Annotated in this window: 52 protein-coding genes and 5 pseudogenes (1 of these 57 running past the window's edge); 22 read left to right on the forward strand and 35 right to left on the reverse strand. The window is 63.1% G+C overall.

The genetic code is table 11. The annotated features are described in order from the left end of the window. Window positions 1-1434 precede the first annotated feature (1434 nt). The 3 genes and pseudogenes from AC5RWD_RS14705 to AC5RWD_RS14715 all read right to left on the reverse strand — a co-directional run. Window positions 1435-1872, reverse strand: a complete 438-nt coding sequence (locus AC5RWD_RS14705; protein WP_494020712.1) for a DUF4913 domain-containing protein — start codon at window positions 1870-1872, stop codon at window positions 1435-1437. Between the two features lie 15 nt (window positions 1873-1887). Beyond that, window positions 1888-3653 (reverse strand): annotated as a pseudogene (locus tag AC5RWD_RS14710) (type IV secretory system conjugative DNA transfer family protein). Beyond that, window positions 3650-3838: pseudogene (locus AC5RWD_RS14715) on the reverse strand (ATP/GTP-binding protein); the annotation flags it as partial. The pseudogenes AC5RWD_RS14715 and AC5RWD_RS14710, both read right to left, overlap by 4 nt. Window positions 3839-4720: 882 nt before the next feature. On the opposite strand from AC5RWD_RS14715, the gene AC5RWD_RS14720 reads away from it, so the two are divergent. After that, window positions 4721-5656 carry a PDDEXK nuclease domain-containing protein gene (locus AC5RWD_RS14720; protein ID WP_494020713.1) on the forward strand — a complete coding sequence of 312 codons (936 nt, stop codon included), beginning with the start codon at window positions 4721-4723 and terminating at the stop codon, window positions 5654-5656. 71 nt (window positions 5657-5727) lie between these two features. Here the strand turns inward: AC5RWD_RS14720 and AC5RWD_RS14725 are convergent, their stop codons facing one another. Beyond that, complete coding sequence (locus tag AC5RWD_RS14725) at window positions 5728-6264, reverse strand: recombinase family protein (RefSeq protein ID WP_494020714.1); 537 nt, start codon at window positions 6262-6264, stop codon at window positions 5728-5730. Window positions 6265-6455: 191 nt separating this feature from the next. On the opposite strand from AC5RWD_RS14725, the gene AC5RWD_RS14730 reads away from it, so the two are divergent. Beyond that, on the forward strand, window positions 6456-7619 hold the full coding sequence (locus AC5RWD_RS14730; protein WP_494020715.1) for a hypothetical protein: 1164 nt from the start codon (window positions 6456-6458) through the stop codon (window positions 7617-7619). A gap of 664 nt (window positions 7620-8283) precedes the next feature. Next, window positions 8284-8517: a hypothetical protein gene (locus AC5RWD_RS14735; RefSeq protein WP_494020805.1), complete on the forward strand. Its 234-nt coding sequence runs from the start codon at window positions 8284-8286 to the stop codon at window positions 8515-8517. 109 nt (window positions 8518-8626) lie between these two features. Here the strand turns inward: AC5RWD_RS14735 and AC5RWD_RS14740 are convergent. Continuing rightward, window positions 8627-8725: pseudogene (locus tag AC5RWD_RS14740) on the reverse strand (hypothetical protein); the annotation flags it as partial. Window positions 8726-8746: 21 nt separating this feature from the next. Continuing rightward, the gene (locus tag AC5RWD_RS14745; RefSeq protein WP_494020716.1) at window positions 8747-9070 is read right to left on the reverse strand and encodes an AMP-binding protein; all 324 of its coding nucleotides are present in this window, start codon (window positions 9068-9070) and stop codon (window positions 8747-8749) included. A 1006-nt stretch (window positions 9071-10076) separates the two neighbouring features. On the opposite strand from AC5RWD_RS14745, the gene AC5RWD_RS14750 reads away from it, so the two are divergent. The 3 genes from AC5RWD_RS14750 to AC5RWD_RS14760 all read left to right on the forward strand — a co-directional run bounded on the left by AC5RWD_RS14750 (window position 10077) and on the right by AC5RWD_RS14760 (window position 15322). After that, a complete protein-coding gene (locus AC5RWD_RS14750) occupies window positions 10077-10724 on the forward strand; it encodes a matrixin family metalloprotease (protein ID WP_494020717.1) in 648 nt (215 codons plus the stop codon). Window positions 10725-11527: 803 nt separating this feature from the next. Beyond that, the gene (locus tag AC5RWD_RS14755; RefSeq protein WP_494020718.1) at window positions 11528-12037 is read left to right on the forward strand and encodes a lysyl oxidase family protein; all 510 of its coding nucleotides are present in this window, start codon (window positions 11528-11530) and stop codon (window positions 12035-12037) included. Window positions 12038-14854: 2817 nt separating this feature from the next. Continuing rightward, entirely contained in the window at window positions 14855-15322 is a 468-nt protein-coding gene (locus AC5RWD_RS14760; protein WP_494020719.1) for a DUF4189 domain-containing protein, read from the forward strand. 454 nt (window positions 15323-15776) lie between these two features. On the opposite strand, the gene AC5RWD_RS14765 is transcribed toward AC5RWD_RS14760, so the two are convergent. Further along, window positions 15777-16496 carry a lytic transglycosylase gene (locus AC5RWD_RS14765; RefSeq protein ID WP_494020720.1) on the reverse strand — a complete coding sequence of 240 codons (720 nt, stop codon included), beginning with the start codon at window positions 16494-16496 and terminating at the stop codon, window positions 15777-15779. 816 nt (window positions 16497-17312) lie between these two features. Between AC5RWD_RS14765 and AC5RWD_RS14770 the strand changes: the two genes are divergently transcribed. Further along, window positions 17313-17579, forward strand: a complete 267-nt coding sequence (locus AC5RWD_RS14770) for a hypothetical protein (RefSeq protein WP_494020721.1) — start codon at window positions 17313-17315, stop codon at window positions 17577-17579. A gap of 221 nt (window positions 17580-17800) precedes the next feature. Here the strand turns inward: AC5RWD_RS14770 and AC5RWD_RS14775 are convergent, their stop codons facing one another. The 5 genes from AC5RWD_RS14775 to AC5RWD_RS14795 all read right to left on the reverse strand — a co-directional run bounded on the left by AC5RWD_RS14775 (window position 17801) and on the right by AC5RWD_RS14795 (window position 23215). Further along, the gene (locus AC5RWD_RS14775; RefSeq protein ID WP_494020722.1) at window positions 17801-18133 is read right to left on the reverse strand and encodes a hypothetical protein; all 333 of its coding nucleotides are present in this window, start codon (window positions 18131-18133) and stop codon (window positions 17801-17803) included. 1017 nt (window positions 18134-19150) lie between these two features. Next, window positions 19151-20953 (reverse strand): calcineurin-like phosphoesterase C-terminal domain-containing protein, encoded by a 1803-nt coding sequence (locus AC5RWD_RS14780; RefSeq protein ID WP_494020723.1) that lies wholly within the window; start codon window positions 20951-20953, stop codon window positions 19151-19153. Window positions 20954-21036: 83 nt separating this feature from the next. Then, window positions 21037-21741 (reverse strand): lamin tail domain-containing protein, encoded by a 705-nt coding sequence (locus tag AC5RWD_RS14785; protein WP_494020724.1) that lies wholly within the window; start codon window positions 21739-21741, stop codon window positions 21037-21039. 728 nt (window positions 21742-22469) lie between these two features. Next, the gene (locus AC5RWD_RS14790) at window positions 22470-22874 is read right to left on the reverse strand and encodes a hypothetical protein (protein ID WP_494020725.1); all 405 of its coding nucleotides are present in this window, start codon (window positions 22872-22874) and stop codon (window positions 22470-22472) included. A gap of 8 nt (window positions 22875-22882) precedes the next feature. After that, window positions 22883-23215 (reverse strand): PadR family transcriptional regulator, encoded by a 333-nt coding sequence (locus AC5RWD_RS14795; RefSeq protein WP_494020726.1) that lies wholly within the window; start codon window positions 23213-23215, stop codon window positions 22883-22885. A 127-nt stretch (window positions 23216-23342) separates the two neighbouring features. Between AC5RWD_RS14795 and AC5RWD_RS14800 the strand changes: the two genes are divergently transcribed. From AC5RWD_RS14800 to AC5RWD_RS14810, 3 genes are all read left to right on the forward strand, one after another. Beyond that, window positions 23343-23519 carry a hypothetical protein gene (locus tag AC5RWD_RS14800; RefSeq protein WP_494020727.1) on the forward strand — a complete coding sequence of 59 codons (177 nt, stop codon included), beginning with the start codon at window positions 23343-23345 and terminating at the stop codon, window positions 23517-23519. Window positions 23520-23665: 146 nt separating this feature from the next. Then, window positions 23666-23959 (forward strand): hypothetical protein, encoded by a 294-nt coding sequence (locus tag AC5RWD_RS14805; RefSeq protein WP_494020728.1) that lies wholly within the window; start codon window positions 23666-23668, stop codon window positions 23957-23959. Window positions 23960-24078: 119 nt separating this feature from the next. Next, on the forward strand, window positions 24079-24486 hold the full coding sequence (locus tag AC5RWD_RS14810; protein ID WP_494020729.1) for a hypothetical protein: 408 nt from the start codon (window positions 24079-24081) through the stop codon (window positions 24484-24486). A 119-nt stretch (window positions 24487-24605) separates the two neighbouring features. Here the strand turns inward: AC5RWD_RS14810 and AC5RWD_RS14815 are convergent, their stop codons facing one another. After that, window positions 24606-25007, reverse strand: coding sequence for a hypothetical protein (locus AC5RWD_RS14815; RefSeq protein WP_494020730.1), 402 nt, complete (start codon window positions 25005-25007; stop codon window positions 24606-24608). Here AC5RWD_RS14815 and AC5RWD_RS14820 point away from each other — a divergent pair. Continuing rightward, the gene (locus AC5RWD_RS14820) at window positions 25006-25398 is read left to right on the forward strand and encodes a hypothetical protein (protein WP_494020731.1); all 393 of its coding nucleotides are present in this window, start codon (window positions 25006-25008) and stop codon (window positions 25396-25398) included. The two genes, AC5RWD_RS14815 and AC5RWD_RS14820, sit on opposite strands and share 2 nt — an antisense overlap. A 480-nt stretch (window positions 25399-25878) precedes the next feature. On the opposite strand, the gene AC5RWD_RS14825 is transcribed toward AC5RWD_RS14820, so the two are convergent. The 18 genes and pseudogenes from AC5RWD_RS14825 to AC5RWD_RS14910 form a co-directional block, all read right to left on the reverse strand. Next, window positions 25879-26265 (reverse strand): hypothetical protein, encoded by a 387-nt coding sequence (locus tag AC5RWD_RS14825; RefSeq protein ID WP_494020732.1) that lies wholly within the window; start codon window positions 26263-26265, stop codon window positions 25879-25881. A 54-nt stretch (window positions 26266-26319) separates the two neighbouring features. After that, the gene (locus tag AC5RWD_RS14830) at window positions 26320-26685 is read right to left on the reverse strand and encodes a DUF4259 domain-containing protein (protein ID WP_494020733.1); all 366 of its coding nucleotides are present in this window, start codon (window positions 26683-26685) and stop codon (window positions 26320-26322) included. Between the two features lie 28 nt (window positions 26686-26713). Further along, on the reverse strand, window positions 26714-27598 hold the full coding sequence (locus AC5RWD_RS14835) for a hypothetical protein (protein WP_494020734.1): 885 nt from the start codon (window positions 27596-27598) through the stop codon (window positions 26714-26716). Window positions 27599-27612: 14 nt separating this feature from the next. Beyond that, a complete protein-coding gene (locus AC5RWD_RS14840) occupies window positions 27613-28065 on the reverse strand; it encodes a hypothetical protein (protein ID WP_494020735.1) in 453 nt (150 codons plus the stop codon). 55 nt (window positions 28066-28120) lie between these two features. Continuing rightward, entirely contained in the window at window positions 28121-28546 is a 426-nt protein-coding gene (locus AC5RWD_RS14845; protein WP_494020736.1) for a hypothetical protein, read from the reverse strand. Between the two features lie 998 nt (window positions 28547-29544). Next, window positions 29545-30951, reverse strand: a complete 1407-nt coding sequence (locus AC5RWD_RS14850) for a ferredoxin reductase (protein ID WP_494020737.1) — start codon at window positions 30949-30951, stop codon at window positions 29545-29547. Then, window positions 30948-32252 (reverse strand): aromatic ring-hydroxylating oxygenase subunit alpha, encoded by a 1305-nt coding sequence (locus AC5RWD_RS14855; protein ID WP_494020738.1) that lies wholly within the window; start codon window positions 32250-32252, stop codon window positions 30948-30950. The genes AC5RWD_RS14850 and AC5RWD_RS14855 overlap by 4 nt, the downstream gene beginning before the upstream one ends. Before the next feature lie 626 nt (window positions 32253-32878). After that, a pseudogene (locus AC5RWD_RS14860) lies at window positions 32879-33033 on the reverse strand (recombinase family protein); the annotation flags it as partial. Between the two features lie 101 nt (window positions 33034-33134). Then, window positions 33135-33737, reverse strand: coding sequence for a TetR/AcrR family transcriptional regulator (locus AC5RWD_RS14865; protein ID WP_494020739.1), 603 nt, complete (start codon window positions 33735-33737; stop codon window positions 33135-33137). 230 nt (window positions 33738-33967) lie between these two features. After that, window positions 33968-34834, reverse strand: coding sequence for an alpha/beta fold hydrolase (locus tag AC5RWD_RS14870; RefSeq protein WP_494020740.1), 867 nt, complete (start codon window positions 34832-34834; stop codon window positions 33968-33970). A 48-nt stretch (window positions 34835-34882) separates the two neighbouring features. Further along, entirely contained in the window at window positions 34883-35881 is a 999-nt protein-coding gene (locus AC5RWD_RS14875) for an NADP-dependent oxidoreductase (RefSeq protein ID WP_494020741.1), read from the reverse strand. Window positions 35882-36271: 390 nt separating this feature from the next. Further along, window positions 36272-36479, reverse strand: a pseudogene (locus AC5RWD_RS14880) (IS110 family transposase); the annotation flags it as partial. A 567-nt stretch (window positions 36480-37046) separates the two neighbouring features. Next, window positions 37047-37802 carry a hypothetical protein gene (locus AC5RWD_RS14885; RefSeq protein WP_494020742.1) on the reverse strand — a complete coding sequence of 252 codons (756 nt, stop codon included), beginning with the start codon at window positions 37800-37802 and terminating at the stop codon, window positions 37047-37049. Between the two features lie 517 nt (window positions 37803-38319). After that, complete coding sequence (locus AC5RWD_RS14890) at window positions 38320-39240, reverse strand: AEC family transporter (protein WP_494020743.1); 921 nt, start codon at window positions 39238-39240, stop codon at window positions 38320-38322. 99 nt (window positions 39241-39339) lie between these two features. Then, window positions 39340-40668 (reverse strand): enolase C-terminal domain-like protein, encoded by a 1329-nt coding sequence (locus tag AC5RWD_RS14895; protein WP_494020744.1) that lies wholly within the window; start codon window positions 40666-40668, stop codon window positions 39340-39342. Further along, the gene (locus tag AC5RWD_RS14900) at window positions 40665-42278 is read right to left on the reverse strand and encodes an aldehyde dehydrogenase (NADP(+)) (RefSeq protein ID WP_494020745.1); all 1614 of its coding nucleotides are present in this window, start codon (window positions 42276-42278) and stop codon (window positions 40665-40667) included. The genes AC5RWD_RS14895 and AC5RWD_RS14900 overlap by 4 nt, the downstream gene beginning before the upstream one ends. A gap of 34 nt (window positions 42279-42312) precedes the next feature. After that, on the reverse strand, window positions 42313-43227 hold the full coding sequence (gene kdgD, locus AC5RWD_RS14905; RefSeq protein ID WP_494020746.1) for a 5-dehydro-4-deoxyglucarate dehydratase: 915 nt from the start codon (window positions 43225-43227) through the stop codon (window positions 42313-42315). Window positions 43228-43374: 147 nt separating this feature from the next. Beyond that, on the reverse strand, window positions 43375-44259 hold the full coding sequence (locus AC5RWD_RS14910; RefSeq protein WP_494020747.1) for a LysR family transcriptional regulator: 885 nt from the start codon (window positions 44257-44259) through the stop codon (window positions 43375-43377). Window positions 44260-44406: 147 nt separating this feature from the next. On the opposite strand from AC5RWD_RS14910, the gene AC5RWD_RS14915 reads away from it, so the two are divergent. The 5 genes from AC5RWD_RS14915 (at window position 44407) to AC5RWD_RS14935 (ending at window position 48387) form a co-directional block, all read left to right on the forward strand. Further along, on the forward strand, window positions 44407-45408 hold the full coding sequence (locus AC5RWD_RS14915; RefSeq protein ID WP_494020748.1) for a Bug family tripartite tricarboxylate transporter substrate binding protein: 1002 nt from the start codon (window positions 44407-44409) through the stop codon (window positions 45406-45408). Between the two features lie 5 nt (window positions 45409-45413). Further along, window positions 45414-46001: a tripartite tricarboxylate transporter TctB family protein gene (locus tag AC5RWD_RS14920; protein ID WP_494020749.1), complete on the forward strand. Its 588-nt coding sequence runs from the start codon at window positions 45414-45416 to the stop codon at window positions 45999-46001. A 9-nt stretch (window positions 46002-46010) separates the two neighbouring features. Beyond that, window positions 46011-47543, forward strand: a complete 1533-nt coding sequence (locus AC5RWD_RS14925; protein ID WP_494020750.1) for a tripartite tricarboxylate transporter permease — start codon at window positions 46011-46013, stop codon at window positions 47541-47543. Further along, window positions 47540-47944 (forward strand): universal stress protein, encoded by a 405-nt coding sequence (locus AC5RWD_RS14930; protein ID WP_494020751.1) that lies wholly within the window; start codon window positions 47540-47542, stop codon window positions 47942-47944. Before AC5RWD_RS14925 ends, AC5RWD_RS14930 begins: the two co-directional genes overlap by 4 nt. Window positions 47945-48039: 95 nt before the next feature. Next, the gene (locus AC5RWD_RS14935; RefSeq protein WP_494020752.1) at window positions 48040-48387 is read left to right on the forward strand and encodes a hypothetical protein; all 348 of its coding nucleotides are present in this window, start codon (window positions 48040-48042) and stop codon (window positions 48385-48387) included. On the opposite strand, the gene AC5RWD_RS14940 is transcribed toward AC5RWD_RS14935, so the two are convergent. Genes AC5RWD_RS14940 through AC5RWD_RS14955 form a run of 4 tightly spaced genes read right to left on the reverse strand, consistent with a single transcriptional unit; the run spans window position 48384 to window position 52191 of the window. Then, window positions 48384-49157 carry an iron ABC transporter ATP-binding protein gene (locus AC5RWD_RS14940; RefSeq protein WP_494020753.1) on the reverse strand — a complete coding sequence of 258 codons (774 nt, stop codon included), beginning with the start codon at window positions 49155-49157 and terminating at the stop codon, window positions 48384-48386. The two genes, AC5RWD_RS14935 and AC5RWD_RS14940, sit on opposite strands and share 4 nt — an antisense overlap. Window positions 49158-49170: 13 nt before the next feature. Next, a complete protein-coding gene (locus tag AC5RWD_RS14945) occupies window positions 49171-50193 on the reverse strand; it encodes an iron chelate uptake ABC transporter family permease subunit (RefSeq protein ID WP_494020754.1) in 1023 nt (340 codons plus the stop codon). After that, on the reverse strand, window positions 50186-51223 hold the full coding sequence (locus tag AC5RWD_RS14950) for an ABC transporter permease (protein ID WP_494020755.1): 1038 nt from the start codon (window positions 51221-51223) through the stop codon (window positions 50186-50188). The genes AC5RWD_RS14945 and AC5RWD_RS14950 overlap by 8 nt, the downstream gene beginning before the upstream one ends. 17 nt (window positions 51224-51240) lie before the next feature. Beyond that, on the reverse strand, window positions 51241-52191 hold the full coding sequence (locus AC5RWD_RS14955; RefSeq protein ID WP_494020756.1) for a siderophore ABC transporter substrate-binding protein: 951 nt from the start codon (window positions 52189-52191) through the stop codon (window positions 51241-51243). A gap of 206 nt (window positions 52192-52397) precedes the next feature. Between AC5RWD_RS14955 and AC5RWD_RS14960 the strand changes: the two genes are divergently transcribed. From AC5RWD_RS14960 to treS, 6 genes are all read left to right on the forward strand, one after another. Continuing rightward, the gene (locus AC5RWD_RS14960) at window positions 52398-52673 is read left to right on the forward strand and encodes a hypothetical protein (protein WP_494020757.1); all 276 of its coding nucleotides are present in this window, start codon (window positions 52398-52400) and stop codon (window positions 52671-52673) included. 128 nt (window positions 52674-52801) lie between these two features. Then, entirely contained in the window at window positions 52802-53311 is a 510-nt protein-coding gene (locus AC5RWD_RS14965; protein WP_494020758.1) for a carboxymuconolactone decarboxylase family protein, read from the forward strand. Beyond that, window positions 53308-54321 carry a pirin family protein gene (locus AC5RWD_RS14970; RefSeq protein WP_494020759.1) on the forward strand — a complete coding sequence of 338 codons (1014 nt, stop codon included), beginning with the start codon at window positions 53308-53310 and terminating at the stop codon, window positions 54319-54321. Before AC5RWD_RS14965 ends, AC5RWD_RS14970 begins: the two co-directional genes overlap by 4 nt. A gap of 21 nt (window positions 54322-54342) precedes the next feature. After that, window positions 54343-54693 carry a GNAT family N-acetyltransferase gene (locus tag AC5RWD_RS14975; protein WP_494020760.1) on the forward strand — a complete coding sequence of 117 codons (351 nt, stop codon included), beginning with the start codon at window positions 54343-54345 and terminating at the stop codon, window positions 54691-54693. A gap of 166 nt (window positions 54694-54859) precedes the next feature. Further along, window positions 54860-55183, forward strand: coding sequence for a hypothetical protein (locus AC5RWD_RS14980; RefSeq protein WP_494020761.1), 324 nt, complete (start codon window positions 54860-54862; stop codon window positions 55181-55183). 240 nt (window positions 55184-55423) lie between these two features. Next, window positions 55424-57671: the 5' portion of a maltose alpha-D-glucosyltransferase gene (gene treS / locus AC5RWD_RS14985; RefSeq protein ID WP_494020762.1), read on the forward strand. It continues 110 nt past the right edge of the window; the window shows 2248 of its 2358 coding nt (coding positions 1-2248); the start codon lies at window positions 55424-55426; its stop codon lies beyond the right edge, outside the window.

Raw genomic sequence — 57671 nt, forward strand, 5'->3', positions numbered from 1 at the left:
GGCACCCAAAGCAACAGCTGACTGCCCCGACCGTACAAACAGATTCCCAGTTTCCGCCCTTTCCCTCCAGATCGAAGTGCGGCTCGAGGTCCTGACCGCGTCCGTCAACTGGTAACCGACTCCCTCTCCCAACTCGACTCAACGTTTCGAAACCTCTGTGCCTCGAAACGCTAGGGGTATGAGACGTCTTCGTTCTTCGGGTCGTGATTCCACTGGTGAGGTCGCCGAGGCGCGGAGATGGACGAACTTGATGTTTTCCGGAGTGGTCGGGCGATAGGGGAATCAGTTCGTGGTAGACAGAGCAGACCACGAACACTGGGGGACGTTGTGATGGAACCGGTTATATTCATTGATCCGTTTGACGTTGAGAAACCGGCTTCGACGACGCCTGTCCCAAAGCCAGCCCCTGTCTCTGGTCCTGCCGCCGGACCCCCGGCGGCTGTCCTCTTTTCGTCCCAGGGCCGTGAACGAGAAGTGCAGCGACTCATCCACGACCTCGCCGTCCTGGCGACCACGCAGCAGCATCCGCCCGGCGGGTAGGGACCGGGCAGTTGGGTTCGAAGTGCGATGGATGATCCCCGGACGGTAGGTCTTCTCGTGGCGTTTCTGGGTACGTTCACGGTAGCGGCGCTGATGTTCTTGCTCTATTTCGCTGCTCTTTGCGTGCTGCTCGCTCTGGCGGGGACAGGCCAACTGCTTGCCTGGGTCTTCAATGCCAGCGCATCGGTCTATGAAGCAGGAAGGGCAGAACGCCCATTGGCCGTCCCGCTAGAGGGGCGGCACTACCGCTCGGCGGGAGCTGGAAGCAACAAGGCCAGGTAGACGCTTCGCTTCGACTTCCTTTCCTCACTTGCGGAAAGTATGACCGGAGATGTCCGGTCCGGGGAGCTGCGTAGCCGCCCGAACGGAAAGACAGGTACAAAGCACCGCTGTAGCACCGATTCCAGAGGGGTCAACTATCAGTAGGGCGGTAATGCTGTTGAGGCCCTGCAGCTCAGGCCGCCGGTGACAGCGACTTCCGGGCGGAAAGGTCTGGTACGAAGCGGGCCTGCGACCTGAGTGCCCTGAACGGGCGCTCTCCGGCGCGTCGCCGGCCTTCCGTCGGATTCGGCGGGCCCACAGGTCCAACCGAACACGGAAGCTCCTTCTTCTATCTCGAAGCCTCTCGTCTTGAACCCTTAGCGTTTCGAGGCAACGGGCCGGAGTCAAGAGTTCCGGTTGCGCAACAGCCTGTTGCGTAATTGTCCAACGAGCGTCTGGACAATTAGTTCGCTGCCAACAGCCGGAGACAGTCCTGATGGGTTATCCACCGCTCCTGCTGCTGAGGGAGCTTCCCGATGGCTCCCGATTTCCAGCCGTGGATAACCCGGATTGACCCCAACTATGGACAGCTTCAAGCCGCCGGACGCTCGGCAGGCTCTCCTCCTTATTCGTTTATGCGTGTTGATTCCGGACATCGGGGAACCAACCTTCCGGGGCCTTCTTCGGCTCCAGATGGTCTGGGTCGCGGTGCTTTTGCATGTCGCAGTTGTAGAAGGGGCCTTGTGGGTCGAGGAGGACGCGCATGTGGTGGTCTGCATGGTCCTGCCACCAGACACTCATGCCGGTGGCCGGGTCGAGGCGCAGGTGTTCCCAGGCGCGCCACAAAGCAGCGACGCGTGAGACGGCTTCGGGGTGGAAGTACCACTCGATGCACCACTTTGCTGATTTCCCGGTGACGCTGCGGAGATAGGTGGGCAGGAGCTGCTCGTGCAGGAATTCTTCGGCCGAACCGTACACGAGCTCCGGCGCCTTCTCCTTGCCCCCGCTGTCGCCCTTGCCGGGGTCCGGTGCGGGAGTATCTGTGTCGAACAATCCGAAATCATCTGCCATGGGTGACTCGCTTCCTTAGCCTGTGACCCAGGGATTAGCGGCCGCGGCGGAGACGGGAACTGGTGCTTCTTCCGGTTGCGGGCTGTACTGCCTCATGAATGCCTCCACGGCGTCTTTGTGCGGGCCGGTGTACCAGGGCATTGTCCGGACCAGCGTGGCCGGTGCACCCGAGGCGAGGACGACGGCGCGGCCGCGGTCCAGTTCGGCGAGGTTGGAGACGTCGAAGATGCGTTCCTTGGCCTCCTGTCGGGAGCGGCTGGACCCGGATTTCCCGGAGGAGACAGAGACATTGACGTAGCTGTAGTCCCCGATCAGGTCCGACAGTGCCCGGAGGAAGCCTTCTTCGGCCACGCCGCCGCCGTAGACCTTGACGTTCGCGGCCGACCAGATCTTCCGCATGTTCGCCTCACCCCACAGCTCGACGCCCTGGGACCAGGACTGCAGGATGCCCATGACGATCAGGCCCTTGGAGCCATAGTGGCTGAACTGGTCCGGCAGGCCGGCCCAGCGGACGACGTTGGCCAACTCGTCCAGGGCGAACAGCGCAGGTTTGGGCAGGCAGCCGCCGCTGCGCTCTGCCCGTTCTTCCATGGCCTCAGCGATCGCCACTGTCAGTGCCGTGGTGAGCGGCGCGGCGGAACCGGCCCCTTCCTTGGAGAGGATGTAGATCGTCTCCTGCGAGGCGGCGAACGCGTGCGGGTTGAACTGCCGCCGGGTATCGGTGGCCACCGTTCTGCCGCCGGCGGGGGCGACCCAGCGCAGCGTGTTGCGGCTCTTGAGGCACTGGATCATCTTCTCGGCGGTGCCGAAGATACCGTCACGCTGTTTATCGGCCAGCTCCAGCGTGGATTCCAGGCCCTTGTACTGCAGCTCGTAGTCATGTGTCTTGAGGATGTTGATCGGTTCGCGGTTCACCTGCTCGGTCACCCACAGGTAGACCTGCGTGATGGGCAGGCCGGCCAGCGCTGCGGCGAGGAAGTACGAGGAGAGAATGTCCTCGGCCTTCGGGTCGAAGTCGGCGTCCGGTTTGGACCCGGGGACCCGCGACCCGGCCGAGAAATGCTGGGTGAGCTTGTAGGCCTTCTCTTCGTCGGTGACATAGGAGAGCGGGTTCCACCACCAGTCCGGTTCCTCCTGGGCGATCTTCTGCGGATCGAACACCCACACCGGGGCCGTGGCCTCGCGGGCACCGCGGGTGCCGTCCACCACGTCGCGTTTATTCGACGTCGATACCACAGCCCCTGGTGCGTCCAGGACGGCGGGCATCACCCGGGAGGTCGATTTACCCGTGCGGGGTCCCCAGATATCGAGGCTGAGGTCCTCCCAGGACTGAACGAACTTCTGGCCCGTGGCGACCACGGAGCCAACGACGATCCCGGGAGTGCCCGTCACGCCCAGCCGCTCCGCGGTGGCCGCTGCGCCCTTCTCGGAGAAAGCGGCCAGCGACTTCCCACGGCCCAGATAACGGGCAGCCTTATCCACCCGGGCACGCTTGGACTCGCCTTTCTTCCAGGCCACGAGCACGACGATGGCCAGGACCACAGTGAGGCCTGCCATGAGGGCTGCGGCGACCGTTGCCTCGGCAGCCCAGGGCACCCGTCCCTTGATAAGCCCGGCGATCAGGTCGATCGGATGGGCCGGGGGCGCGTCGAGGCGGCCATCCAGGAGCCCAAGTGGGCGGCCGCGTAGGTCCCGCCGCCAAAGACGACGATGAAGCCGATGGCCAACCAGACCAGAAGGGCATCGCCGAGGCCCATGCCTTTACGGTTCGGAGCGCTCATAGCGTGCCTCCTTCTGTCGGCAGCGCAGATGCTGCCGGGTCCAGGAGAGTTTCGACCGGTGCGTGCCAGCGTGTGTCGGTGTCGTTCAGGCCGTCATTCTTCTCGATGGAGGTCAACCCGATCTGCACGGGGATGCCGGGCCGGCTGCCGACCTTGATCAGGAACTTTCCCCGGCCCGGGGGGTCGGCGCCGCCCAGGATATGCGATCCTGCCGCGCACGATGGCCGCCATCATTTGCAGGGAGATCGGCGGACCGGTGGACCGCGACCGGCACGGCGGCGTGCCGCTGTCACAGGAGGACCGCGACTTCATCCTAGAAAAAAGCCCGCTCCGCCACCTCGGTAGGGTCTGAGCTCCGCTTTTTCGGACCTGCCTCTACACCCCGTACCTAGGACTTGCGGATCATGACCGCTGCGGCGGCTCAACGACGGCCGTCATCGCACACGGTCATGGTAATCCTGTAGCTCCTGCCGGCGCCTCGTTACCAAGAGTCGGTGCCGCGGGGCCCGTGCAGCACGTCAATGATCTCCAAGAATAATGCCGAGTCAACAAACCACCGCTGACGACCAAAGAGTCCCGTATCGCGAGGGTAGCCCGTACAGCACGTCCGAGGTGCGAGTGGCCGATGGCAGAGAAGAACCCCGCGGCACGAGTCAGTTGCACGGGTTCTTCTCGGTGGTCCGACTTCCGCGTATTGGGTGCACCGCGAAAGCGCTAAACCAAACATATAGACAGTAGCCTTACTTTCCCAAATCGGGGCCGTGCACCCCGGGACGGCCTAGGTGTGGCCACGAGGGCGACCGCAGGAATCGGGAACAGATGCACGCTACTTGCGTTAGATGAGAGCTCTCTTGGAATGCTGATAATGAACCTTTCGTCAACCTTGATGGCGCGGTCGATATTGGATGGACACGAATGTGCCACAGCCTGTGGCACATTCGTCGGTAGATAGGGTTGGGCATTGGTGTCTTCAGAAATCGAACTGCCGGCGGACTTCGGAACTGCTGGAAACACTGAAGACCCGGATCGCCGGCGCGCGAGTCCAGGCGCAGCGGACCGTCAACACCTTGGTTATCGAGTTGTACTGGTCCTTGGGCAAGGACATTATCGCCCGTCAGGCGAGCCAGGGCTGTGGAACAGGAGTCATCAGGAGGCTTGCCGCCGATCTTGCCGTGTCCTTCCCCGATATGAAGGGTGTGTCGTACCGGAATCTGCAGTACATGACCGCAATGGTTCGGGCCTGGGGGGCGACCGAAAATGTGCCACAGCTTGTGGCACATTTGCCGTGGGGCCACATTCGCACGATTCTGGACAAGGCCGCCACCGGCGAGGAACGGGACTGGCATGCGGCCGCGGCCGTCCAGCACGGCTGGTCCCGGAACGTGCTGCTGAACATGATGATGAATCATTCGATGGAACGCACCGGAACGGCGCCATCCATTTTCACCCGCCAGCTCGCAGCACCGGAGTCTGAACTTGCCCAGCAAATGGCGAAGGACCCCTACAACTTCGAGTTCCTCGGCCTGTCCGGTGAGGTCGCCGAACGCGACCTGGAGAACGCGCTGACGAGCCGCATCGCCGAAACGCTCCGGGAGCTGGGCCCCGGTTTTTCCTTCGTGGGCCGCCAGGTACCCTTCGACGTCGATGGTGATGACTACTACGTCGACCTGCTGTTCTTCCACATCGAACAACTCCGGTACGTGGTCATCGAACTAAAGACGGGCAAATTCAAGCCCGAATACGCCGGGAAGCTCAACTTCTATGTTGCCCTGGTCGATGACGTGCGCCGGCGGGAGTACCACAACGAAACGGTCGGCATCCTGATCTGCGGGACCAAGAACGACCGCAGTGTCCGCTACAGTCTGGGTCGGTCAACCTCACCCGTGGCGGTCGCCGCCTACACGTACGACAAGCTGCCTGCGGCGGAACAGCAGGCCCTGCCCACCGAGGGACACCTCGTTGCGGCCCTCGAATGGGCCGAACCTGACAGCGGCGAAGAGTAGCCCGGAGGCTCATGATTCCGTCAACCTGCTTGTCCCAAGTGATTGTGATCCCCGGCCGTTAGGGATGGCTTCTACGGACGGGTGGCTAGCCGCAGGTACTGGTACACCGTTTCCCGGCTGATGCCGTAATCGCGGGCCAGGACGGATTTCGGAACGCCGCCGGCAGCCCGCTGCGTCAACTCGGCTGCCCGTTCCGGCGTGAGAGTCTTCTTCCGCCCTTTGTAGGCGCCGCGCTGCTTGGCCAGGGCGATGCCTTCGCGCTGCCGCTCCCTAATGAGGGCCCGTTCGAACTCAGCGAAAGCCCCCATGACCGACAGCATGAGGTTCGCCATAGGGGAGTCCTCGCCAGTAAAGAGCAGGTGCTCCTTGACGAACTCCACCCGCACGCCCTTGCGGGTGAAGCCTGGGACGAGGGCGCGCAGGTCATCGAGGTTCCGCGCGAGCCGGTCCATGCTGTGCACCACGACGGTATCGCCGTCGTGGGCGAACCGAAGCAATTCGGTCAGTTGCGGTGTGTTAGTATCCCTCCGGACGCCTTGTCCGTGAAGACCCCGGTCCAGAACCAGCCCGTCGGGCTGGCGCCTTCCTAGACGAACGTCAAGGGGCACAAGGCCTGGGGCGTCAGGTTGGGGTGTGCTCTAGCCGGACCCCGGCAGCGGCCAAGCACGGCTACTCCCGCTACATACTGGGGGAGATTGGGCTTCGAGTCCTATACTTTCCAGCGACGTCCTGCTGTCAAAGCATCCTTGTATAAAGGGGAGGCGCTGTCATGAAGAGAATGTGCCTAGCAATCTTGCTGGTGCTGGCTACATCCTGCTCCTCGCCTCCTGCCGCAGTACCGCCGTGCATCATCCGTGCAGACGAGATGCCTGAAGGTTGGCGTCCGACTGGAGCGGCGCAAAAGCGCCTGCCCGCTACGGCATGGTCGGCGAGCGAAGCCGAAGAGGCTAGATTCGCGATCCGGACCGGCGTTGACGAAATGGTCCGCCTCTACGCCCAACGTCCGGGGGCTGTTGAGGATATATGGGAGGATTCGGTCGCTTCTCTCATTGAAGTGACGTACTCCGGGGCGAACTCGTCCTCTCTGGATACCGCCGCTCGTGACGGCGCGCGTAAGAACCTGTCCGTGCTGATTAGGCCCTACCTGGGGCGTGATGCCCGGACCACCAGGTGCGACGAATACGCGCAAGTCATGCCGCTCGCTATCTATGCGCACAACAACTACGAGTCAAATGACGAACGGATCGGCAAGATGTTGGCGCTGGCCAATGCGTCCTACAGGGCGTGCGGCTCGGTCAGAGCCGTGATGAAGATTGATTACCAGCCCATTTTGGCCGGGACCAAGGCCACCACCGATGATGTGGTCTTCGACATGGTGATTTGGAGCCTGCTATTTACGGAAGCCCAGACCGTGCCCGGCCTCGACGTGGCGGACGAAGTACGGCAGTTCCCCGAGTCCCTGTGGCGCTTCCTCACCACGTACCGGCTGCCCGGAGCGCGCGAATACCCGGACAGGGGCGAGAATTCCGCCTTTATTGAAACAGCCTACCTGGCAACGCACATCGCGTATCTTCCCACCGGAAATCACCGCTTTCCGATCTACGTGGAGGACTCGCCGGTGCTTTACAATTTCCACCGCGAAAACTTTTATGCGGTCCTGGAAATGGGTGAGCTGGACCTCGTGGCGGAGTTCGTGGACACGTTGCGTCAGTACGGTTGCACCGAGGAAAACGACCTGCAGGTACGGGACGGAACCCGCTACCTGATCAATCTGTTTCACGCTGGCGGAGACCAGTGGATGAGCTACCGGGAGCCGGGAGAAGCGGACAAGAGCGTCGACAACTACGACCTGGTTCACAAAGCATGGACAGGAGTCCTGGGTGTCCGGAGCAGAATTCTTGAGAAACCCGGACCAGGCAACTATGGCGGCGTCGTCCGGGAATGGCTCCCCGCCCCGCGCTGACTGATCTCGAGATCGGAGTTAGCGGCTGGATAGGAACCCGTCTGCTTTCCATCGCTGGTACAGGCTCGCCCCCACCGCTGGAATGTGGCTTTCTGACGGGCAGCACACTTGCGATTGGGCTGGCCATAAAGAGGCCTTTCCCGCCTCTTTAGAACGTGCCGTCACGGGCCGGACGGTGAGAGATCACCGCCAGGCCATATCGGGCTGCGTTGGTGGCCTAAAAGTATCTGTTCCAGAACTCATTCAGCATCGGGCCGAGGGCTGTCGTGGTGTACCAGGCCAAGGCCACCAGGGCGGCGAGAGCAAGTGCGGATACGATCACCGAGATAATTGAGGGTCTCCACCTTTGGTGTTCATCCATGACTGCCACCGTTCATCATTGAAGGCTTCGGTTGGGACGTTAATGATGCACCCACGCTTATTTAAAGGCCAGACCCAGCGAATTCACAGTTTAACCCCAGCACTTCGAGGTATTAGGACCCATCTGTGCCTCCCACCACCGCCTTGGTGGGGCCGAGAAGGGCCTGCCCGCGGCACCGGTCATCGGTGATGCGGCTTGGCGGATTGCCTTGTTCAGCCGTGTTCCTCGCGTACTTCACGCTCAGGCTCGTGGAAGCCGGAGTTGACTCTTCGATGCCCTAACTCCGGGCATTCCTACATTCGGTTGCCAGCGGCCCTGAGGGTCCCGGCGGTCCTTGGGCACCGCTTCTTTAAGCACTGGGGAGTTGATGGCTGCAAGCTCGTCCTGGCGGGCGGCGTTCCACAGGTTGCCGGCGTCTACAGTCATGAATACGTCCGCCGGGCTGTCCTCCCCTTCCGCTTTGAGCCGCTCGAGGAACTCCGCGTCGCCACCGCTGATGACCTCCGTGAACTGCCCAAGGCGCCCTCAAGGTCGTAGTGGCGCGCAGAGCAGGTCTGAAGGTCAGCAGCCTGCAAGGATCAAGACACACCGTCAGGGCGGCCACTTCCGGCAGAAGTCCTTTCAAGGGAGAGAGCGAGAGGATCACCGTCACGTCGGCATCTTCAATGATGTACTGCAGGCGGTCAGCGAGAAACCCGGGGTCCAGCGGCACGTAGGCTGCATGGATCTTCATTACGGCCAGCATCGCGACGTAGGCGCAGGAGGGCTAATCGAAGAGCAGGGCAATCCGGTCTCCCGGCCGGACGCCGCAGGTCAGCAGGTGGCGGGCGAGCTGGTTCGCCCGCCGATCCAGCTCCATGTAGCTCCAGGCAGTGTCCACCGTATCCACCGCCAGATGGTGGCCGAGCCCCTGGTTCCGGAGCCGGTCGCAGCGATCCTCGAACAGTTGATGGAGCCGCTCCCCCGGGCGCCATCGGGCGCTCTGATCCGCAGCGGCCGAGGTCAGAACCGCTCCCGGGACCGAGCCGGCGCCCATGGACAGTTCCCCGCGCAGCTCTGCAGGGCGAATCGTGTCGATTGGGATCCTCATCTTCTCATGGCGCCCGTTCTTTCCTTCGAAGTGATTAGCAAGCAGCTGCTGAGCCTGCGCGAGAGGCCGGGCCGGATGCCGTTGTTCTGCGAATAGCGATGCTTCCTCTTGTTCCTGGAGCAAGGAGGCCGCGGGGATCGACGATGCTGCAGACTTTGACGACGTCCGGTGGTGTGATGGCCCCAAGGGTGGTCCCGGATTTGCCGATGCGGAGGTCAATGCCGGCGTTGGCAAGGGACGTGAAGACGGTAAAGGTTGCCGCGCCTCCGGGTTATGGTGTCCGAAATTCAGCGTCCCGGCGCGGGGATTGACATTCGAATACTCCAGGCCGTCCTCACGGCAAGGCGTGCTGCGGGCGGCAGTATCAGAAACAGAATTCGGACGGCAGCAACGACGAACCCCGGACTCCTCAGTTTCAAAGATATCCATTACGCGGGTTCCTTCCTGCTTCATCGCGGGCCACGGGTTCCCTTTCGGTTACAACTGACTTTCCCGGAAAAGTGCCACTGGATCGGGAGTCTCGACACCTGCTTACGATGAATAAGGCACTACCGGCGCGTCCCCGTACTCATTCGTGCATAGCGCAAAGCTCGCCAATCCAAACTGCGGATCTGCGCTTAGTTCGTTTGACCCACCTCTGCGACGACAATACGCACGTCGGTATATGCGTAGCCAGTACTTGCCTTTCCGTGTGACCGACCACTGGGCTACCTGCATTAGCGAGGTACCAATACTTGGCACCTCTTCAAGTGTGGCGGTATTCGGTTTGGCCGAAATGAATGAATGCAACGGCTGCTAATGGAAACAAATGGAACCCAGCGCATAACCTGTCCAAGCCATGTTCGATGGGCTAAAATGATTCGACTTCCCGAAAGAAGAATTGATCTTTGCGGCAATGAGCTACTGCATGAATGCAATGGAACGCACTCGACGCGAGGGCATCGTTCCATAGCTCGTAGTCAGGGGTGAATCAGTCAGCCCTTGCCTCTTGTGATTGGAGTCGGTCATGAAACACACCCAGACCCTCAGCGTTCTCGCGCTCACTCTTGCCCTGGTAGCTTCGGCGTGCTCGGCGTCGCAGGTTCCTGGCGGTCCTGGCGCCGTAGCCCATCCCAAGGAGTGCGCGTTGCTGCGCGGCGGCGGACAGCAGGATACGGATCCCGAAGACTCGCCGGAGAAGCCCTGGCCGCATGCCGACGGTGTCGAAGTGACGGTCTACTTTGAAACCACAGGACTTTCCGTCCGATACCAGAAACTGGTGCAGGATGCGACGTCCATCTGGTCAGCCAGCCCATGCATCGAGGCTTTAGCCGTTGAGGAGTGCAAGGACGGCGGAAACTGCGTCGCCGTTCAAGAAAGGGTCTCCGCAAACGACCGGGGAACCGATGGGGAATTCCGCGGAAGGGACAGAGGCAGCGACCGGTCCGGTGGGACCATGACCCTTTACACCAGGCCGCTGGACCGGTCCAGCGACAACGGGGCCCTGGCCACCGTCGTCCATGAGATGGGCCACGCGTTAGGACTCGTGCATCGCACAAACCGGGACTCCGTTATGAACGCAAGCACCAATGACCAGACAAACCCCGTTCCCGACGCCATCGACTTCACCAACCTCGCCGTCATATACGGGTCGCCCGCCCAAGCAAAAGAATAAGGAACGTTCGAAGCCGGAACGGACGGCGCTGCGCGGCACCAGCATCCGGACGGTCTCTCAGATTTTGGTCGTGCAGGCATGCCGCGGCTTTGGGATCTGGACCCGGTGACCGGGCCAGGATCCGGGCTTTTCGGGGCCACCGACCGTCGCTAGGAAAGCACCGCCCCAGGGAACATGCTTCACAATGATGTCAAACAACTCGGCCCGCGTTCCCGAGGGCGAAGGCTAGCGGGCCGACCGGTGCAGGGCCCGGGCAAACCACGGCTTCTCGGGCAGAAACGTGAGCCTTGACGACATCCATGTGCCGTTGATGGCCACACCCGCTGGCCTACGGCCAAGCCACGGAGCCTACGTGCAGCAGATCATAGGCAACGCAACGGTTGGGGGTGGGGATTGGTTCAGCGTCATAGGGTTTGCCGGGTTTCCGCAACCTGGCGGCGTAAGCTGTCGATATCTGGCTGGGGAGTTCGAACCATAGCTCTCAATTGGAGGTAGGAATGTCATATTCCAAGCACTCGCCCAGCTTACTCGCGGCCGTAATCATGGTAGCAATTTGTTCGTGCACCGCCCCCAGCGGCCCGGATATAGCCACAGGTTCGCCCGGTACCACTGCCCCGAACTCAGCTTCCGCACAACAAGGGTCCTCTTCGCCTAACGGCGACCTGCTCCCGGATTTCGTGATGTTGCCATTGGAGGGGTTTCACATCGCATATGAGGGGGATCGGAAAGTTTTACGGTTCACAACAAACCTACTCAACGGCGGCAATGGTCCGTTCGACGTGACCGGATCCCGAACTAGCGTCTTGGACCTCGACCTGCGTGTTGCGCAAAAGATCCTCAAATCCAATGGCAGTTCCCGAACGGTCAAGACAAAAGCCATCATGCGTTACGAAACCGTCGACGGCCACGACCACTTTCATATTCAGGATTTTGAGCGATACCAATTACGGCATGAAAACGGCTCTAACTGGATAGGGTCCCGCAAAGAAGGTTTTTGTTTGCGGGATGACGCCAACCTCCAAGGCAAGCCGCGTCGTTATGACGACACAAACTTCGACTGCGGGAGCGAGGAGAAGGACACTGCCCTGACGGTCAGACAAGGGATCTCCGAAGGGTGGGTGGATGTATACGACTGGTATCTTGAAGGCCAGTACATCGAGCTCGAAGGTCTCGAACTGCCGGGCAATTACTGTGTCCAGGCTGAGGCCGACCCCAATCACCTTCTGACGGAATCTTCCCGGGAAAACAACGTGACTTCCACGATGCTGCGCATTACAGACTCAGACGTGACCGTCATACGACAGGGCTGTTAAGCACGCAAATGCAGCTGGGTTGATTTCCCCGCGGCGTTTGCGTTGCGGCCACGCGGGCAAGTACTTCTGGCCGGAGGCAGCCGACGGTTTCCGCGGTGGTCCTGTCAAACCGCCGCCGGCACCGTGCGTTAGGTGCGGCATGGCCTTCTGGTTGCACATTTTCTGAAATGGCGCGTGGCTTCCACGGCCCTCTTCAATAGGCGAGAATGCTGGCAAATAGATGGCACGAAAATCATCCGCGTCTCCGGATGAGCCTACGATGGGATTTAGAGCCATGAGGGAAAGACTCAGCCTCATGCGATGATCGCGAATCAATTGCGTGGTGTTCTTAACCCCAACGGACAGCGGACGGGGTCCACCGCCAAACGTCAAGGGTGAAAGTGAGCATCGCACGCCTGGCGCCTCTGCTCCGAGCGCGTGTGTAACGGCGAAAACCGTGATTCCGTAAAGCGGGGGAGTGGGCCGGACGAGTCATTTCCCGGCAGGCGACGCTGTACGGGAGGCCTGGCTAGTCTTCTAGCACTGCGCGCGCCGCTGCCGCGTCGTGGAGGTCGGCAGGTGCTTCTCCTGCTCCTCGATCTTGCGGCGGTAGAAGTCATGGGCGGCTTGTTTCGTAATCCCAGCGCTTCGCCGACCCGGGCCCACGTCGCGCCGGCCTCACGGGCGGACTTGATGACGTACCAGCGCCGGGCCGTGAGCAGCTCGACGGCGTTCACGTTCGCGCGCAGCGCCTCCAGCGCTGCGACTTCCCTTATTCCTGCAAGGAACTGTGCTGCGGCCTCCCCCGCCTGGTCGCTGCCGGTGGCAGAGACTTCGCGCCAGGTGTCGCCGCTGTTGAAGTCTTCCCACACTTTGAGCAACTCGTGGACGGTCGCCACTGCTGAGTGCTTCCACCGACATGTCATCACCATTCATCACGTCAAACTAGCTTGACGTCTTCGCAGGCCGAGGGAAGCCTCGACTCGAGCCAGCCGGCCACCCTTCGGAGTTATCGGCCTGCTCAACCTCGCAGACGTGCAATCAGATGAGCGATTTTCGCGTCTAATGACAGCGCCAACCGAACGCCGATAATAGAGATTTCGTCAAGCTGAGGCCGGGGAGTGGCCACGCCTTGGCTGGACCAGGCGACCTTGATCTGGCTTGGTCAGTGACTTGGATGGTGCTGGCTCGGCCCTTCCTGGAGGGCCGGACCCCGCCCTGCACACTCTTGGGCTCGAGTTGCTCGTGAAGATCACCACCGCACTGCCATTTGCACTGGATACGAATGCTCTGCACCGACAGAGGGGCGCTGCATTCAGCGGGGCTGCACCCTGCGTTTCCCCGTACCTGTCGTGGGCCTCTTTCCCATGACACATGGACGCAGATTAGCTCGTTGAAATAAGATATTCGGCTACAACATATTTAGTCTCTATTGAGCTCAACGGCTCTTTCAAAATGAGCTTAGCCGTGACGCTGACTCGTGCTGAACCGTTGACTTGCATGTTTTCCCCCCTTGGAACCCAAAAAGCTGTTGCATGGACAACTTGAGTTATTGCTTGAAGCTAACAGTGTGACAAGCTGCAGGCACAGGCACGACGCCTGACCTTCTAGCGCCCGTCTACGTATCCGCTGCCGCTCCGGATGAATAGCCGCCCAAGTGCCATGCCACGCGCGACACGACCGCTCCTCGGTCCCAAGGCAGCCCCCGAATTTTGACGCAGGACGGAAGGTCTTCTGCTGGGATAGGAACGGCAAGAACCGTCACGTCGCCCATTTTTAGGTGCGGACTGAACCTGCGTCCCCTAGCAATTGAGTTGATCCGCAAGAGGATGGTCAATGGGACAGCCGTGACCCACGGGCTGAGCCGCCCCGCTGGATGGCACCAGTGCTCCCAGTCACGTGCGGGACCTTCTTGTGGCTACTGCCACTCCCGTTGTTGACGCAGATAGGCGTGATTCGGTAAAGCAGTGGGGGCAGGGAAAGTGTCCTATTCGATCCGTCTTCGACTGACGACAGCGGGCTGGCTGCAGCCGACTCGCTTGACTGAACTCTTCACTCGCTGACAGCGCAGCACTGCATCACCCCCGGCTTCAGCGCCATCAAAATGTCGAGGGACGAGAACCTGCTGTAATGCGGCTAAACACAATGGGTTGCAGGACTCGTTGAACGCGCGGAAACCTACTAAATAGGCCTTGATTTCTGGGCCGTAATGGGTGCATGATACGCATCAGAACCCCCAGAATCAGCGGGTTCAGCGTGCTTTCCATCCTGTGCCACAAGGGTCACATTCATGGCAAGCCAACACCGAGATTACACGGGAATCCTACTCCCTGTAATCACATTGGCGGCGCTGGTGCCGCTTCAAAACATCGCTCCTGTGAACATGCACCAGGACGTGGTTTGTTTTGCCGTGTTTTGAGGAAGACGGCAAATAAAAGCGGCACGTCAGTTTTCCTCCGGTTTCACATCAAGAGGTGGTTTCGAAAAAGAAAATGCCCGACTGCGGGCAGCAATGATGCAGCCGGCTGCTGCGTAGCTGCAAGCACGGACCGGTGACCCTCCTACCGCATCCCATGTGGACGGGCATGACCGCGGACCCCTGAGGGAAACGTCGGCCGTGAAGACGCCGGGCGGCAGACCAGAGCAGCGTCCGTCATGCCCTTCTGGACCGTAGTCAGGTCCAGTCGCATTGAAATGTTCTCAAAAAAGTTACCGATCCCTGAATGGGAGGGCCCGGCCGACGTTGGCCGTTCCTTGGCCACTAGACGTTGGCCCCCTTCACCTACCCACACCTTCACGAGATCCCCGCCACTAGGCGCAGGGGAACAAGGAGTCAACATGAAAACAAGTTCCGGACGTCGTCGTCCACTGGCCATCGCGATCCTTCTCATGGCCTTTCTGTTCACCAGCAGCGGTCTGACGGCCGCGGCCTCCCCCACGGCAGGACCCAGCCAGCCCGTCATCCAGGCCGAGAACATCACAGCGGACCGTTATGTCTCCTTCGCTTTCTACCCTAAGAACTTCAAGGGATGGTCAGCCTGGTCGTCCTCTTGGCAGAGCGCACGCAACACCGCCCTGGACCAATGCAACCGCCACCACTCCGAGGGCAACTACACCTGCATTTCCGCCGGTTATGCCCGCAACGCGTACCTTGCCGTAGCAGTTTCGAAGCCGTACGGCCCTTGGGGTTCGTACGCGTCCACCACGGCAACCAACGCAGGCCAGTGGGCGCTTTACTACTGCAAGTACTACGGAGGTGGAAACGACTGCCGCGTCATCTATAACCGGCACTCCAGCGAACGCTAGCTCACCGGCCCGCTTCCCGAGTCCGCAATTTCAGAGCCGGCCGCTACGGCATCTTTAGACAGGCAGGGGCAAAGCGCGGAGAAGGTTCACCGCTCCATCACAGCTACACCGGCGTTGGTGCAAATGTGTTCAGGCATGAGGAGCCTTTCCAGATGTTGGAAGGCCCCTCAAGCCTGCATCTGGTACGGGATGGGCATCTACTCCCTCGGCTACTGCTGAACGGGGATAACTGGCGGGCCGGCAGGGGAGGTCTAAACTCCAGCATGGCTTGGCGCAGGAGCGGGTACCGGAGGGCCCCTTGCCCTTGAGGTTTCGAGTGGCGTCATAACCCGCGCGACACTCTGCGAACACCGGCCGGCCGTCGGTGATTTTTGTGATGATCACGTGGGCGCCGGCGGTGTTTGCAGCGACCGCCTGGACGTTGCCGGCGGGTGTCCGGGTTGCGGTTATCCGATTAGCGGAATCTCCTCTCGTGGTTTAGCACGGAGGCGACGTAGGCGCGGGTGTCCCGGTACATCCCGCGGGTCATGACGGAGCGCTGTCCTTGGTAGTAGGAAGCGATTGCGATCCGCAGGTTCGGGCTGGTCCATATCAATACCCGGATGATGGCGACCCCGGCGGTGATGTTGTCCTGGGCGTTGCGCAGGTTCAGGGGCCGGCCGACGAGCTGGGACGCCCAGACACCCGAGCCTGGCATGACCTGCATGGTGCCTATTGCCCCTGCCCAGGAGGTGACGTTCTGCCGGAAGCTGGATTCCTGCAGGGCGATGGCCAGGGCCAGGGACGGCCTGACACCCATCCGGCGGGCCGTGTTTGCAACCATGGACTTCAGCTGCGCAACACTCGGATTGGTTGCCGGGGCCCATGCCCGGCCCGATCGGCTGATGATGATCCGCTGGCCCGGATAGATGACGGTGCGCATGTTCATCCGGTTGACGGCAAGGATTGTCCTGAGGCTGATCCCATAGCGCGCCGCGATTCCGCTGAGGGTGTCTCCGCGTCTCACGATGTGAACTGAGGAGCGAGCCGCGGTGCCGATACGGATCCGGATCCTCTGGCCCGGATAGATGATTGTGCGCATGTTCATTCGGTTGATGGCGAGGATGGTCCTCAAGCTGACGCCGTGGCGGGCGGCGATTCCGCTGAGGGTGTCACCTCTTCTGACAACGTACACGCCGGATGTCGGGGCCCTTAGCGGAGCCTGGACTTGGGTCGGTGCCGGGATTTGGGATGGGGTGGCTGGCTGCGCGGCTGGGCCGCTGAAAAGGGTGGAAAGCAGGGCCGCAGAGATTGCTCCCGCGGTCAGAGTGGCGCGGGTGCGCCGTTGGGCGTTATGCATGGTTTTTCTTCTCACTGGTGGTGGCTGCCGCCCGCCAGGCACTGGCTTTTGGGCGCGGCAAAGCCAGGCCGCACCAAGGTGTGCGGAACCGTCGACTTTGACTTCGGTCCTCGGGACCGGACGCTCACCCGCAGGACAACCGCATTACCCGCGTGCTGGCTCCTAATGGGGCGCAGCCCCCGGTGCACATGCCGTCCGCATGGATGAGATCGGAGCCCCTCTTCCGGAAGGGCGCGGCCGGCACGGCTCACTTGGAAAGATGCAGTTGTGGGCACACCAAAGGGCACGGAAAGTCCACCGCGAGGAGTGGTCGGACAGAAACGCCAGCGGTGCTGCCAGATTGCCACCGGATGGGTCGGTAATCGCCATCAGGGGCGGGGTGAGGATCAGAGGCCGGACCGATTGCGTTTCCATCCCGGCCTAAGACCGATTTTATCGCCACCTTCCGGGTCTGCACCGGGCCGATCCCGGCCAATCGCTTATCCTGGGCCTGCGTTTTCCTTGTCCTGGGCACCCAGCGGCGACAAGGTCCGTGTGGGCGGGCCGGAAAGACGTGCCGGTTGCTGCCTCTGACCCCGACAAGGCCGGGCACCGCATACTCAAAGTAGTCCCTTCCGGCCCGGGAAGAAGGTGCATGGAGTGAAATCCCTGATGGGAATCGTGCGAAACGAGTTCTTTCCGGCGGCAGCCGTACTCGCCGGGGTTGTTCTCTTCTGGACAGCGGGGATGCTGGGCGGTTTGTCGCTGCTGAGTAGAAGGCGGCCAATTCTGGACACAGTGAGCTGGCTGTACGTTGTCTACGCCGCCGTGGTCCTTTCGCCTTTGGCAGCGCTGTGGGCTGCCGGTGATCTAATCCGCCGCGTACTGCGACGCAGGGACGAGGGACCGGACAGGAAACAGGGCCAACACCCCGGCTAGCCTGTGCATGCCGCTCCTGCCCACGAAGCCTGACGGCCGCCGCGCCGGGGGTTAAGACGACCTCTCAGTTACCGCGTCAGCGACCAGACCGCCAGCCCCAGACCAAAAGGCAACAGGTCCTTGATACCGGGTGAACCCTTTCTAGGCCGCGAGGCAGTTGAGGAATTTTCGGATCGAAAGTGAGGAAATGCCTCTTCATGCGGCGGGCGTCTACATGGGTCTCAATACTCGACCCTGACGGTGGTGGGAGTGATCCGGAGCCTTCCCTCCGTCTCGGCGGTCTTTCCGATGGCTTGTTCCACCTGCTTTGCCAGGAGCGCTATTGCGGCTTCTTCCCTGGACATTTGGGGCCACTTCGTATGCCACAGGGCGACATCGACTTCGATGAGCGCGCGGATCTCCTCGAGGGAATCACTGAATGTGAATATGCGGTCCTCGTTGACGCGGGAGGGAACCACGAGGGTCACGGCTGTTCCCTGTACCAGGACGACCCCAAGGTGGCCGAGCCCGAGCTGGAAGGCAGAAGCAAAGGACTGAAGCTCAACGGATGACATCAGGGCCTCCCCGCTGGAAGCATCCCGCTACGGCCGACGTGACGGGCGGACCGGGCCGAGCGCCGGGGCAGAGGTCGGTGATGTGCCCCAGTCCCGTGCATTCACGCAACGCTGAGATCCCGGCGACACCCGCCCGCTTGTCATCGAAAGAACGGGATACTGCCAGAACCCTCCCGTCTCGGTCCTTCGGGCGGACCCTGAAGCGCGACGGTGCGTCCAGGAATAATTCGAACATGCCGGCCATGACGTTCCCCTCCCAGTCTTAGGCGGTCGCCGTTCGGCAATACCGCCCCTAAGAGGTCCGGCCCCCCGGCCTACGGACCATCCGTTGCGTTGACAGGCACCCAATCAGTGCATCAGCGCGCTCTTATCAGCTTGCCGGAGGCAATCATAAGGGTGCAAGTGACACGCGGCACGAGACAAGAATGCCGTACCTGGCGGTCATGAGGAAGGGGCGAGGACGGCCTGGGATAGGTTGTCGGTCATGGCCTGTACCGGCAGGATGGGCGCTGTCCCATCCTGGGGTAATGCTTCTGGGCTGCCCCTCCTGTCTGCAGCACCCGAGGTTCGGCTGCGGAGCCCGGCCTGCGCAGAACCGCAGATGGTTAGAACCCCAGGGCGGGAACCAGATTGACCCTCAGTATCGTGGCCAGGATGACGTTCACGATGCTGTTCGAGGGTGGCCTTCAAGCCGCGTTTGCCGCGAGGTCAAGGTCCGCCGGCGGGCACCGCCCCTCCCCTCCTGCTTTATCGCACTCGCGAGGAACGGGTAGACATACTTTGGGCCTGTGCGACGCCAAACACTAGCCCCAATTTCCCGTGCGGGGGTGTCCGAGCGCGCTCCCGGTCCAGCAACAAATGCGCGTCCCTCGCTGGTAAGCCCTAAAGCAGAGTGCAGGGACGTGCCTTTAGCCCAGGATGTCGTGAGCATTTTTGCTGACAGGCATCCTGGGCATTTGGGGGCGTCCGGCACCCTCTATGCGCTGCCGCGCGTGCGGCTGGTGTCAGGAATAGAGGTTACTTGCCGACCGCGAAGGTAATCGTCTCGGTGAATTCCTGGCCGTGGACGTCGGTGGCGGTGACGGTGGCGGTGTGCTGGCCGACGGCGAGGTCGGCCGGCAGCTTCAGGTGCCACAGGTGGGAGGTGCGGTCGTGAAGACCACCGCCGTGCACCAGTTGCTCGATGGCGGCGGTCGGATCGGTGTACTCCGCACCAATCAGAGGCACGTCGTCGGCGGTCACCGACTGGGTGCGCGTAGCCTCGACGGTCTCGCCGCCGTCGATGGACACCTGCACGGCGGAGCCGGTGGCACCCGTCCAAAAGTTGGGGGTCAGCCAGGTCTCACCGAGTTCGCTCTGGGTCACGGCGTTCGGGTTCTGCGGTGCCGGAGCCGAGCCGCGCCGGTCCTTGTACGTGTCGTACCAGGTCCGGTGGGTAGGGGAGTTGATGCCCAGGGCCATCTGGTCGGAACCGTCGTCACCGGTGGCTGTGAAACGCTCGCGGATTTCCGTGTTCTTGATATCCAAGGTCAGCACGCCGGGAGGGGTCCCGTCACGCTGCACTGAGGTGGGGTAACCCTCCTTAACGATGCGTCCCTCGTACCACTGGCTAGATACTGCCGGGACCGTCAGGTGGGTGAACGGCAGGCCATCCTGGCCGAGTGTGTCCGTCCAGCCAGCCATCAGATCGCCCTCGCGCAGGTTCTCCGACATATGGGTGTGCCCGGCCAGGGAGATCACCTCGCGGCCTTCGAGGATCTCGTAAATCTCCTTCAGCGGCTCGGTGGAGTGAGTGTCGCTGTAGAAGAACTCGAGCAGGGGGCTGTGGGCGCCCAGGACGATGACCCGATCCTCGGGCACAGCCGCGATGTCCGCGCGGAGCCACTCCAGCTGCCGATCATTGAGGCCAGAGCCGTACTTGTTGCCCGACGGGCCGGGATACACGATGTTGCTCAGTGCGACGACGTGGGCTTTGCCGGTGTCGTAGGAGTAGTACGCCGGGCCGAACTGGGCGCGGAAGGTGTCGAACTCGTGCTCACCGTCAAGAGCGTCGAAGTCGAGGTCGTGGTTGCCGGGCAGGAAGCGGGCCGGGCCGTTGAGCATGGAAGTCAGATTGCGGGTCTGCGAGTAGAGGGATAGGTCATTGCCCACGATGTCGCCGAGGAACAGGGCGCCGCAACCCGCGTAGTCGGTGCGGCCGGCGAGGTCGGCGAAGACACCGTTACGCGCGAATCTGACTTCTTCCTGGTCATATGTTTGAACGTCGGCGCCGAGTACGCAGTGCTGTTCCGGAGACTGGGTGAGACCACTCTTGGCTAAGGGGAAGTTCACCTTGTCAGGCAGTGCTCCGGTCGGCGCGATGCCGCCGTATTTCAGAGCAGGGGAGCCTGCGGGCAGGTGGTTGTAGAAGAACTGTGCGACGTTGTCCTCGTCCACCGGCACCTGGTAGCCACGCGGCTGCGTAACGAAAACGGTCATATTATCGAATGCCGGCAGCTTATAACGGCCCTGCCCGTCGGTGGTAACGACTTCACGGCCGTTGGAGACCGTCACCCCGGGCAGGCCCGGCTCACCGGAATCCTGGGTCGAGTTCCTGTTCCTGTCATGAAACGCGGTTCCGTCGAGAATCTGCTGGTCAGCCTCGGCAGCCTTGACGACTTCGACGCCACCCCGGTAGGCGGAGGCGGCCCAGCTCGATTCTGCCGGTGCACTGTCGGCACCTTCGACGTTAACGCGCCGAATTTCTGTTTTGACCGTGTTGGTTCCGTCCGAGACGGTGAAGTAGTACTCGTACCAGAGCTTGTCTGCCGGGTCGAACACGTCGAGGACGTGTTCGTATCGGTCGTCCTGTCCGGCCTTCAGGTAGTGGGTCTGAAATTCGGGCGCAAGGTCGCTGCGCAGGTTCAGGTGACCGTGCGAACCTGCTGGTCGTCTGTGGCAGTCGCTTCGAATGAGAAGTCTGCCGCGGGGTTGATGCTTGGTGCAGTTGAGTCCGTCACCGACGGTTCCACCGAGTCGACGGGAAGCACCATGAGTCCTGCCGGAACCTGATTCGGCGTGACGCTTCCGGGTGAAGCTGCAGCTATGCCGGTCAGGGTCTGCCGGGAGAGGTCCTCAGGGTTGACCGCGAATTGGATGCCCTGATTGGCCGAGGTGTTGTCGGCACCGTCAAGGTTGTAATAGGCGCGGTTCAGGCCGAAGCCGGTGTTCGTAGCGATCTCCAGCCCGCGTGGCGATCCGTTGGCCATGCCCCCGGTAAAAACCTCAACCAGGTTCTCACCCATGACCAGCGAGGAACCGAACTTGGCGTTGAAGTCAGCGCCGGTCAATGAATCGTTCTGGCCATTCTTGATCCAGAAGACCAAGGTGCCGCCCGGTGCGATGGAAACGTCACGAGGCACGGACGGCCAGTCCACCACGTTGGAGTTAGTCAGATCCGCGCGGGGGTAGAGGTAGCGGAGGGTGTAATCGCTGAAATCGACCGGGTCGGAAGAAGCGTTGTACACCTCGATGAACTCGAAGCCATCGGCGGTGCCCACGTTGGACGTATCGGGCGTGACTTCGGTGATCTGCAGCGGCGCAGTGATCAGCGACGGGTCGGGCTGCATAGCAGGGACTGGAGCGGCGGTGGCGGCAGGGCTAACCATGGTGCAGGTGGCCAGCAAAGCCAGAACAGCTGCGGTTATACCTAGGGGCCTTGGCAATCGGTTTGTTCGGAGAGAAGGGGACGGATACACGAATTTGAACCTCTTGTGGAGTGATTGAATTACCGCCCGTCGGGGGCGAGACCACTGTCGACTTTGTCCAAATCAAATGAACGGGAGCCAAAGTAAAAGCAAAGTGAGCGCTAACACGTCCTGTGCAGCAGCGGCATGGCTGACTTGTCGGACGGCCGTAACTAGTGGCGAGTCTGATCCGTCCGCGGCTGGGCTATTTCAGGTTATCCCCAGCAGGCGTTCGATTCCGTCAGTCACATCGGCCATTTCAGGGGTGGCGGCATAAGTGTTGTCGGCGGTTGTACCCGCTGGTTTGTTCTCTCAGGAGACGCTGACGTGTTGCAGCACTATCGGGCAGCACTGCCAGCGGCGGGCTGGAAAGTGGTCGAGGATGACGGACGCCACCTGCGGCCCCAGCGTGAGGCATGGCGTTCGAGGCGATGCCCTGCCCTGGAGGCGGTGTTGTTTGGGCCGGAAGAAGCGGGGAAGGCCGCGCCTTCGGGCAGGGAACGGTCATGCCGGCGGGTTCAGACATTTGTGCGGCACACCACTGAAACGACAGCCAACTGAAGCAGCTCCGCCATGACGTTGGCGGGCCCAGGGGGAGGGCTTAGCCAAACCTAGCGGACTTCTGAGCTTGCAGCGCCGGAGCGCTGCACGGGACGGAAGTAGTCAGTCAGGAATCCGGCCACGATGCTGGTCAGGATCACCATGGCGGCTGGCTGGAGCGTGATCGGCCCCACGAAGTCGCGAATGTCGATTTTAAACAGAAGCATCAGAAGGACCGCGAGGAGAAGATATGCAATCGCCAAGGCTGTCCCGATGCTTGTGATGGTCCTTCCCAGTGTCCGCCTCTTCTTCTTGGGGAACTGCTTCGCGTACTCCTCGGCTGTGCCGAATTCGGCTTCCGCAGGAGTCCCCGTGGCTGCCTCGTGGGCCCGGACATCATCGAGGACTTCCGCTATTTCTGACTCAGAGAGCCCGCGCACTCTGAGGTTGAAAGTCAGTCTTCGCTCGTAGCTCATGGTCGTTCCTATCGCGTTGTCTGGATGTCCGTGAGTGCCTGGCTCATCGCCCGCCAGGCTGTCGCTGAGCGCTCCAGTTCCTGGCGGCCCTGCTCCGTGAGTCTGAACTGCTTGCGGCCCGGGCCTGCCTGGTCGTGCTGCCACGTGTGCTCCACGAGACCCTGGTCCTCCAGTCGCTTCAGGAGCGGGTAGAGCGTCCCGCCTTTGATTCGCGTGAAGCCGTGCTGCCGAAGAGTTTCAGCGATGGCGTAGCCATGACGCTCACCGTGGCTGAGGACCGCGAGCACTGCCTGCGGGAGCGCTGCGCGGGTCAGCTCCTGGTCAAAGTCGATTTCACTCACAGATAGATAGTGTCACTAACTAGGTAGCTGCGCAATCTCTTGGCCAAGTCCCGCGAGAGGAGAGGGTGAGACTGGCGTGGGGGCGGTCCTCTCCAGGGAAGCTGCTATACCCGCATGGGATGACCCCATGTCTGAACCCGAACAGGTCACCATCCGCAACAGCGTGCCTAACATCCTTGCCAACGAGGCGTACGGCCCGGACTGGAAGCGCACCCAGGACGTCATGGTGGTCAACACGGCCGGCGACACCTCGACACATCTTGCCCTGGATTCCGCAATGGCCATGACCTTGTGCGGCCAGTAGACAGGCTCTGTGGCCCGCGTGTGGTTCCTGCTGAGTGGCTGCAAGAAGTGTTCAAAGGCAGCGACCAAGCAGGGCATCGTCACCGTTACGGATACGGACGGCTCGCTGATCGACCTCGCCACCCACACTGAGGTCGAGGCTCCAGCATGACGCCCCGTCCGCGCCGCGCCTGGCAGGCAGCAGCCAAAGCCAAGCTGGAATCCAAAGAGCTGGGGGAGCTGCGCGCCGTCGAGCCGGCTTCCCGACGCAGTGATGGGTCTCCCAAGGTTGGTCCCGGCCAGGTGTACGTGGTCAGCTCGGGAAAGGTCTACCACCCGGCCTGGTGCAACTCCGTGGGCAACGTGTGGGACGAAAACCCCAAGAGGCTGCTGGTCATCGAGGAGACCAGCATTGGCGCCCGGAAGGCCTGGAAGGCCTGTGACGAGCCGTTGCAGGCCTAAAACTGATTGCTGGGCGTCCCAATTCTCTCCGCGAGGCTTCCGTCGGGCTCCTCAAGCCGCTGGCGCTAGAGTTGATTCGGGCAGCTTGGGAAGGCTGCCGACCAGATTTTGGGGGAGAGATGCCAAGCACCGATGACCAGGTCCGCAGCGAGCACGCGCAGGCGCTGGCGCGCGGACAGAAGCGCGTGTTGAGCCGCACCGTGGACGGCAGGCTCCACAGCTACGCCAGGGACGAGATCGGTATCGTCACGGCCAGCTCCCAACCCCAGGTGCGGTCGGCTGCCGGCTTCATCGTGCTGGCCGTGGTCTTCGCCGCCGTTGCTGTGGGCTCGATCCTGCTGGTGCTCGCACCGACAGGTCAGGGCCAGGACCCGCTCTGGGATGTCCTTTTCCTGACGGCGGCATCTGCCGGCGGCGTGGTGTACAGCGCCCGAATGGCCCTAACCGCCGCGAAGGCCAAGCGCCTGCGTAACGAGCGCGGCGTGCCGGAACCGACAGCAAAGCAGATGGACTGGCCCAGCGCCTGATCCTCCCCCTCGAACCAGTCCCATCCCGGATTGAGGAACTCTTTTTCAAAGCCGGTCTGATCCAATATGCAGCAGAGGGCCCCTCCAATTGATAAGGACGGGCCCTCTGTTGTTGACCGTTATGCGAAGCACCCCCGGAGGCTATCCGTCGTGCCCGTGCCGATACACCCAACGTCGGAAGGACCGATGTTGATCGAATCGTCTGGGCTGAAAACGCCCATCGAGAACGATGCGTTTCCGATCCGGGGGTCTTTCAGGATGGTGGTGAGAGCTTCCTTCGCGACGCTCTTCAGCTCGTCCTCATCGTAGCTGTCGGCAGTGATTTTCAGCGTGATGAACGTCCCCGAGGTGTTGGCGTTGACGTCGGGGTCGACCTCAGTGACGCCGGGAATAGATTCCACGTTCTCTTCCAGGGCCCGCTCAATCGTGGCTTTCTTCTCCTCGTAGCCGCAGGCCGACAGGGAGAACACGGTGGCAACGAGCATCAGTGCAAGGACAGTCAGGCGGATAGATCGAGTCATGGATCTAGTCTTCCTTGCTTGTCACCTTCAGGAGGATGCCGACGCGGCCCTTGAGGTTTTCGCCCGACGCCACCGTTATAGGCTCGGCAGGAGGACGATGCAGAACCAGGTACCCCACCACACGAGGAGAAACCCTGAAATGAGCGGTCAACCCGAAAACCTTCCACGTGGCCACAAGGGATACTACGCACGACAGATTGAGATCGAGGCTGAGAAGCAGGGGCTTACAGTCGAAGAATACGGAGGGTACAAAGGGCCCAAGTACGTCGGTATCAAGCCCTACACCTCCGCTGGAGGGATACTCTTCCTTGCCATCCTTCTCACACTCATCTCGGTCACGATGTTTGTGTATGGATTCCTAAGCCCTCGCTGGCCTGGTGTACTCGAGTGAACCCGCTTCTGCGCCCGATCTGATCCTCCCGGCCATCATTCTGGTGCTGCTCCCGATTGTTGCCTGGTTGCAGTACCTGAAGGAACGCAAGGCGGTACGCCTTCGAAAGGCATCAGGAAAGACTCTTCAGCCGCCTACCCGCCGTTCCCGCATCGACTGACGACTTCAAACGCTCGCGACAGAGGTGCGGCGGTGACGACAAGCATGCTGACCCGGTTCCCGCCCGAGCTGTGAGGGGCATCACACCCTAAGTTTCCCGTTGCTGGCACGCGCTCAACGGATGCGCGGCCCAGTCCAGAACACCCGGGCAGACCGCCAGATGCTCGCCAGTATGGGGCGGCGTAGAGTTGTAACCGGCCGGCGGCGGACTGCCGACTGGCGTCTCCCACGCCAGCGGCCCCCAGCTCCGTCGTCGGTCCAGCGCGCACCTGCCAATGGCTTGACCATCACAGCGGCATAACCTCAGCATGGATTGCCCGGCTATATAGCGCTTGACTCTCCGTTTGAGCCTGAATAGGTGTACCACTCCCATATGCCGTCCTCGGTGATACGGCCTGTCATCGCGCCGAACATCCAGGGAGTAATTCCCGTGGGATCGCCGCCAGCCCTCACAAACTCCTCACGCTTCTTACGGGCGCGGTTCGAGTAACCGCGGAGATACAGGGCGAGTCCGAGGCCGCATCCAAGCACGAAGAACAGGACCGACAGGATGCCGAATGGCCGCCCAACGATCAGGTTGGTCAGGAAGACATATCCAACCGCAGCCCCCACTCCAAAGAGGAGAGTCCAGAACACAGCCCAGAATCCGGCCCAGAATCGGAGGCTTCCGTTGCTGGGCCGCTGGTTGGGATCGTTGTTACGCTGCACACCAGGAGGCTTTCCCATGGAACCCGAGTGGTTATTCCGCTTCACTGGAGCAGTCTAAGCGGGGCGTGCAAAGACTGAAGAACCCATTAGCGCAGCGCCGCGCGGAGCCGTACGGCAAAGGTTGTCCAGGGACTCCTTCCACTCCGGCTCGTCGGCCTCGTCCCACAGCTCGGCAAGCTCGGCCCCGTGCGCGGTCACCCACGTTGCGACATCCTCGGGCAGGTCACCGTGCGGGCTTCCCTGCGCTGCTGCGGTGATCTCGGCGGCCGCGACGGCGACGCTGCCCTCCGGCGCGTCGATGTAGCCGTCACCGACCGCGTTCAAACTCTGGCGGACGACCTCCGCCCCGCCGGCTTCAAGCTCTTCCAGCCAGTCCAAGGCATCGTCGTTCTCAAACGCCTGGAATCCCCACGCACCCATGGCTGCTCCTTCTGTCGTCCTGGCTAATTTAGACGGGCCGCAGGTCGCGGATGTTGTCCTGAAGATAGCGTGCCGCCCACTCCTGAAGCTGATCGGTACTCCAGGTCGGTGTGGCGACAAGGAGCACCTCCCGGTCCTCGCGGATAACCCTGGTGATGCCGTCTTCCTGTTTCAGGGCCTTGAGCATGCGGCCCACCACCCGGTTGTGCTCAAAGACGATGTCCTCCCGCAAGGACACTTCAAGCTCCCGGCCGCGCAGCTCGTCATCGCCCAGGTCTTCGACCTCGACGAGCGGTTCCTCCTCGGCCATCTCCTCATCGTCCTCGGCCGGCTGGTCGCCACGGTTCAGCTTCTCGATGAGCCCGCGCGCGTACTCGGCCATCGTGTCATCCGGGGACTCGCGAAAACCGGTGAGGCTGCCGTGGGCGTGGACCGTCGTCACGCGCGGGAGAAAGTTATGGTCCTCCCCCTTGCCGCTGACCAGGACAGGGTGCTTGTTGAGGTGGTACTGCTTGATGCGGTGGTGCGCGATCTCCCACCGCGCCTCTGGTGCGCACTGCTGCACGACGTCACCCAGATAGGACACCAGCCCGTCCAGCAGGAACACCGACTCCAGCGAGAGCTCGCCTACGGTCTCATAGCCGTACCGTGCCCAGGAGGGCCACTGTTCCCGCGGCACGCTGGTGGTGTCTGTGGCTCCGGGATCGCCTGCGCGGGTGAGGTGGGCCAGGATCCACCTCCACAGGGGAACCAGGCTCTCGATCGTGCCGTCCAGGAGGACGGCACTGTCCTGGCCGTCGGCCGCCAGAGCCTTTCGCAGCTGCGCCAGCGCCGGCCCGCGCCCGTCCATGTATTCCCGGAAGGCGGCCTCGGACTGGGCCTTGGTCATGTTGAGGTAGTTGACATATTTCACGGGTAGCTCCGCCCCTATCTGGCGGTCATGCTGAGGTCGATCTCGTTGCCATCGACGCAGAGCTGAAACCGGACCCTGTCCTGCCATCCGTCCCTGTACGCGTCGACATCCCCGTCCACGCAGCCCTCTATGTATGACGATTTCACGTCATAGCCGGTAGATTCCACGAGCTCGTCCAAGTCCACGGGTTCCGGCGCTTCCCAGTTCCTGAACAGGCTGTAGCAGGGCTGGTCGAAAGGGATGCAGCCAATGTCGCGATGTGGATCAATGGCCCTGGTGGCCTTCCAGTCCGCCGCCGGTATGCCGTCGGCGATGGCGGTCATCTTGTCGATCTTGGCGGACTCGTTGACGCTGGCGGTGACGAACCATGCCACGAGGGCGGCGAAGATCAGGGTGCCGATTCCGCCGACAACCCACCAGCCCCACTTTGTCTTTCCAGTTCGTACCTGGCGCCCGGGATGAATCACAGCTCTCCTTCTCTTGCGGTTCGCATGACTGTGAGTTCAACGTCTTGCCCCCGGCTCACGCCACGACCACCCACTCATCGGTGTAGTCGGAGTACGGGGGCCCGGCCGGGCAAGCCACCGATGTTGCAATCACCGACCCCGACTCCATCTCGAACCGGACGCATGCGCTGACGGTCCTTTGCTGGGCCCACCACCCGCCGCTGGTCGTGATGTGCTCCCGGTAGTAGTGCTCGGTGTGGAAGTCCCCGTCCCGGTCCCAGCCATGGGCGTAGTGACCGAACAGCTGTCCGTTCAGCTTCGAATCCACCAGCTCCCTGTCCGTCGTATCGGTGGACGCGGTGAACTTGGTGAACCACTCTTTGCCCTCGGCGGCGTTTTCCCCGATGGCGTTGCGCCCGATCTCCTCGATGGACGGCCTGGCGCACGATGCCAGGGTCAGCAACAGAACGCCTGCGGCGGTAAGCCTAAAGACACGCGACATTCTTCCCCCCAAGAATCGTGACCAGCTTATCTGTCGACGTCTTCGTTCCCTTTTGACTGCTTCCTAAGAAGGAACATGCGCAGATTTAGTCCCGAGCTGGCAGCGTGCTCTTTTCTATATACCGAGGCAACGCTTCAAGGGAAGTCGTCAGACCCATCTGGACGCAAAACTGGAGCGCCGATAATCGACCTTCCGTCAGCCTGGCCCAGCCTTTACTTTCTGCCCTCTAGGTGACCTGAGCGGTCCACAGTTGTGGTGAATTCGGGTTCTCCACGGCTGGGAATGGGGAGCCGTTGGGGTAGCGCCCTGTCAGTAGTAGCGCTGGATTACTTATGAGAATTGTCCCTGGTTGTGGGCAGCGGCAGCCTCATTATCCAGGTTCTTTATTTTCATTGGCCGAAACTGATGCCCAAACCGCTACTGGGGACGTCAAGACTGGTGTCGGCGCACGGACTGGCCGGGCACCGGTAGGCGGTGGGGCGGCAAGCCGACGAAAGGAACACAGATGACCGTAGTGCGACATTGCCTTGAGGACATCCGGATGCGTGATCCGTTCATCTTGGAACCGTTTCCAGATGAGTTCGTCCCTTTCGGGACCACCGACGAGAACGTTTGGGGAGGCCCCGCTTGAAGAGTGCCCGAAGCCAGAACCACCGGCCTTATGGCATCCGAGGAAAGTCCAGGCTAGGCCACAGAGGGGTGGCTGGCACTCGACAGGGTTGCCAGCCCGGGGCATAGGGATTTCAATCCGCCGGTTGGTTTCTTCGTCGAAGACCACATGGTCGGTGATGCTGGTCGCAGCATGCTGTATGTGACAACAAAGGTGTTCAGGGGTTTGGTGGTCTCCATCTTGATCGCACGTGTTCGAGCCGGTGGTGAGTTCATTTGGGAAGGAATGATGTGCTTGGGGGACGAACGCCTTGCGTGGCGTTCTCGCACTTGTACTGTTGCCGTGAAAGCATCCTTAATGCTGTCCGGCCTGGAGCACCTAGAAGCGGCTAGGCGTCGATCACCAGGTCGCTCTGCGCTGTAGAGCAGCAGGGCAGGAACTTGCCTGCATCGATTTCGCGTTTCCGGATCCCGCCCTGGTGGTTCATCTCGACTTCCCCGGAAAGCTTGACGACCTTGCAGGAGCCGCACATGCCTTCCTTGCAGTTCGCGCCGATCCTGACGCCCGCACGCTGGGCTGCCCCGAGGATGTGTTCGTCGGGATCGATGCGCACATTGATGCCTGTGCGCATGAAGGACAGGGTGAGGCTTCCCGTTCCCACGGTGTCAAAGCCCGAGGCGTCGGGGGTCACGGCTGCCGGCCCCAGATCCGACCTGCCGTCGGGGGCGGGGGAGTCCGGGTCGACGGCTTCCAGAGGCAGGCCCGTGGCCTTCAGGGGTCCCTCGGCGTCATAGCCGGGCTCGTAGAGCCCGAACGCGGTGGGCTGGCTTTCGTAGTAGTCTTCGGCGGAATCGGCGATCTCCTCGGCGATTTCCTCCGCGAGGTCCGACGCAAGCGCGATCTCTGTCTGGTATTCAAGGATCGTCTGGCGATCCCCGGTGAAGAATTCCATGTTGATGGAGGTGTCATCGACGCCGACCTTCTCCAGGAGCTCGGTCGCGGTGTTCAGGTAACCCTCGGGGCCGCAGGCATAGACCTGACGGCCGTTGGCATCGGGAGCAACCTCGTCGAGCATGGCCGCAGTCAGCCTTCCGCTGAGCCATTCCCACCCTTCGGGTTTGCTGCGGTCACCAAGGGAGTAGAAGACCTTGACTCGCGAGTCGACGGAGGCGATGTAGGCCAGTTCCTGGTGGAAGGCATAGCCTCCGGCCTCCGCTCCGTGGTAGAGCACCACGACATCGGCCTGTCCGGGCAGGGAGTGGATGGTCCGCACCATCGACATGATGGGGGTGATGCCTGCGCCAGCGGCCAGCAAGAGGTACCGTGCCCGGCGGTCGGCGTCAGGCAGGTGGAACGCTCCGACCGGTCCGAGCATCTCGAGGACGGTGCCGGGCTTGACGTTCTCGTGCACCCAGGGTGAGACGAGCCCAGTGGGATCACGTTTGACTGTGATGTTGAAGGTCCACGGCTGGGTGGGCGAACTGGACAGCGAGTAGCTGCGGTCCACCGGATCCTGGTCCTCGCCGTTCACGGGAAAGGCGACGTTCACGTACTGGCCCGCACGGAACGCCAGCGGCGCACCGTCGCAGCGGCGGAATACGAAGGTCATCATGCCGCCCGCCTCGGGAACGGTCTCGACGCATTCGGCCATGAACTCCTGCGGATGCCAGGGGCCCAATGCGTGGGCGGCGCGGGCGGGTCCTTCCGTGCTGCCCATCACCCTGTTCCACGGCATCTCAAGACCGCGAATGCGCTGTGGTTCCTGGACTGCCGTGTCGGTGCGGAGTTCAATCATGCCAAGTGCTCCTGCACGCGCTGAGTGTACCAGTTGATGAACGCCTCCACCTGGTATTCGCTCTTCATATAGGGGCCGGGCTCGTAGGCGGGGCTGCTGGCGCCCTTCTGGCACAGCTCCACGAACGCCTTGTCCTGCAGATTGGTCTGCTTCCAGGTGTAGGTGAGTTTCTCCAGATCGTAATCAACGCCTTCCTCGGCGTCGTCAGCCACCAGCCAGGTGGTGCGTACGAGGGTCTGGTGTTCGTTGATGGGGAAGACGCCGAATGTGATGACGTGGTCCCCGAGGAAGTGGAACCAGCTGTTGGGCTGCAGGTGCATCGAGCAGCGGCCAAGACGGAAGTCCCGCAAGTCACCGAGTAGCTTCTTGGAAAGCCTGCGTCCGTCGGGCGAGAACGATTCGCCCTCACCGTCGAGCGATTCGCGTGAGATGCGGATCCCCGCTATGCGCGTGTCGAGCTCCTCGACGACCTCATAGGGAAGGCCATAGCGGCGGCAACGCTCCTCGAGCGAGGACTGTGCTTCCTTGTTGCGGTTCCACACTTCCTCGAGATGGGCCGGGATCAGGCCCTCAGTCAGGCCCCAGGTGGGAAAGAGGGAGCAGGCGAGCTCCGGGTGGCCGTCGCAGTGATAGCACTCACGGTTGTTCTCCATGACGAGCTTCCAGTTGCCCTCTTCGATGATGTTCTGCTGGTAGGCGATTTTCGTCTTCGACAGATCGTGGGGCGCGAGGTAGGGCTCAAAGATCTTTGAGGTTTCGTCGAAGTCTGTCGGCGGCTCATCAGCAATGCAAACGAAGATGAGTCCGGCGACCTCGCGGCCGTGGGCGCGCTTGAGGCCGAAGCAGCTCTTGTCGAATTTCGTTTCCCCCGGTGCCGAGGCGTGGATCAAATCGCCGTTGGGGGAGTAGGTCCAGGAGTGGTAGCCGCATACGAGGTTTCCCGTTGACCCCGCGGGTTCGGTCAGGACGCGGGCGCCGCGGTGGCGGCATACGTTGTGCAGGACGTTCACGCCGCCGTCGTCGTTGCGCAGCACGATCAGGGAGTAGGGCCCGTAGTCGACGGTGACGTAGTCGCCCGGCTCCGGCAGCTCAGGGGTGCTGGCGGCAAAGATCCAGTGCTTGCCAAATATGGCCTGCATGTCGATTTTGAAAACCGTCGGGTCCGTGTAGAACGGGGCGTCGAGGGAATATCCCGTGCGCCGGGACGCAAACAACTCAGTGATCTCTGCCAGCTGCTCTGCAGGCAATGATGAAGCGAGTTTTCCGCGTGAATTGAGGGGCACGTTCACTGAAGTAGTCATGTGTTTCCTCCCGGGAGGGCTGGGTAGTGTGCATATCGTGGAGACCACGGGTTTAGTGGGGGAACCGGCGTTGTCGAGAACGTTGTGGTCATGGGATTAGAGGATCCATGTGCAAGCACGATTTAGGAAAAAGGCCATGGATAGCGGTAGTAACTCCAGTATTTCAGCAAGTGCGTCCTCCGCAACAACAAGCAGGATACGCAACAGGTTGACTCACGCCAGACCTGTTGTCAAGCCCCTAAAGATGCAGCGCAACACGAAAGAACAGCGCGCGCAGGTCGTCGGGTGGCCGGCCGGACGGTCCATGCTCTGCACCCCCATGGTGGCCCCCATCCTGAGCGAACCGCAATAACTCGGTCCCTTCCGGTCTGGCCGCGTCCCTACCGGTGGCCTTGTCCGTGAGGGGGTGACCAAATCCGTCAGTGTCATTGTGTGCATCCCGGTGGTCCTAACCCGAACCAACGCTGCGAATACCCATCCGGGGCCTGTCGCACCAAGGTTTCGGATGTAGAGCGTCATCTATCAGAAACATGGGCGCAACCTGTGGCCTCTAACCTGAAATTGTGGGGCGGTCAGCCCCTGCGAGAGGAATTAAGGGAGGCCGCCCGGAATCATTGGCAGTGGGATTTGGGAATCCCACTGTCAGCACGCTGTACCAGCTCATCCCCTTTCCGGGGTGAGGGTTTTCTTACGTCCGCGGTAGGCACCCCGCTGCTTGGCCAGAGCGGTACCTTCTCGCTGCCGCTCCCTAATCAGGGAGGCGTTCAAATTCGGAGAAGGCCTGAACATCAATACACCAGATTCGACGATGTCAGGCTGGGGTGTGGTTCTAGCTGACATGCGATAAGCCGGGGGCGATAGGTGAAATTCTTGCGCTTGCGGTCAGCGGGGCAGGAGCAGGCGGATCTGGGTCCTGATGTCCTGCACGATGTCCTCGGTGCCAAGAGTGGGATTCGCACTCATTGCCATGCTGAGGAACATGACGGCCGAGACGATGCGTGCGGTTGTTGCTGCATCATCGGGACTGAAAAGTTCGTCGCGGCCCAGGATGGCAGCGATGGCCTCCTCGGTCTGCGCGACGATGGAAAGGGCTTCGCTGTGGTGTGGCTCTGTCGGGTCCCCGAAGACCATCTCCCGCAGGTAGGTGCGCCCATTCTCGACCTGGACGCGGTTGCACTCCACGATTGGCCGCACGATGGCCATCAGCGCAGCCAGTGCATCCGGGATGGTTTCAGCATTGGCCCGGCCCCGCTCGAGCGCTTGTGCGTAGTGCGCGTTCTGCACGAGTAGGAGGAGTTCTCCCTTGGTCCTTGCGTAAAGGAATAGGGTTCCGGTGCCGATGTCGGCTTTATCGGCGATTTGCTGGGTGGTGACCTCCTCGATTCCGTGTTCTGCGAACAGCTCACTGGCGGCGGCAGTGATGCGGTCAAGCTTCTGCTGCTTGTTCCGCTCGCGTCGTCCGAGCGGCTGGGATGCGACGGGCATGAAGGTTCCTCTGGGCGTAACTGACTGGAGTCAGTTATGAGTGTAACGACCACGGAGTACCGGGGGCATCCCCGGCGTGTCTACTTCTCGCGGTGGGAGGGCTTGACCCTGGTTCACGTAGGTAAGCGCTGTGTCTGTGTCGTAAGCGTGTTGCCGGGGACGAGTTGCTTGTGACGAACCTGCGGAAGTGAGTGCGGGCCTTTAGTAGTTCATTTCTCGAGCGGTGATGGTCAGTTGGCGAGGAATTCGATGGCGGCGGGGGCGAATTTGGCGTGGTACTGGAAGATGGCGCCGTGGCCGGAGTCTGGGTAGATGATCAGTTCGGATCCCTTGATGCGTCGGTGCAGGTCTTCGGAGAGGACGGATGGCACCATGCGGTCGTTGTCGCCGTTGGCGATGAGGGTGGGGTGAGTGAGCGTGGAGAGGTCTGACGGGGCGGAGCGGCCGAACGCCTGGATTGCCTTCAGCTGAGTTTGGAATGCACGGGTGTTGATCGGCTGGTCACGGTTGACGGTGCGTTCCTGGAGGCGTTTGATGAACGCTTTCGCGGCTGGCTTGCCGGTGGTGTTGCGGTTGAAGAACAGGAATTCCTTGGGGTCGGATCGTGTCAGGGTTGCGCGGAGGATGTCCCGGTAGGTGGTGCCGACCACCTTGTCCATATCCTTTCCGCCCCGCGGGCCGGTGCCGGTGAGCACGAGCTTGCGAACAAGGTCGGGATGCTTGAGGGCCAGGTCCTGGGCGATCATGCCGCCCAGGGAGAAGGAGAAGATGTCGATCCTGTCGTACCTGAGGGCCTTGATGAAGGTGTAGGCGTCGTCGGCCATTGCTTCGATGTTGTCGGGAACCTGTCCGGTGGAAGCGCCGACGCCGGGCTGGTCGAAGGTGATGACGTGGCGGTTCTTCGCGATGGGGTCGATGATGCGGGGATCCCAGTTATCCAATGTGCCGGCGAGGTGCACGAAGAACACGACGGGAATGCCGCTCTTGGGCCCCAGCTCGCGGTATGCGTAGGTGACACCTTCGACGGTGACAGTGCTGGCTGGTGCCTTAGCGTACGAGGTGACGACGGAGTCGTGCGGGGTGCCGGTGTTGTCCATGGCGGGTGTTCTCCTGCGTGATTGTAAGGTGAAAAGACTGGGGGCGGGTTACTCGGTGAGGCTGAGCACTGCTTTGCCGCGGATGCGGCCCGCGGCCACGGACTCCAGCGCCTCTGGGGCCTGGTCGAAGCTGAAGACCCTGCCCACGACTGGGCGCAGCACGCCGTCGTCGACCAAGGCGCTGATCTGGCGCAGTTGGTCCCCGCTGGCGCGCATGAAGAGGAACTCATAGCTGACGCCGAGCTTCCTGGCCTGCCGCCGAATCTTGCTGCTGAGGGCGGAGACTGCCAGGCGCAGCACAGGACCCAGGCCGGCTTTGCGAGCGAACGCCGGATCCGGAGGGCCGGAGATCCCGACAGCCTTGCCCCCGGGTTTGAGGACGCGCAGTGACTTTTCGAGGTTCTCCCCGCCGAGGCTGTCGAGCACCAGGTCGTACCCGCTAAGCAGTAGCTCAAAGTCCTGGGTGCGGTAGTCGATCACGATGTCCGCGCCGAGGTCGCGCACGAAGCCGGCGTTGGATCCGCTCGCGGTGGTCGCAACAGTCGCGCCGAGGTGCTTGGCGAGCTGGATGGCAATTGAGCCGACTCCGCCGGCGCCGGCGTGAATGAGAACCTTGTGCCCGGGTCGGACGTTGCCCTGCTCGACGAGGGCCTGCCATGCGGTCAGCGCCACCAGCGGCAGCGAGCCGGCCTCCTCCATGCTGGCCGATGCGGGCTTCAGCGCAAGGTCTTCCTCGGCGACGGCAATGCGCTCGGCGAACGTGCCGATGCGGTCCTGGTCGGGGCGGCCGTAGACCTCATCGCCGGGCTTGAACCCCTTCACTTTTTCCCCGACGCGCAGCACAGTGCCGGCTACGTCGTTGCCGAGGATCAGCTGGAGTTTGTAGGGGAGGATCTGCTTGAACTCGCCCAGCCTGATCTTCTCGTCCAGCTGGTTCAGGCCCGCTGCCTGCACCTGCACGAGGACATCGCGGTCCCCGACGATCGGCTCGGGGACGTCCGCCTCGCACAGCGGCTCCTTGTACTTGGTGACGACGAACGCTCGCATGCCGTGATGCTCCTTGTGGGGTCGATGCCGGGGCCATCCTGCAGCGCCGGGCACGGTTGTCAGTACGGGCAGCGCTTGGACGGAGCCCGTGAAATACTGATTATACTCAATTATGACCGAACTCAGATTTTTGTCAAAGGACGAGCCTGATCGCTGCGGTAGGGGAGAGCCGCGGACCGCCCGTTCTGCGTGTGAAGCGGGGTATTCGTGGTCCTTGCCTGCTCGTTATCGCGCATGTCGGTTTGATGATCCGGGTTTGGGAAGCGCCGTGGTCATGTGAGGTGGTTTTTCATGACCGCGACCAGAGGGCGGCCTTCGTGGCGCTGTAAATGCCGCCGACGGCGTACCAGCTCATTGCGGAGTGGATGTCGATGATAAACGAACCATCGCGACCTGGTAGCCGGCAGCTGCGACAGCCCCGGCTAGCACGGCACCATAGGAAGCCGCGCCCTCGATCACCCGCAAGGTGGCCAGATCGGCTTCGGTCCGACGAGCGACCCAAGCGATGGCACGATTGATTCCGCCGCCCGTTGTAGGGGAACTCCCGGGTTTCGAGGCGCTCACCGCCGGCCGTGGCATTGATGGCATACAACGCATTCAATGTTGCCGGCCTGCGCCTGGAAGTTACTGTCCGCGCTGTCCGTTGGAGTTGGGACGGCCAAGCTCCGTGGCCATTCCTCCGGCAAGTAGACCCGGCCGTCGGCGCCGACTCTAGAGACAATGCAGACATCAACGAAGGTCACAGATTCCTCGCCCTCAAGAGCAAACTGCGTCGTTATCACCAGTCGAGTGCCCCTACCAGGTTGCAGAGACCGAAGCGCGCTGATGGTCTGCTCCGCCAGGTAGTAGTCGATTCACGATGATGCCAAACGCTTTGAGAGCCCGTGTGGCACCACATCTTCGTATTGGAGCTGGCGATCAGTCGCTTCAGCTACCCGCCGCCCTTAGATGCTTAGCTCTAGGTCCTCCAGCGCCACCGCAACTTTTTCGGGTACGGACGTACCAAGCGGCAAATCCAGGAGACCTGCGAGGTCCACCTGTGCCTGTGGCTGGCCAGTTGCCTGCTTCCAGCAGCCCGACTGGTTCGCGCCAATCGTCATAAGCCATATGTAAATAAAATCCGATGAATTATTGCGATTCGTACGGAAGTATCGTTGTTTATCCTTCAGTTTGCTGACGTTATTCCGTCTCTGAACGCTGTCAAGTAATCAACTTTGTCATCTTCTGCTTTATGAGGCATTTCATCCCCACCCTCTTCGGCTTGTGAAAGAACCTGGTTGACCACTTCGAGCAGAGGCTCCAACGAAAAAGACAAGGCGACAGGGTACGCGAGTAGTTGCTCGACCACCCTGGACGTGAAACGGAACTGCTCCAATCCCGCAACCACAACAGCCAGTTCATAGCCCTCATCGCACTCCACCAGCCGAATGCTGATGGGGGTGCCGTCAGCCGAAAAATCTCCTGCGAGAAGTGATAGGTCAACAAGGCGGATTACGATGAGTTCTTGATCTAGGAGGGCAGCACGAACTTCGGCAGACACTGGATAGCTATCTGGTCCCATGAAGCCTGCTATCGGGTCTTGAATCATCTGAGTCAGGGGGTAAATGAGGGGGCTCGTCATGGACAGTGCTTCTTGTAATTTGGTCGACAAATCTCGTTGCGGCGTTCGCCGAGTGTCAAAAGCGAGGAGAAGATCAAGTTCCCCTAATTCGTGTACTGCGTACCCTGAGCGACCTTCCCGAGCCTCCAATAAAAAGTCGCTAATGCTCGCCCACTCGGGCTGACGCATGTCGATGGTAACGGCAATCCGAGGGATTTCACCTGGTTCCACGTCGCCGGGCTGGGGCAGCCCGGTAAGTCCCTTCAGCAATGTACGCCGAGTTTCCCTGAGCTTCGACGACGTCGGTACAGCATCTTCCATTGTTACCCCTTACATGGTCGCTATCGGGAGTGCTTACCGGCAGAGCGATGGACGTCCAAGGATCGATTCTCCATTGTGTCGCCGCGGTTAAGTTATAGCGGTTTACGGAAATTATCGACGTTCGACCTAGGGCTGTTATTAGACGGGTCAATTACGCAGCAGCCAGCGGGAAGTATGCAAGTGTTGGACAGTCGGAGCGAGCGGCCACTGGGGGGATGGTCGTGCCCGAACCGACTGTCCATCCCGCTGGTCGAAGCTGGCAGGTTCATCCAGCGGGGAGTTATTCGATCCTCCCCGATACACCTGAGAAGAATCTGAGGCCTTCCAAGGAAATCGCCTTAGAAGTTCCATCGTCGGCAGGACGAGACATGCGTTCTCACCGGTACCATTCACCGCGACATTGACGGACACCGTCCGTGCCACCTGCGACGCGTTCGGCCCAGCAAACTAGGTTCCGGTCCCGCGGTTGATTCGGTTGGCGGTCATCTCCGGTGTCGAGGAAGCGTCCACCACATAGCTACCCAGCGGCCCACGCAACAACCAGCAGCGTTCCAACGCACAGGATGGTGGTGCACAGGATGACGTCGCGGGCCACGGCCATGCCCCGGCCGTAGGGGGAAGCGAAGAGGAAGACGTTCTGCGCGGTGGGAAGGGCCGCCATGATCACGCAGGCCAGCAGGTGATGCCCCTCCAGGCCAAAGAGATAACGCCCCAGCAGCCAAACAATGAGCGGCATGCCGGCGATCTTGAGGAAGGTGGCCACAAGCGTCTCTGCGCGGCCGTCGTCCTTCTGCAGCGGCGCCCTCCCGGCCAGTGACAGGCCAAACGCGAGAAGCACCATGGGGACAGCCCCGCCGGCCAGCATGTCGATGGGTTTCTGCAGCAGGTCCGGTTCCTGCCAGCCAGTCACGGCAACCACGACGCCGAGCGCGGAGGCGATGATCATGGGGTTGGACAGCGGCTGGAGCAGCACCTTCCTCCACGAAATCCGGGCACCGGAGAACAGCCCCAGAAGCGTGAGGTAGAACGGGGCCAGGACCAGCAGCTGCACCAGGAGCACCGGCGCCACGTGCTGGGCGGTGCCGACGGCGTACAGCGAGACCGGAATGCCGATGTTGTTGGCGTTGGCGTAGCTGCTGGCCATCGCGCCGACGGCGGTCTCCGCGGCGGGGCGCCGGAAGAACAGGAAGCTCAGCAGCCAATAGAGAAGCCCCACAGCCGCTGCCGAAAGCAGCGCCAGCGGGGCATCGGTTCCGAGTGCGGCCCGGATGTCCGAGCCGGCCACCACGGTATAAAGCAGGGCGGGGTTGGTGATGTAGAAGGCGGTGCGGGTCAGGGCACCCTGGACTTCCGGCCCCAGAATGCGGAACCTGGCAGCGAGGTAGCCGACGGCGATGACTGCCGAAACGATGAGTATTCCGGAGACGACGCCGCCCACTCTTGACCCTTCTATTCATGTGTATTCCGCACGGCCGGCTCCCGTTGCGCGAGGAGGTCCGGCCGTGCGGAGGATTGAGACCGCGCTACCGCGGCAGCCCTAGCGGACCAGGCAGGGGCGCTTCGGGTCGAAGGACCAGCCGTCGATGTAGTACTGCATGCCGATGCTGTCGTCGCGGGCATCCAGCCCGTGCTCCAGGTACAGCTGGTGCGCCTTGTCCAGCGCGTCGCGGTCCAGTTCGATGCCGAGCCCGGGGGCGTCGGGAACCTCAATGGCGCCGCCCTTGATCTGCAGCGGGTTCTTGGTGAGGCCCTGCCCGTCCTGCCAGATCCAGTGCGTGTCCAGTGCGGTGATCTCCCCGGGTGCTGCCGCGCCGGTGTGCGTGAACATGGCCAGCGAGATGTCGAAGTGGTTGTTCGAGTGCGAGCCCCAGGTCAGGCCGAACTCGTTGCACAGCTGCGCCACGCGGACCGATCCGTGCATGGTCCAGAAGTGCGGGTCCGCCAGTGGAATGTCGACGGCGTTGCTGCGGATGGCGTGGGACATCTCCCGCCAGTCCGTGGCGATCATGTTGGTGGCAGTCTTCAGTCCGGTGGCACGGCGGAACTCGGCCATGACCTCGCGCCCGGAGAAGCGGCCTTCCGCGCCGCAGGGGTCCTCGGCGTAGGCCACGACGCCCTGCATCCGCTTGCCTAGCCGGATGGCCTCCTCGAGCAGCCAGCCGCCGTTCGGGTCCAGCGTGACGCGGGCCTCGGGGAAGCGTTTGGCGAGGGCCGTGACCACATCTACCTCGTCGTCGCCGGACAGCACGCCGCCCTTGAGCTTGAAGTCGCTGAAGCCGTAGCGCTCCTGCGCGGCTTCGGCCAGGGCAACAACGGCCTCGGGAGTCATTGCCTCCTGGCGGCGCAGTTCCTCCCAGCGGTCCGACGGCGCGTCCTCCACCAGGTAGGGCAGTTCCGTCCGCTTGTGGTCACCGATGAAAAACAGGTATCCGAGCATGGGAACGGAGGTGCGCTGCTGCCCGTCGCCCAGCAGTTCTGCCACCGGGACGCCGAGGAACTGGCCGTGCAGGTCCAGCAGCGCGGACTCGACGGCGGTGACGGCGTGGACGGTGGTGCGCAGGTCGAAGGTCTGCAGGCCGCGGCCGCCGGCGTCGCGGTCGGCGAACTCGGCCGCGATGTCGCGGAGCAGGGAGCGGTAGCGGGCCACGGGCTTACCCGCGATCAGGCTGCCGGCTTCCTCGATGGTGGTGCGGATCTTCTCACCGCCCGGGACCTCGCCGAGGCCGGTCCGGCCGTCGGAGTCCGTCACGATGACCACGTTCCGGGTGAAGAACGGCCCGTGGGCGCCACTGAGGTTCATCAGCATGCTGTCATAGCCCGCAACCGGGACTACTTCCACGCGGGCAATGGTTGGCTGGGCGGTCATGCGTTGACCTCCTCTTTCTCTGCGGCGGGGACCACGTCACCGTCGATCCGGCGGTTCAGCTGCCACGGGTTGGCGTCCTTGAGGGGTGCGGGCAGCAGCTCCTGGGGCAGGTTCTGGTAGGCGACGGGCCGGAGGAACCTGTTTATGGCCAGCGTACCCACGGATGTGGTGCGCGTGTCAGAGGTGGCGGGGAAGGGTCCGCCGTGGACCATGGCGTGGCCGACTTCGACGCCGGTGGGCCAGCCGTTCACGATGATGCGTCCCACCTTCTGCTCCAGGGCAGGGATCAGGCGTGCCGCCGTCGGGTAGTCCTCTTCGGTGAGCTGCAGGGACGCGGTGAGCTGTCCCTCGATCCGGTTGGTTGCCTCGATGAGTTCCTCGGCTGAGGAGTAGCGGATCACCAGGCTGGCTGCGCCGAAGATTTCCGCGTGCAGGACCTCGTTGCTGATGAAGTTGCCGATGTCCGTGCCGAAGATGGCCGGTGCGGGGGCGTTCTGGGTGGGTCCGGGAGTTCCGGTGCCGACGATGCTGACGTTCTCGGCGGCGCTGAGCGCCTCGGTTCCGGAGTTCCAGGAACCTGCGATGCCTGCGGTGAGCATCGTCTGTCCGGCGCATGCGGAAACGGCGCGGCCGACGGCGGCAGCGAGTTTGTCGCCTGCCTCACCGGCGGGGGCGAACAGCAGGCCGGGGGAAGTGCAGAGCTGGCCGGAGCTGCCAGTGACGGCGGTGATGTACTGCTGTGCCAGGGCGTCGATCTGTTCGGCGGAGCCGTTGAGGGCGCCGGGGAAGACGAACACGGGGTTGAGGGAGGACATCTCCGCGTATACGGGGATGGGTTCGGGGCGTGCGGCGGCGGTGCGCATCAGGGCAATGCCGGCGCTCTGGGAGCCGGTGAAACCGACGGCCTTGATGGCAGGGTCCGCCACGAGGGCCTGGCCGATGCTGCTGCCCGGGCCGTAGATAAGGGAGAAGACGCCCGGGTGCAGGCCGGCGTCCTTGACCGCCTTTGCGATGGCCTGGCCCACGAGTTCGCTGGTGCCGGGGTGGGCGTTGTGTGCTTTGAAGACCACGGGGCAGCCTGCGGCGAGGGCCGAGGCGGTGTCGCCGCCCGCCGTCGAGAAGGCCAGCGGGAAGTTGCTGGCGCCGAAGACAGCGACCGGGCCCAGCGGAATCTGGCGCTGCCGGATGTCGGCGCGCGGCAGGGGCGTGCGGTCCGGGAGTGCCGGGTCGATGCGGACGCCGCGGAAGTCGCCTTGGCGGACGACGTTCGCGAAGAGCCGCAGCTGGCCGGTGGTGCGGGCGCGTTCGCCCTGCAACCGGGCGGCGGGCAGGCCGGTCTCCTGGCCAGCGCGGACAGTCACTTCGTCGCCGATGGCTTCGATGTTGTCCGCGATGGCGTCCAGGAATGCTGCGTGGGTTTCGGGGTCAAGCGAGCTGAAGGACTCGAATGCCTCGGCGGCCGCTGCGGTGGCGGCCTTGAGCTGCTCCTCAGTGAGCAGGGTATAGGCGGGCTCGAGCTGTTCGTTGGTGGCCGGGTTGAAGGCGAAGGTGGTCTTGCCTTCGCCGGCAACGGTTTGTCCGGCGATCAGGGAGTGTCCGGTGAGGGTCACGTGGTTCCTCCTGGGTAAAGGTGGGAGCTGGCTGTTAGGAAACCTTGGCGATGAGTGCCTTGAGGTCGGCGAGGTCCTGCTCCGCCATGTTCTGCAGCGGGGGACGGACACCGCCGGCAGAGCGGCCGATGGCGTCCAGGCCGCCCTTGACGATGGAGACGGCGTAGCCCTTCACGCGGTCGCGGATGTCCAGGTAGGGGATGACGAATTCATTGAGCTTCTGGTTCACGGCCACGCGGTCGTTGTTGCGGACGTCCTGGTAGAAGTCGAGGGCGAACTGCGGCACGAAGTTGTACATGGCGCTGGAGTAGGTGCTCATGCCCAGCTGCAGGAGCGGCAGCGCAAAGGTTTCGGCCGTGGGGAGGCCGCCAAGGTAGAAGAGGCGGTCACCGAGCTTGGCGTAGACGCGGGCGTCGTGCTCGAGGTCGCCCACGCCGTCCTTGAAGCCAATGAGGTTTTCGTGCCGGTCGGCGAGGGTGGCCACCGTGGTGTCCTTGTAAATGGCGTTGGCGCGGTTGTAGATGATGACACCGAGCGACGTTGCCCGGCAGACCGCGCTGACGTGCTCGATCAGGCCGCCCTGGTCGGCTTCGGTCAGGTACGGCGGCAGAAGCAGGATGCCCTCGGCGCCAGCGGCCTCGGCAGCCTTGGCGTTTTCGATGGCCTGGGCGGTGGAACCGCCGGCGGAGGCCAGCACGGGAACGGTGTTGCCGACTTCCTCGACGGCGGCGCGGACCACGCGGGCCGACTCGGCCGGGGTGAGGGAGAAGCCCTCACCCGTGCCGCCGGCAGCGAAGAGCCCGGCAACGGGGTAGCTGGCCTGCCACGCCAGGTGCTTGCGGTAGTTCTCCTCGTCGAACTGCAGCTCTGCATCGAAGGAGGTTACGGGGAAGGACAGCAGCCCGTCCTTGAGGGTGTTGGCGAGTTCCTGGGGTGAAAGTTTTGCCACGGGATGTCCTTGGAGTCGGCGCCGGGGGCGGCGGGGGCTGGGGTTGTGCTTCCTCTTCAGACTAGGGAGGCCCGTCCATGCCTGTCCAAGTGCATTTTTGTATCTATTGATACCCTCGGTGCATTGAGCCTGCGTGGCTTGAAGGAATCAGTTGGCCGCAAACTCCAGGTCGCGCAGCAGCCGCACCAGGGCCGGGTTCTTGGCATCCCGGCTCCAGATCGCATGCAGCTCCACCGGTTCTTCTTCCCCGCTGGCCAGCCGCAGGAACGAAACCCCGCGGATGCCCAAGGCGGTTGCCGAGTGGGGCACGAAGGCCACGCCGCGCTTGGCGGCGACGAGCGAGACCATGGTGAGGATCTGGCTCACGGTGTGCACCACGTTTTCGTGCCGGATCGCATGCAGGCGGACCACGAGGTCGTAGAAGTACCTGGCCTGCGTGGGGGAGTGCATGATGAGCGGCTCGTCCTTGAGGTCCTCGTTTTCGATGTCCCGCTTCAGGTCCGCAAGGCGATGCGATGCGGGCACCGCCAGCACCATGGACTCGCGGTACAGCAGGTGCGAGTCGAAAACCTCCGTGTCGAACGGCGGGCGCGCCAGGCCCAGGTCGAGCTCGCCGGTTAGCAGGCCCTGGATCTGCTCGCCGGTGACCAGCTCCTGGAGGTCGATGTCTACGTCCGGCACGATGGCGCCGATTTCCTCCAGCAGCGGGCCAAGGATGCTGAAGCCGCTCGCGGCCGTGAAACCGATGCGGAGATGGCCCTGCCGGCCGGAGGCGATGCGCCGCGCCGTCACGGGGGCCCGGCTGGCCAGCGCCATGAGCCTGCGGGCCTCGTCAAGGAAAGCGCGTCCTGCGGCGGTCAGCTCGACCCGGCGGTTGTCCCGTTCGAGGAGTTCTGCGCCCACCGTCTTCTCCAGTTTCTGGATCTGGCGGCTCAGCGGCGGCTGGGTCATGTTGAGGCGTTCGGCGGCCCGCCCGAAGTGCAGTTCCTCGGCGACGGCGATGAAGCCGGTCAGCTGGTCGAAGGTAAACATGATGCTCTCCAGGTATTACTCGATGCATATTTGGGCTTAGACATGCATCATAGCGCGTCCCTACACTCGACCTAGCGAGCCGGGCAGTGACCCGGTTCACATCCCCCTACGGGCTGAGGCAGCCCGCAGTGCTAACGAGGAGTTTCAATGATGCACTTCCCCACCCGCCGCGCCGTTCTCGGAGCTGCGTCGGCCATCACCCTGTTGGCCCTGACCGCATGCGGCAACGTTTCCGGCGGCAGCAATGATTCATCGAAGTACCCCAACGGCCCGGTCAACCTCACCGTCGGCCAGGCACCCGGCGGCAGCACGGACCTCATCGCCCGTGCCATCTCGGAAGGCGCAGCCAAGACCCTCGGCGCACCGATGCCCGTAGTAAACAAGCCCGGTGCCAACGGCGCACTTGCCAGCAAGGAGGTGGCAGGAAAGCCGGCGGACGGCCAGAACCTGCTCCTCATCAACGCTTCGCTGATCACCATCACGCCGCTGGCTGTAACGCAGGACGAGGCCGTCAGCATCGATGACTTCGACATCATCACCGGCCTGTCCCAGGACGACTATGTTCTGGTGGCCAGCGAAAAGTCCGGCTTCAAATCCATCAAGGACGTGACCTCGGCCGGCCGCAACGTCACCTACGGGACCACCGGCGTCGGCACCGGCAGCCAGCTCGCCCAGACCGTTCTCTTCAAGCAGGCCAACGTGAAGGGCACCGACGTTCCCTTCGACAGCGGCAAGCCTGCACTGACCGCCGTCCTGGGCAACCAGGTGGAACTGGCCACCATCCAGCTCGGCGAAGCCATGCCGCAGATCGAGGCCGGCAAGGTGTCCCCGCTGCTGGTCTTCTCGGAGCAGCGCAACTCCTTCCTGCCGGACACGCCCACCGCCAACGAATCAGGTTATGACGTTCCGGTCGCCCAGTACCGTGCCATCGCCGCTCCCAAGGGAACCCCGCAGGAAGTCAAGGACAAGCTCCTCGCCGCCGTCCAGGACACCCTGAAGTCGGACGCGTACAAGGAGTTCAACAAGAAGAACATGCTGACCCCGAAGGAAATCTCCGGTGAGGAAGTAGTCACCCAGTGGAAGGACTACGCAGCGAAGTACAAGGCCCTGGTGGAGAAGTACAGCATCAGCCTCGCCGGGAACAAGTGATTCCTGTGCAGGCACCATCACCGGTATCCGGCGGAGGGAACGGCGCTCACGCTGTTTCCTCCGCCGGGAACGGCACCAACGCTTTTCCTGACGCTGATCCTGATGATCTGACGCCCGAGCAGCTGGCAGCCCAGTGGGAGGAAGAAAAGCCGCCGGCCGCCGGCGCGCTGGCCAACATGGGGTCCTCACTCGTGGTCATCGGCGTCGGCGTCGGCGCCGTGGTCCTGTCCATCGCCATGGGCCTGGGCACACCCTCCGCCCCGCAGCCCGGCCTGTGGCCGTTCCTGATCAGCTGCGTCATGGTGGCCCTCGGACTGTTCCAGCTGGTCACGGGCCGGCACAACCGGGACGCGGAGAAATTCACCCGCATGTCCATGGCCCCACTGACCGGGCTGGTCACCCTGGCCGCCATGGTGGCCCTCATGCCGATCGCCGGCTTCGAGCTGCCCGCCCTGGTGCTGTGCATCATCTGGATGCGCTTCCTTGGAGGCGAAACCTGGCGCTCCACGCTCCTGGTCAGTGGCCTCGTGGTGGCTGGCTTCTATGGCATCTTCGTCCTGGCGCTCAACACTTCCATTCCCCACCTCTTCTAGGAGACCACCGTGGATTTCCTTAATCCCGTGATCAACGGATTTGCAGTCGTCCTGGAGCCAACGAACCTCCTGTACTGCCTGATCGGCGTCGTCATCGGCATGCTGATCGGTGTATTGCCCGGTCTGGGGCCCGCGGCAACCATCGCCATCCTGCTCCCGCTCACCTACAACGTTGAGCCCGTCACCGCCATCATCATGCTGGCCGGCATCTTCTACGGCGCCCAGTACGGCGGCACCATCACGTCGGTGCTGCTGCGGCTGCCCGGTGAGGCCTCCTCGGTGGTTACCGTCTTCGACGGCTACCAGATGGCCAAGCAGGGCCGGGCAGGCACGGCCCTGGGCCTGGCATCCATCGGCTCGTTCATCGGCGGCACCGCGGCCATCATCGGCCTGACGTTCCTGGCACCGCTCGTGGCGAGCTTCGCGCTGGACTTCGGTCCCGCCGAATACACCGCCCTGGCCCTGCTGGGCATTCTGCTGGTGGCCACCATCAGCAGCGGCTCAAAGGCCAAGGCACTCATCGCCGCCGCCCTCGGCCTGATGCTGGCGACCGTTGGCCGGGACATCTTCACCGGTGAAAACCGGTTCACCTTTGGCAGCCTGCAGTTGGCTGACGGCATCGACTTCGTGCCGATCGCCATGGGCATCTTCGGCCTTGGCGAGATCCTGTACAACCTCGAGGAGCGCCACCGCGCCGCAAAGGCGCCCTCCGCCGTCGCAAATGTGTGGCCCTCCCGGGCCGACCTCAAGCAGGCGTCCGGCGCCATCGGACGAGGTTCGGTCCTCGGGTTCTTCCTGGGCATCCTGCCGGGCGGCGGTGCCACCATCGCCTCGATGGCCTCCTACGCCATGGAGAAGAAGCGCGCCAAGCAGCCCGAGCGCTTCGGCAAGGGCGCGCCGGAGGGCGTGGCCGGGCCGGAAACCGCCAACAATGCCGCGGCAACGTCCTCGTTCATTCCGCTGCTGACCCTCGGCATCCCGGCCAACGCCACCATGGCGCTGATGTTCGGTGCACTGCTGATCCAAGGCGTCACTCCGGGCCCGCAGCTCGTGGAGCAGGACCCGGAGCTGTTCTGGGGCGTGGTGAACTCCATGTACATCGGCAACATCCTGCTGCTGATCATGAGCCTGCCGCTGGTGGGGATCTTCGTGAAGATCCTCCGCGTCCGTGCCGCCATCCTGGCGCCCGTCACGGCGCTGATCACCCTGCTCGGCGCGTACACGATCAACAACAGCATGTTCGATGTGACGCTCGTGGTTGTCTTCGGCATCGTCGGCTACCTGATGAAGAAGTTCGGCTTCGAACCGGGTCCGCTGGTGCTGGCCTTCGTGCTCGGCGAGCTGCTGGAGAGCTCCATGCGCCGCTCCCTGCTGGTCTTTGGCGGCGATCCCACCGGCTTCTTCGGCCGGCCCATCTCCGCCACGCTCCTCATCGTGTTCGTCCTCGTGGCCGCGCTTCCGGGCATTCGCTCCGCGCTGGCCAAGCGCAAGGCCACAGTCGCCGCGGAAACCACCGCGACAGAAATCAAGGAGAAGGTATGAGCATCATCGTTGGCTTCGTCCCCACCCCTGCGGGGGAAGCTGCCCTCGCGGCGGGCATCGCCGAGGCCCGGCTGCGCAACCAGGATCTGGTGATCGTTAACTCTGCCCGTGAAGGCGCCTTGGTGGACAAGTCGGTGGCACCCGACGATCTCCTGGCCAAGGCCTCCCGCCAGGCGGCTGATGCCGGCGTAACGGCCAAGGTAATCCAACCGCCCTACCAGCACGACCTGGCGGAGGAGTTCCTGGACGTCGCACGGGAGGAGAACGCCTCCCTGATCGTCATCGGGCTGCGGCACCGCACCCAGGTGGGCAAGTTCATCCTCGGCAGCCACGCCCAGCGCATCCTCATGCAGGCGGACCGTCCGGTTCTGGCCGTGAAGGCCGACGGCGGCCAGTTTTAGTTCCCGAATCACCGCTTGCTAAGAGGCGGGCCGGCAGCCGAAACAGGATGCCGGTCCGCCTCAGCCACATCCGCACGTATTAAGAAGGAAAGACGATGTCCACTCTGATGGCACCCACTCTGATCGAAGCCACGCCCCGCCAACGCCGTCCGCGCAAGCAGCCTGTCCCCGCCGGCGAGCCCGCCCGCCTCAGCCCGCTGGAGCCCGTGCCGAACTGGAGCAGGCTTTCGCGTGCGGACGAGGTGACCGTGTGCTGCGACCGGCGCGCCGTGGCCACCGGCCGCGTGGACATGGTGGCGCTGGACGGCAGCGTGTTCTGGATCATCCAGGAGGACGGAAAAGGCCGGGCAATGATCCACCAGAAGGACGGGCTGGCCGTCTACCGGAAGGCAGCCGCGGGCGGAACCCGCAGCCGCTACTACAAAGGAACCGCAGGACGTTAGCTGGCCACCTTGTCGGTGAAGTAGACGCCGATCAGGTTGCCGTCGATCTCCTCGATCCGGAAATCGATCTCGTAAATGTCCCGGAGCACGTCCGGGGTCATGATGTCCGCGGGTGAGCCCTGGTGCAGCAGCCTGCCGTCCTTCATGGCCAGCACGGTGTCCGAGTAGCAGGACGCAAAATTGATGTCGTGGATGACCAGCACAATGGTCTTCTGCAGATCATCCGCCAGCCTCCGCAGGAGCCGCATCATCTCCACCGAGTGCTTCATGTCCAGATTGTTGAGCGGCTCGTCCAGCAGCAGGTATTCGGTGTCCTGCGCCAGCACCATGGCGATGAAGGCGCGCTGGCGCTGCCCGCCGGAGAGCTCGTCCACGAACCTGTCCGCCATCGGAGCGAGATCCACGTGGGCGATGGCTTCGTCCACCTTGGCCTTGTCCTCTACGGTCGGCCGGCCGCCGGAATGCGGGAAGCGGCCAAAGGCCACGAGGTCGCGGACGCGCAGCCGCATGGTCAGATGGTTTTCCTGGCGCAGGATGGCCATGGTTTTGGCGAGGTCGCGGCTGGGGGTCCTGGCCACGTCCAGACCCCCGATGGTGACGGAGCCGGCGTCCAGCGTTTGCAGGCGGCTGACCAGGGAAAGCAGCGTGGATTTGCCGGCACCGTTGGGCCCGATAATGGACGTGATGCCGCCGCGGGGAATAGTGCAGCTGACGTCGTCGAGCACGGGCTGGTGCCCATAGCTCCTGGAGACGTTCCGGATCTCGATCACTTGCGGTACTCCATTACTTCAGGGCGCCTTTCAGCAGGAGGAACAGGAAGAGGATGCCGCCGGTGAACTCGATGATCACACTCAGTGCGGTGTCGAAGCCGAAGACCCGCTCCAGGATCAGCTGGCCGGCCACGAGCGCCACGATGCCGAGCAGCGACACCATGGGCAGCAGCCAGCGGTGGCTGAACCCGCGGCAGAACTGGTAGCCGAGGCTGACCACCAGCAGCCCGAAGAACGTGACCGGCCCCACCAGGGCGGTGGAAACGGCCACGAGCAGCGAGCACACCAGCAGCACGGCCATGACCGTCCGGCGGTGGTCCACGCCCACATTGATGGCGAGGGGCCTGCCGAGCGCCAGCACGTCCAGCCGGTGCCGGAGCCGCCACGCGAAGGCTGCGGCGGCACCCACCACCAAGGCCGAGACGGCCAGGATGTCCGGGTTGACGGAGTTGAAGCTGGCGAAGAACAGGTCCTGCAGGATGATGAACTCGCTGGGCTGCATGAGGCGCTGCAGCAGGGTTGAAAATCCGCGGAACAGCGTGCCCAGCACGATCCCCACCAGAAGAAGCAGGTGCAGCGAGCGGGCTGCCCCGCTGAACATCCACCGGTAGAGCAAGGCGCTGAAGGCCACCATCAGGATCACCTCGAGCCCGAAGCTCAGCAGGGGCGGCGCCGTGACCACCGCGGTGGCCCCCAGGAAGAACGCCAGTCCGGTCTGGATGAGGATGTACAGCGAATCGAAGCCCATGATCGACGGCGTGAGGATCCGGTTGGAGGTGACGGTCTGGAACAGCAGCGTGGAGACCCCCACCGCCGTCGCCACCACCACCATCGCGCCGACCTTGACGGCCCGCCGGGACAGGACGTAACCGACGTTTCCTTTGAGGTCGATGAAGAGGAAGACGGCCAGTGCCGCCATGGCGGCAATGGCCAGAATGGCCAGGACGGCCGACGGCGGGAAGCCGGCGGAGTTGCGTGACTTTCCGCCCGTCGTCGAACGCTTCGCGGGCCGGCTGGGAAGGTGAGTGCTAGGCATTTCTGTTCCTCAGCAGCAGGACGAGGAAGACGATGGCGCCGATGACGGACATGACCATCCCCACCGGGACCTCGTAGGGGTAGCGGATGGTGCGGCCGATGATGTCGAAGGCCAGCACGAAGGCTGCCCCCGTCAGCGCGGTCCACGGCACCGCCCGACGCAGGTTGTCGCCGATGATGAGTGAGACGATGTTGGGCACCACCAGGCCCAGGAAGGGAACGGCGCCCACCGAGGTGACCACGACGGCGGAGATCAACGAGACGATCACCAGGCCCAGGCGCATGGTGCGGGCGTAGTTGAGGCCAAGGTTGGTGGTGAAATCCTGGCCCATCCCTGCCACGGTGAAGCGGTCTGCGGCGACGAACCCGATCACAGTCAGCACGGCCACGATCCAGAGGAGCTCATACCGGCCGCGCAGCACGCCTGAAAAGTCGCCCACCATCCAGTTGCTGAGGGTCTGGAGGAGGTCGAAGCGGTAGGCAAAGAAGGTGGTGATTGCCGCAATAACGCCGCCAAGCATGATGCCCACGAGGGGGATCAGCAGGGTGTTTCGGGTGGGGAGGCGGCGGAGGATGGCCAGGAACAGCGCAGTACCCAGCACCGCGAACACGCTGGCTACACCCATCTTGGCCAGCAGCGAGGCGCCTGGAGCGAACACCGTGACCGCGAGGATGCCCAGGGTGGCCGATTCGGTGGTGCCCACCGTGGAGGGCTCCACGAAGCGGTTTCTCGCCATGAGCTGCATGATGAGTCCCGCCACTGCCACTGCCGAGCCGGCCAGGACCACGGCGAGGGTCCGCGGGACGCGCGAGATCCAGAGGATGTCCCAGGCTTCCTGGTCACCGGCCAGGAGGCGGGGAAGCGAGACGTCGCTGACGCCCACGAACATGCTGGCGGCAGCCAGGACGAGCACGCCGACGGCGCCCGCGGCCAGTGCGGTGGACTCGTCGGCACGGCCACGGGCAGCCGGTGCGCCCGGGCCGGGCGCGGGGGACTTAGCGGCGCCGGTGCGCGCCGTCGTCGTACTCATCAGGTACTACGGCGGAATTAGGCGACGGAGCCGGCTACGGCGTCGATCATGGCCTGGACGTTGTTCAGCCCGTACCCTACGAGGTACCAGCCGGCGGGGTCGAGGGACACGATCTTGCCGTCCTTCGAGGCATTGGTGGACTTCACGAGCTCGTTGTCCAACACCGCATCGGACGCCGTCGCATCGGCCCCGGTGGCGGTGTCGCGGTTGATGACGAACAGGAGGTCCGGGTTGGTTTCCTTGATGAATTCAAACGACACTGCCTGCCCGTGGGTGCCTTCACTCTTGATGTCAGCGGCGGTCTTGACCCCGAGGACGTCGTGGATCAGGCCGAAGCGCGAGCCGGCACCGTAGGCGGTCAGTTCACCGCCGGAGGTCAGGACGATCAGCCCCTTGCCGGCGCCGGCTGCGTTGGCCTTGGTTTCCGCGATCTTGGCGTCGACGGCCGCGAGTTTTTCGGTGACCTGCTCCTGCTTGCCGAAGATTTTGCCGAGGGTCTCTGTCTGGGTCTTGAAGCTCTCCATCGGCTTGGCCGTGTCCAGGGAAAGGTCGATGGTGGGGGCGATCTTGCTCAGTTCCTCGTAGGCACCCGCGGTGCGCCCGGAGATGATGATGAGGTCCGGTGCGCCCTCGCTGATGGCTTCAAAGTCCGGTTCCTTCATGGAGCCGATCTTGGCGAACCGGTCTTCCGAGTACTTCTTCAGGGCTTCCGGGTAGGTGGCCTGCGGCACGCCGTCGGGCTCCACGCCGAGCGCGTCCATGGTGTCCAGGACGCCGAGATCGAAGGTGAACACAGTCTCAGGATTGACGGGAACGTTGGCGGTGGACCCCTGCGCATGTTCCACGGTGATGGTCGAGGACTGCTCCGCTGCCGCCGTTCCGACCGTTGCCGCCTGCCCGCAGCCCGTAAGGGCAAGCACTGCGCCCGCCGCCAACAATGCCAGGCCTGACTTGAGTCTGGTATTCACTTCTGCTCTCCGCTGCTAATACATCATAAAAATGTTTCCTAATGGGATGAGTCGACTCTATAGCTAAGGCTTACCTAAGTTCTAATCCGTGTGCCGCATCCTGCAGTGACGTCGGACTCATATTCCGCTTCAGCGGAATATGAGGGGCCCCGGGGACCTTGTCCTGAGTGGGCGCCGACCACCGGCCGCCCCGTGAGAGGACCTCTTTGCCTACTGCTTTCATCCCGTTCACCATGTGCGCCACGGTCCGCGACGACCACCGGCGCTCTTTCCGCACCGACCTGGAACGCCTCACCTCTGCCCACCGTGGCTGGGCGCCGTTGGACATGGTCAACTCCACCAACAGCAAGGCTCTCCTCCGCGGAGCGGTCCCGCAAAGCGTGCACACCGCCAGCGATGCAAGTCTTGCCCGCTACCTCCAGGAACGCCTGGCCGCCGGCACGGATATCCATCTGGATCTCACCGTCAGCATCGAGCGGTAACAGAAGCCTGTGCAGCCCCGGACCGTCCAGGTCCGGGGCTTTCCCATGTTCCGGCCTATGTGATGATGAAGAGGACCGGTTAGGGGATCCGGCCGGTCGGTGGCAATGGGGTTATGACAAGGAGCGCTATGACCGGCAGCAAGTTCTTTCTCGATAAGGCCGACCCCGCCAGCTGGCGGGCGCTGAATGGGCTCGCCCTGAAAGTCGCCGATGCTGCCGGACAGGCAGGCCTGCCCAGGTCGGTCATTGAACTGCTCAACGTCCGGGTCTCCCAGCTCAATGGCTGCGCCTACTGCCTGGACCTGCACGTCCGCCTCGCCCGGGATGCCGGAGTCAGCGACCAGCAGCTCGCCGTGCTGCCCGCCTGGCGCGAAACCTCCGTCTTCACCGACGCCGAGCGCGCCGCCCTCATCATCGGCGAGGCAGTCACCGGACTTCCTGGGCACGACAGCCTCCAGGCCAGCATGGCGACAGCGCGGGCGGCACTGACCGACGACCAGTACTCGGCCCTGCAGTGGGCGGCCGTTTCCATGAACGCCTTCAACCGCGTCTCCATCCTCAGCCGCCACCCGGTCAATCCCCGCACCTCTGCCGCGCCCGCTGGCCCCGGCCGTGAACCCGTGGGGAGCCAGGCGTGAGCAACTTGGAAGCCGTCCCGGAGGAAATGCTCTGCGGAGAGGAGGGCCAGCCCGCAGGCATCGAATTCCTTCCTCCGCGCGAAGTGCCCCTCGGTGGCCCGCGCGCCATGCCCGTGCGGCGGACCCTGCCCCAGAAACAACGCAGCCTCATCGGGTCCTGGTGCTTTCTTGACCACTATGGCCCGGACCTCGTCTCCTCCTCGGGAGGCATGAAGGTGGCCCGACACCCGCACACCGGACTGGCCACCGTCAGCTGGCTGTTCACCGGTGAGATCGAGCACCGCGACTCGGCGGGGTACGCCGCCACCGTCCGCCCCGGTGAAGTGAACCTCATGGTCGCCGGCCGGGGGATCTCCCACCAGGAGCTGTCCGCCCCGGAGACAACCGTCCTGCATGGCGCCCAGCTCTGGTTCGCCTTGCCGGACTCCACACGCCAGATGGCCCCTACGTTCGAGCACTATGCCCCTGAGCCGGTGCTCATTGGCAGCGCGGAACTGAAGGTCTTTCTCGGGTCCCTGGCCGGCTCCACCTCCCCGGTGCAGACCTACACTCCGCCGCTGGTCGGCGCCGAGGCCACCATCCGTTCCGGCGAGACGTTGGAACTGGATCTGGATCCAGCCTTCGAGTACGGCGTCCTGCTCGACACCGGGGACCTGGTCCTCAACGGCGCACCCCTGCCCGTGGACCACCTCGCGTACCTGCCTCCGGGGCAGTCCCGCCTGGTCCTCGAAGCCCGGGACACCCCCGTGCGGGTGCTCATCCTGGGCGGCGAGCCGTTGGGGGAGCAGATCGTCATGTGGTGGAACTTCATCGGCCGGACGCACGAGGAGGTCGTCGCCTACCGGGCAGCGTGGCAGGCAGAAATCGGCGCTGAACCGGCCGCCCCGCCAAGCGGCAGCACCTACCCAGACGGTGCCCCGTATCCCCGCTTCGGCCCGTTCCCCCAGGGAACACCCGCCCCACTGCCCGCACCCGTCCTGCCCAACGCCCAGTTGCGGCCCCGCGGCTAGTACACCGAACACAGGAGTCCCATGGAACAGGCCACAACCATCAGCGTCCGGCACGCCGTCGACAAGCACTGCTACGAGCTCGTCGACGGGGAAACTGCCATCGGCAAGACCGAGTACGTGCCCGCCAGCGGGCCGGACGACAAGGAACGGATTTTCTACCACACGGAGGTCAGCGAGGCCTATGCCGGCAAGGGCCTCGCCGCGGTCCTGGCCAAGCATGCGGTGGACGACACCATCGCCGCCGGGCTGATGATCGTGCCCGTCTGCCCCTACATCAAGGGCTGGCTGCGCCGGCACCCCGACTACCAGGAGCACACGGCACCGATCCGGCCGGAGCACCTGGCCGCCGTCCGCAGCATCTACAACCCGTAGGGACAAGCGCGGCCACCCCGCCGTCAGCCCTGCAGCCACCACTCCCGGCTGCGCTGAAGGGGCGCGCAGCGGGGAAATCCGTTTGCGGTCTCCAGCCAGGCGACCATACGTTCCGGCAGGCATAAGCTGATATCAGAAGGTCGCTTCCAGCACCGGAGAGTTCATCGTGGACACTGAAACCGCCGATGTAATCGGTCATGACGTCACCACCATCACCTGTGTGTGCGGCAATACCGTCAGCCAGGCCGGGCTGATCCAGGCCAACTCACAGGGCGTCCCCGTTTACGCCGGAGGCGGCACCTCCGTTCCCGCCGAGCTGGCGGAGTGGCCTGCGGATGAGGATCTCTATACCCTCTGTCCCTCATGCGGCCGCGTGTACCGTGACTCGATAGTCGAAGAGACAGGGACGGCACCCGTCGCTTTCCGGGTGGACGTCACCGCCAGCCCAATCGCAGAGGCAATCCGAGCCCACTGGAACCTCAGCACGTAGGCCAGTCGGCACCACGCTATGCCGGCTGACTTTCTGGCGGCTGCTGTCAAGCACCCCGACGTTTAGGGCCGCATTGACGGTAATGAGAACCGCTGAGGGCAAATAGTCGATATTCCGGCGGCCGCCGACATACGGTGGGCTAAGTCGACAAATGTGAATACTCTCCAGGCGCCGGGGTACGGGAACACTGAAGAACACCCCGGGAGGTGCCACGCAGGAACCACCGAAAAGGAGCAATCTGTGCGGGAAGCAAGCTTCAACAAGAGCGTTTCAGTAGCCGACGACTTGGCCGGCGAGCCTGATGGGCTCGATTCGGCCTCCCCTGATCCGGAGGCCGCGGAATTGACGGGCGCAGCCGCCGATGCGCCGGAAGAGACCGAAGCGGCCGAAGAGGCCGAAGCGCCGGAAGCCGCTGACATCACCTATGACGAGCAGTTCTATCCGGCGCGTCCCAAGGCGCTGAGGCCGATCGCCCGCCGCCGCCAGTTCTTTGCCGACCGGCCGTCCCTGGAGTTTGACGGGCGCAACGCAGCATATGTCGAGTGGCTGCGGAACCAGGCAATGCTGGGGGACGCGAACGTGATGGCGCGGCAGCTCTCCGGACAGGCCAGCATGTGGCAGAACTCGTACGCCCATCCGAACCCGCGGGCCGCCGTGGAGCGCGCGCCTGTCTGGTTCACCGCCTACCCCCTGTCCTTCATCACCCGCCCGGGCCAGTCCTTCCTCTCCGCCCTGGGTGATCCTGAACTGTGGGACGCCTTCCGGGAGATCGGGATCAGGGGCCTGCACACCGGTCCTGTTAAGCTCGCCGGCGGCATCCGGGGCTGGTCCCAGACGCCGAGCGTGGACGGGCACTTCGACCGCATCAGCATGGCGATCGACCCTGTGTTCGGCACCGAGGACGAATTCCGCAAGATGTGCGAGGTGGCCGCCGCCCACGACGGCACAGTGATCGATGACATCGTCCCCGGCCACACAGGCAAGGGGGCGGACTTCCGCCTGGCCGAGATGAACTTCCGGGACTACCCCGGCATTTACCACATGATCGACATTCCGGAAGAGGACTGGCACCTGCTGCCGGACGTTCCCGAAGGCGAAGACTCGGTCAACATCAGCCCCGACGCCGAGCAGGCACTGCAAAAGGCCGGGTACATCATCGGCCGGCTCCAGCGGGTGATCTTCTATGAGCCGGGCGTTAAGGAGACCAACTGGAGCGCCACACGGCCCATCGTGGACACGGCCGGGAAGACCCGGCGGTGGGTCTATCTGCACTACTTCAAGGCAGGCCAGCCGTCCATCAACTGGCTGGACCCCACCTTTGCCGGAATGCGCCTGGTGGTCGGGGATGCACTGCACTCGCTGCTCGACCTGGGCACCGGTGCCCTGCGGCTGGACGCCAACGGGTTCCTGGGCGTGGAGAAAAGCGCCGAGGAGCAGCCGGGCTGGTCCGAGGGGCATCCGCTGTCCGAAGCCGCAAACCAGCTGATCGGGTCCATGATCCGCAAGGTTGGCGGGTTCTCCTTCCAGGAACTCAACCTGACCATCGACGACATCAAGGCAACCTCGGAGGCGGGTCCGGATCTTTCTTACGACTTCGTCACCAGGCCGGCCTATCACTACGCGCTGGTGACCGCCGATACGGAATTCCTGCGCCTGACGCTGCGGCTGGCCATGGAAATCGGGGTGGACCAGGCATCACTGGTCCACGCCCTCCAGAACCACGACGAACTGACCTATGAGCTGGTCCACTTCGCCGCCGGCCACAAGGACGACGTGTTCGAACTGAATGGCCAGGAGCTCACCGGGGCCGAACTCGCCGAACATGTTCAGCAAACCCTGCGGGAACGGTTGACGGGCCCGGAAACCCCGTACAACGCCCTGTTCACCACCAACGGCATCGCCTGCACCACGGCAAGTTTCATCATGGCCGCCCTGGGCATCCAGGACCCGGAGAACCTCACCGACGAACAGCAGGCCCAGGTCCTGGACGTCCACATCCTGCTGTCCATGTACAACGCCCTGCAGCCCGGTGTCTTTGCCCTCTCCGGCTGGGACCTGACCGGGGTCGCCGCCCTCGACCGCCAGAAAGTCCGGGAGCTTACCGCGCAGGGAGACACCCGGTGGATCAACCGCGGCGCACACGACATCATGGGCACCAGCCCCGAAGCGGAGGCCTCCTCCGCCGGTATGCCGCGTGCCCGCAGCCTCTACGGCCCCTTGCCCGACCAGCTCAAGGACCCTAACTCCTACGCCCGGCGGCTGCAGAAGATCCTTGCCGTGCGGGAACAGAGCGGGATCGCCACCAGCACCTTGCTGGACGTGCCGGAAGTTTCCCATCGCGGGCTGCTGGTCATGGTCAACCGGCTGGGGGACGGGAACCTGCAGGCAACCGTGCTCAACTTCTCCGGCCAGGACATCGCGGGCAGCATCCAGTCGGCCCACCTGGTTCCCGGCAGCAGCGTCCATGACCTCTTCAGCGGCGAGGCCG

The organism is Arthrobacter sp. CMU6, from assembly GCF_059090205.1.

Excerpts from the sequence above, each read along its gene's own strand:
- AC5RWD_RS14760 (WP_494020719.1), top strand. The coding sequence starts at position 14,855 with ATGAAAACAAGTTCCGGACGTCGTCGTCCACTGGCCATCGCGATCCTT.
- AC5RWD_RS14895 (WP_494020744.1), bottom strand. The coding sequence starts at position 40,668 with ATGACCGCCCAGCCAACCATTGCCCGCGTGGAAGTAGTCCCGGTTGCG.
- AC5RWD_RS14775 (WP_494020722.1), bottom strand. The coding sequence starts at position 18,133 with ATGTCATCCGTTGAGCTTCAGTCCTTTGCTTCTGCCTTCCAGCTCGGG.
- AC5RWD_RS14800 (WP_494020727.1), top strand. The coding sequence starts at position 23,343 with ATGTCTGAACCCGAACAGGTCACCATCCGCAACAGCGTGCCTAACATC.
- AC5RWD_RS14915 (WP_494020748.1), top strand. The coding sequence starts at position 44,407 with ATGATGCACTTCCCCACCCGCCGCGCCGTTCTCGGAGCTGCGTCGGCC.
- AC5RWD_RS14875 (WP_494020741.1), bottom strand. The coding sequence starts at position 35,881 with ATGCGAGCGTTCGTCGTCACCAAGTACAAGGAGCCGCTGTGCGAGGCG.
- AC5RWD_RS14815 (WP_494020730.1), bottom strand. The coding sequence starts at position 25,007 with ATGACTCGATCTATCCGCCTGACTGTCCTTGCACTGATGCTCGTTGCC.
- AC5RWD_RS14810 (WP_494020729.1), top strand. The coding sequence starts at position 24,079 with ATGCCAAGCACCGATGACCAGGTCCGCAGCGAGCACGCGCAGGCGCTG.
- AC5RWD_RS14945 (WP_494020754.1), bottom strand. The coding sequence starts at position 50,193 with ATGCCTAGCACTCACCTTCCCAGCCGGCCCGCGAAGCGTTCGACGACG.
- AC5RWD_RS14855 (WP_494020738.1), bottom strand. The coding sequence starts at position 32,252 with ATGACTACTTCAGTGAACGTGCCCCTCAATTCACGCGGAAAACTCGCT.
- AC5RWD_RS14705 (WP_494020712.1), bottom strand. The coding sequence starts at position 1,872 with ATGGCAGATGATTTCGGATTGTTCGACACAGATACTCCCGCACCGGAC.
- AC5RWD_RS14950 (WP_494020755.1), bottom strand. The coding sequence starts at position 51,223 with ATGAGTACGACGACGGCGCGCACCGGCGCCGCTAAGTCCCCCGCGCCC.
- AC5RWD_RS14930 (WP_494020751.1), top strand. The coding sequence starts at position 47,540 with ATGAGCATCATCGTTGGCTTCGTCCCCACCCCTGCGGGGGAAGCTGCC.
- AC5RWD_RS14830 (WP_494020733.1), bottom strand. The coding sequence starts at position 26,685 with ATGGGTGCGTGGGGATTCCAGGCGTTTGAGAACGACGATGCCTTGGAC.
- AC5RWD_RS14965 (WP_494020758.1), top strand. The coding sequence starts at position 52,802 with ATGACCGGCAGCAAGTTCTTTCTCGATAAGGCCGACCCCGCCAGCTGG.
- AC5RWD_RS14850 (WP_494020737.1), bottom strand. The coding sequence starts at position 30,951 with ATGATTGAACTCCGCACCGACACGGCAGTCCAGGAACCACAGCGCATT.
- AC5RWD_RS14805 (WP_494020728.1), top strand. The coding sequence starts at position 23,666 with ATGACGCCCCGTCCGCGCCGCGCCTGGCAGGCAGCAGCCAAAGCCAAG.
- AC5RWD_RS14770 (WP_494020721.1), top strand. The coding sequence starts at position 17,313 with ATGGGAATCGTGCGAAACGAGTTCTTTCCGGCGGCAGCCGTACTCGCC.
- AC5RWD_RS14820 (WP_494020731.1), top strand. The coding sequence starts at position 25,006 with ATGGATCTAGTCTTCCTTGCTTGTCACCTTCAGGAGGATGCCGACGCG.
- AC5RWD_RS14785 (WP_494020724.1), bottom strand. The coding sequence starts at position 21,741 with ATGCAGCCCGACCCGTCGCTGATCACTGCGCCGCTGCAGATCACCGAA.
- AC5RWD_RS14910 (WP_494020747.1), bottom strand. The coding sequence starts at position 44,259 with ATGTTTACCTTCGACCAGCTGACCGGCTTCATCGCCGTCGCCGAGGAA.
- AC5RWD_RS14935 (WP_494020752.1), top strand. The coding sequence starts at position 48,040 with ATGTCCACTCTGATGGCACCCACTCTGATCGAAGCCACGCCCCGCCAA.
- AC5RWD_RS14790 (WP_494020725.1), bottom strand. The coding sequence starts at position 22,874 with ATGAGCTACGAGCGAAGACTGACTTTCAACCTCAGAGTGCGCGGGCTC.
- AC5RWD_RS14845 (WP_494020736.1), bottom strand. The coding sequence starts at position 28,546 with ATGTCGCGTGTCTTTAGGCTTACCGCCGCAGGCGTTCTGTTGCTGACC.
- AC5RWD_RS14870 (WP_494020740.1), bottom strand. The coding sequence starts at position 34,834 with ATGGACAACACCGGCACCCCGCACGACTCCGTCGTCACCTCGTACGCT.
- AC5RWD_RS14865 (WP_494020739.1), bottom strand. The coding sequence starts at position 33,737 with ATGCCCGTCGCATCCCAGCCGCTCGGACGACGCGAGCGGAACAAGCAG.
- AC5RWD_RS14750 (WP_494020717.1), top strand. The coding sequence starts at position 10,077 with ATGAAACACACCCAGACCCTCAGCGTTCTCGCGCTCACTCTTGCCCTG.
- AC5RWD_RS14745 (WP_494020716.1), bottom strand. The coding sequence starts at position 9,070 with ATGAGGATCCCAATCGACACGATTCGCCCTGCAGAGCTGCGCGGGGAA.
- AC5RWD_RS14975 (WP_494020760.1), top strand. The coding sequence starts at position 54,343 with ATGGAACAGGCCACAACCATCAGCGTCCGGCACGCCGTCGACAAGCAC.
- AC5RWD_RS14885 (WP_494020742.1), bottom strand. The coding sequence starts at position 37,802 with ATGGAAGATGCTGTACCGACGTCGTCGAAGCTCAGGGAAACTCGGCGT.